Source organism: Sphingomonas sp. NPDC079357 (assembly GCF_044901155.1).
Lineage (GTDB): Bacteria > Pseudomonadota > Alphaproteobacteria > Sphingomonadales > Sphingomonadaceae > Sphingomonas.
The window spans coordinates 1,804,461-1,860,247 of the sequence record NZ_JBJDOM010000001.1 but is presented as its reverse complement, the minus strand read 5'-3'; the positions used below and the strand labels follow the sequence as shown (position 1 = coordinate 1,860,247).

The following is a 55,787-nucleotide window of genomic DNA, read 5'->3' as shown; positions in this document are numbered from 1 at the left end:
GACTTTCTCGAAACCAAGGTCGCGGGCGAGGCACGCCAGCGCTCGGTCGTCGTTGCGGTGCCCGCCAACCATTCGCCGGTGCTCCGCATCCGCGGCGCATTGCGCGCGACCGCGATCGCCGAGGCGTTCCGCGCCGATGGCAAGAGCGTGCTGCTCATCATCGACTCGCTGACCCGCGTCGCGCACGCCGGGCGCGAGATCGGTCTGGCGCTGGGCGAGCCGGCGTCGGCGCGCGGCTATCCGCCGTCGGCGATCGCGATGCTCCCCAATCTGCTGGAGCGCGCCGGGTCGGACGTCAACACCGGCGGCTCGATCACCGGCATCTACACCGTGCTGGCGGACGGCGACGACGGCAACGATCCGGTCGTCGACTCGGCGCGATCGATCCTCGACGGCCATATCGTGCTGAGCCGCGCGATGGCCGAGCGCGCGGTCTATCCCGCGATCGACATTTCCAAGTCGATCAGCCGCGTGATGAACGACATCGTGCCGCAGCATCACCAGCAGGCCGCACGCATCCTGCGCCGCCATCTGGCGACCTATGAGGAAAACCGCGACCTGGTGCTGATGGGCGCGTATCGCAGCGGCAGCGATCCGGCGATCGACGCCGCCATCGCCTATCAGCCCGCGATCATGGAGTTCATCCGCCAGGACACGCACCAGATGGTGTCACTGGCGGATGCCGAGATGGAGCTGGTCGGCGTCTTCGGCGATGCCTGACGCCAAGCGGCTCAAGCGCCTGCACCGCGTCCGCACGCTCCAGCTCGGGCTGGCGCGCGCCGACGAGGCCCGCACCCAGGCGCAGCTGACCAGCGAGACGCAATTGGCGCAGCGCATCGCGCAGCTCGCCGATGCGGTCGCCCCTTCCCCCTCCACCTTTGCCGGCGCGGCCAACCTCGCCGCGACTGCGCATTTCCGCGAGCGGCTGCACCGCTCGGCGGAAGCGGCGATGAACCGCGTCCGCGCCGCCGAGGCGCAGGTCGAGCGCAGCACCGAGGCGACCCGCGGCGCGCGGCGCGATCAGAGCGCGGTCGAAAAGCTGATGGAGCGCCAGCACGCCGCCGATCTGCGCGCCGAGATGAAGGCGCTGGAGGACGTGCCCGCGCGCCCCAAGAAGTAAACGGCACGCTCTTTGCAGCGTGGCCGGCGAACCCTGTCCACGAAAGCGGCCTGACCCTTGACCACGATCGCAAGCCTTCTCCTGACGACGGCACCGGGCGCGATGCTGCCGGGCGCGGCCTCTCCGACGCCGGGTGTGGCGGGCACGACCGGCGACTTCCTGAAGCTGGTGCTGCCCGGCTGCGGCGACGGTGTTGCTGTCGGTGTCGCGCCCGTGACGGCTGACACGGGGCGGCAGGATCTTGCCGGCTCCGGCACCGGGCTGCCGCTGGTCGGGGCCGTGCTGCCGAGCGGTGAGGCCGCGCTGGCGTGGCTCGCCGATGCAACCGGGGTTCCGGTGCCGCCGCCGCCACCCGCGCTCGTCCTGCCCGAGGTTTCCCCTGTCACCCTCGATGCGAAACCGGTTGCGGTCGCCACCGCCCCGACACCGAAAACGGTCGTCACCGATGCGCTGCCCGACCAGCCGGCAGCGACCGTGCGACCGCGGCTGCGGATCGTCGCGCCCGACGTACCGGTGCAGGTGCCGGGCAGCGACAACGTCGACCTGCTCCCCGACGCCGCCGAGGACGCCACGCCGGCGATCCACGAGGATCATGACGCGCCGGCCGCTCCCGTGCTCGCCGGCGCGCCATCGACCGTCGCGATGGTGATTGCGGTTCCGGCTGCGCCGGCTCCCGATACGGCGCCCAACCAGCCGGCGGTCGCGCTCACGGTCGACACTGCCCGTACCTCCTCTCCAATGGCACCTGTCATCCCGTCACGCGGTGCAGCGACGCCGCTCGTCGCTGCGGACGCTGGCGCGTCCGACGCGAGCGCCACGATCGGCGCCACCAATGCCGCCACGCCGAACCGCGAGCCCTCCCCCAGGATTGCTTCCACGCTGGCCGTTGCCCCGCCTCCCACGCCGATCGCCGATCCGGCGCGCGGCGCACCCCCGCCGGCATCCCGGACGGTGGAGCCGACGGTGCTTGAACAGCCAACCGCCGCCGAAGCGCCACCTTCCCCCCGCAGCGGTCCGCGCGTCGAGGCTCAGCCACCGGCCCAACCACGCGCGCAGCCGCAGCCGCAACCGGTCGCGGCCGTCACCACGCCGCGCGTCACCCGCGAGCCGACTTCACCGGTCATTGAAGTAAACGCCGACACTGCGGCGGCGATCATCACCGATGCCGCGCGTCAGGAGGCTATCCGAACCCCCGCCCCGGCGACCCTCACGCCGGCGGAAGCCGCATCCCCGCGCCCGATCGACGTTCCCGCCACCCCGCAGCGTAATGAAGCTGCCGTGCCGGCCCCCGCCGCCCTCGCGCCGGTGTCGGTCGCGCCCGCGCGCACCGCAGCCAGCCTCACGCCTCTCACGCCGCCGGCAAAGGCCGCGGCACCGGTGCCGTCGTCGGCTGCGGCGGTCGAAGCGGTCCCGGTCGCACAACCGTCGCTCGCCCCCGATGCGCCGGTCGCAGCCGCCGTCATCGTCGACGCGCCGCGCCAGGAGGCGACTCGTCATGCGGTCGAAACGATCACCTCACCGACACCCCGCGTGGCGACTCCGCGCAGCGACATCGCACCGCCACGCGTCGAAAGGCCGGGATCCGCGCCGGTCGCCACACCCGCGCAGCCGACGCCGGTGATCGCCAGCGCGGCCCCGGTCCGCGTCGACGCCCCGGTCATCACGCCCGTCACGCCCCAGCCCGCGAGCGGCGCCGCTCCGGCATCGGCACCGCTCGCGATTGCCTCCCCAACGCCGTCGCTTATGTCACCCGCAGCGCCGCAGCCGCTACCGGTCGCGTCCGTGCCGGCCACCGACGCGCCCGTTGCCGACACGCCTGTGCCTATTATCGCGGGCGAGGCGGCACCGGCGCCTCACGAAACCGCACGCGTCGCGCCCGCGCCGGTACCGGTCGCGCTCGATCCCGCCCCCGCGCCGGTGATCGCGTCCGCCGCACGCACTTTCGCCGAGGCGATTCACCGTGCCGTCACCGCCGATGACCGCGCCCGCCCCGCCGATCCGACCGCCCCGGTTGCTCAACCGCAGGCGACCGCGGCGATCTCCGCCGCCGCCGTCACCGCGACCGGGCAGGCGCAGCAACAGACGCTCGACATGCGCCAGCCGCATTGGCCCGCCGCGATGATCCAGCACATCGAGAAGCTGCGCGACATGGCCGATGCCAATGACATGCGCATCCGCGTCGTTCCCGATGCGCTCGGCGCGATCGACGTCGCGCTGCGCCGCGAGGGCGATACGGTGCAGGTCCAGCTGACCGCCGAACAGCCGGAGACGCGCGCGATGCTCGCCGATGCGCAGCCCCGCCTCACCGAAATGGCCGAGGCGCGGGGGCTGAAGCTCCACCACGCCCAGTCCGGCGGCACGACCGCCCAGGGCGACCGCCAGCCATCGCAGCAACAACAGCAGCAACGCGCCGCGCCGGTTCCGGTCGCGCCGCCGTCCGCCCGTCGCGCCGCCACCGCGGACGCCGACGACACCGACCAACGACTCGCGTGATTGAGGGAATCGAACGATGAGTGACGCTCCGGCCGCAGACGCCGCGCCCAAGAAAAAGGGCAAAATGAAGATGATCGTGATCGGCGCCGTCGGCGTCATCGTCCTGCTGGGCGGTGGCGTCGGCGCCGGTCTGTATGCCGCGGGCTCGGGGATGGTCGGCGGCGGCGGCGGCGGCGGCAAGGAAGCCGCGCACGAAGATCCCAACAAGCCCAAGCTCGTCCCGAAGAGCGAGCAAAAGCATCCCGGCGCCGGTGGCGAAGGCGGTGAAGGTGGCGAGGGCGGTCACGACGGCGGCGAGGCGGCGGCCGAGGGCGGCGAGGGTGGCGAAGGCGGCGGCGAGGCGCACGGCGCGCCGACCCCCGAGGGCCATGGCGGCGAGCCCTACGCCTCCAACTATTTCGCGATGGAGAAGGAGTTCACCTCCAACCTTCAGGATTCGGTGCACTTCATCCAGATCGGGCTCGCGGTATCGACGCCCTACGACGACAAGGTCATCACGAATCTTAAGACCAACGACATCGCGATTCGCTCGGCGATTCTGCTGACGCTGGGCGACACGCCCGAGGATCAGGTGTTCACCGGTGCCGGCAAGGCGCAGCTCCAGAAGCGGCTCGTCGCAACAATCAACCAGGTTCTGCGCGATAAGGAGGGGTTTGGGGGGATCAGTAACGTCTACTTTACCACTTTCGTGGTTCAGTGAACGTGCATGGTTAACAGGCGCACCTCCACCGACGCCGGGCTCGACTCCGGCACCCCGATCGGCACCGCTGCCGCATTGGGCGGAGGAACGGCTGCGCCTGCCAAACTGCATCCGTTCGGCGATCTGCACACGTTGCAGCATCTGTCAGCGCGCGCCGCCCGTGGCGTGCGCCAGACGTTCGAGGGTTACTGGCGTGCCGAAACGCGCGCCTGGGCCGAGCCGCTGGAGGTGCTGCGCCTCGCCGATTATCGCGCGGCGCGCGGCGACAAGCTGACCGCGTGGCTGCCGCTGTCGATGGACGGGCGCCCGACGCTGTGCGTTATCGACAGCCAGTTCGTCGTCGAGATCATCGACCTGTTCTTCGGCGGCACCGGCGACGTCTCGCCGGTGCTCGCGCTCGAGTTCACGCCCGCCTGCGACGTGATCGTCGCGCGCATCGCCAAGGCGTTGGCGCGCGCGCTGGAAACCGCATGGGAGCCGCTGGCGCGCGCGCGCTTCACCGCCGAGCCGTTCGAGCTGGGCGGGAGCATGATCCCGGGCGTCGAGGCCGACGAGGTGGTGATCGCCACCCGCTTCGCGATCGCGCGCGGCAGCGCCAAACCGGCGTTCGTCGACATCCTCTATCCGGTCGCGACGCTGAAGCCGCACACCGTCGCGCTGACCGGCAAGGTCGTCGCCAAGCCCAGCGAGGTCGACGCCGAGTGGCGCACCCAGCTGACGCGCGCGGCGATGGGCGTGCGATTTCCGGTCCGCTCGGTCCTCGCCGAGCCGACCATCCCGCTCTCGCGGCTCATGGATCTCAAGGAAGGCGACATCATCCCGATCAGCTTCGGCGCCGACGTGCCGATCGTGGTCGGCGGGATGGCGCTGGGGCTGGGCACCGTGGGCACGTCCAACGGCCGCGCGGCCATCCGCATTTCAAAGTTCGAAGGACCCCTGCAATGAACGACATGACCGGCGGATTCGCGATCGACGCCGCCGTCGCCGCCAACCTGCGGCTTCTGCAGGGCGTCGACGTCAAGCTGACCGTTGAGATCGGCTCGACCACCCTGTCGCTGCGCGAACTGCTCGCACTGGGCGAATCGAGCGTGATCGAGCTGGACCGGCAGGCGGGCGAGCTGCTCGACGTGCTGGTCAACGGCACGCTGATCGGGCGCGGCGAGATCGTCACCGTCGGCGAGCGCTACGGCGTCAAGATGACCGAACTGGTCTCGCCCGAGAAGCGCGGCTGAGGGGTACGCACGCGATGATGTGGACCTATATTCTGAAGCTCGTCGTCATGCTCCCGCTGGTGTGCGGGCTGATGATCGGCTGCCTGTATCTCTGGCGCCGGCTCGAGGCGCGGATGCCCGGCAAGCCGGCGACGCGCGGCATCGCGGTGCGCGAGACGATGATGATCTCGCCCGGCGTCAAGCTGGCGGTGGTCGATTTCGAGGGGCGTCGCCTGCTCGTCTCGGTCAACCGCGCGGGCGTGACACTGATCGACCGCTCCGACGTGCGCGTACCCGTGGAGCCGGCACAGTGAACACCTCGGCGATGCACACCGGAACGCTGATCCGCGCACGTACCGCCGGCAAGCGGTCGCACCTGATCCTCGCGCTGCTCGCCATCGTCGTGGCGCTTTGCGTCGCGATGCCGGCGCTGGCGCAGAACTTCCCCGCCCCGGCGCAGCCGGCGGTGCAGGGTGCCGAGGCCGCCCCCGCGCCGGGCGTCGGCGACGCGGTCGACCGCGCGCTCGGGCAATTGTCGCGCGGCGATGCGGGCGCGCAGAACAACAACGGCTCGCTGTCGTTGTCGCTGCAGGTGCTCATCATCATGGGCCTGCTCACGGTGCTGCCGGGCATCGTGCTGATGATGACCAGCTTCACGCGGATCATCATCGTGCTGTCCATCCTGCGGCAGGCGATGGGCCTGCAACAGACCCCGCCCAACCAGGTGCTGATCGGCCTGTCGCTGTTCCTCAGCTTCTTCATCATGGCGCCCGCGATCAACCAGATCAACACGACCGCGATCCAGCCCTATTCGCAGGGACGGATCAACGGCACGCAGCTGATTCAGACCGCCGCCGCGCCGCTCCACGCCTTCATGTCGAAGCAGACGCGCGTGAAGGACGTGACGATGTTCGCGCAAATGGCGAAATCCGGCCCATACGCCACGCCTAACGACATCCCCTATTCGGTGCTGCTGCCGGCGTTCGTCACCTCGGAACTCAAGACCGCGTTCCAGATCGGCTTCCTGCTGTTCCTGCCGTTCATCGTCATCGACCTCGTCGTCGCGACGGTGCTGATGGCGCTCGGCATGGCGATGCTCAGCCCGACGATCATCTCGCTGCCGTTCAAACTGCTGTTGTTCGTACTGGTCGATGGCTGGGCGCTGACGATGGGCAGTCTGGCGAACAGTTTTGCCACCTAGCCTTTCGTCATCCCCATGCAGGTGGGGATCCAGAATCTCCGACGTATCGCCTCCATCGACGGACCTGCGCGTCTGGATTTCCGCCTTTGCGGGAATGACGAAGAGAGAAGAGTGACACCGCCATGCAACCGCTCGTCGACGCCGACTACTTCCTGACCGTCGCCAACCAGACCATGTGGGTACTGGCGTTGGTCTCCGCGCCGATCCTGATCCCGGCGCTGCTGTCTGGGCTGATCCTCGGGATGGTGCAGGCCGCGACTTCGATCAACGAGCAGACCTTGAGCTTCGTCCCGAAGCTGATCGTCGTCGCGGTGTCGATCATGGTGTTCGGCGCGATGATCCTCGGGTTGCTGAGCGACTTCACGACCGAGATCTTCGCGCGCATCCCGGATCTGGTGCACTAATCTTGCGCCGGTCCCTTCGCGTCACCCCGGCGCACGACGGGGTCCAGAGCCGCAAGCACGGTTCTGCGTGGCTCTGGACCCCGGCCTTCGCCGGAATGACGGAGGCGTAACGTGCTGGGCTTCGGCTTAAGCATCGAGCCGCAACTCTGGGCGCTGATCTTCGTGATGATCCGCGTCGGGGCGGCGTTCATCGCCGCGCCGGTGTTCGGCAACGTCTCGGTCCCGCTGCCGGTGCGAATCACGCTGTCGGGCGCGGTCGGGGTGCTGGTGCTCGGCACCACCTCGATCCAGCCGCCGCCGACGATCTTCGCGCTCGCCACCTTCGTCGCGGTCGCGGCCGAGGCGCTGGTCGGGCTGGCAATGGGCTTCATCGTCCAGATCGCCTTCGCCGCGCCGCTGGTGGCGGGCGAGATCATCGGTGGATCGATGGGGATCGGCTTCGCCAACATGATTGACCCCAATTCGGGTCGCTCCAGTCCGGCGGTCGGGCAATTCCTGTCGATCCTGCTGACGCTGCTGTTCCTGTCGCTCGATGGGCATCTCGTGCTCGTCGATATGGTGGTGAAGAGCTATACCGCGCTGCCACCCGGCGCGGCGTGGCTGGCGGCGGGGCAGATGCGCGACATCGCGCTGTTCGGTGGCTATGCGTTCATGGCCGGGCTGCTGCTCGCATTGCCGGTCGGCTTCCTGCTGTTGTGCCTCAACCTCGTCATGGGCATGGTGTCGCGCTCGGCGCCGTCGCTCAACCTGTTCTCGATCGGCCTGCCCGCCAGCCTTGCGGTCGGCGTCATCAGTCTCGCGATCGCGCTGCCCGCGATGGGCGACTACATGCAGGTGATCGTCCGTGAAGGGCTCGCCGCCGCGCAAAGCCTGGTGCTCGGCTGATGTCGGAGGGTGGCGACAAGACAGAAGCCCCAACCCAGAAGCGTCGTGACGACGCCAGGGAAAAGGGCGACGTCCTCAAGAGCCGCGACCTCGCGACCGCCTTCGTCGTGCTGGCCGGCATATCATGGATCATGTTCTTCGGCCCGGCGCTGCTCACCGCGTGCCGCGAGGTGATGGCGGCCAGCTTCAATTTCGGCCGCGCCGATGTCGAGAATTTTCAGCCGTGGCGCCCGCTGGTGCAGGCCGGGTGGAAGCTCGCCGCACCGCTCGGCACGTTGTTCGCGATCACGATCGCCGCCGCGATCGCCAGCCAGGCCGGGCTCGGGTCACTGAGCTTCAACGCGAAATTGCTTACGCCGAAAGCGTCGCGGATCAATCCCGGCTCGGGAATCATGCGCATCATCGGCATGCAGGGCTGGATCGAGCTGGGCAAGTCGCTGCTCAAGGTCACCTTGCTCGGTGCGATCGGCGCGTGGATGCTGTGGCAGACCGCGCATTTTAGCTTCGGGCTCGCCGCCTCCAACCTGCCGGTCGCGCTGGCCAGGTTGGGATCGACGTTGACGCATGTCCTGCTCGTCATGGCGATGGGGCTGGTGGCGATCGGCATGATCGACGTGCCGACCCAGATCATGCAGCTGCTCAAGAAGCTGCGCATGACCAAGCAGGAAGTGAAGGACGAGCATAAGGAAAGCGAGGGCAACCCCGAGATGAAGGGGCATATGCGCATGAAGCAGCGCGAGATGCTGTCCGGGGGGATGCACAAGGCGCTCGACCAGGCGCATGTCGTGCTCACCAACCCGACGCACTTCGCGGTGGCGCTGCGCTACGAGCGCGGGCGCGACGAGGTGCCGGTGGTGGTCGCCAAGGGGCGCGGCGCGCTGGCGCTGGCGATCCGCTCCGCCGCCAAGGACCGCGCGCTGCCGATCCTCGAATATCCGGCGCTGGCGCGTGCCGTCTACTATACCAGTCGCGAGGGCCAGGAGGTGCGCGACGATTTGTACCTCGCCATCGCCACCGTGCTGGCTTTTGTCTTCGGCCTCAATGCGCAAGCCGGCGGTACGCAACCGCCGGTCGACGTGCCCGACACCGCACGTTTCGACGAAAATGGTGTCCGCCAGTCATAAAGAATCGCCGCGCGCGGCCGTTTAGGAGAGCATCATGGCGACGATCAGCAGCACCAGCACGAGCAGCACGGCGTCGACGACGAAAACGTCGTCGACAACCGCGTCGTCGACAACCAAGACGGCGAGCGCGTCCTCGATCAACAAGTCGACCGCCAACTCGATCCTGACCTCGCTGGGCTCGGGGTCGGGCGTCGACACCGATACGCTGGTTACGCAGCTGGTCGACGCGCAATTCGCCGCCAAGCGCGCGCAGATCACCGCCAAGACCGACAAGCTGACCGCGCAGATCTCCGACGCGGCGACGCTCAAGAATTTCGTCAGCGACTTCGCCAAGGCGGTCAATACGCTGGTCACCGGCGGCACGCTCGCGACGCAGCCGAACGTCAGCGACTCGAAGGTCGCCGGCGCGACCGCGATCTCCGGCGCGCCGATGTCGGCCAGCGCGTCGGCGAACGTCACCGTCAGCTCGCTCGCCACCGTGCAGACCGTCACCAGCACAAAGATGGGCAAAACCGACCAGTTCGGTACCGGCAAGCTGACGATCAACATCGGTACCGCCACCTACAGCGCGGGCAAGATGACCGATCTCGCGGTCGGCAAGGCCGGCGACGGCAGTGACCTGTCGTTCGACGTCGATATCGCGCCGCCGAACGACACGCTCTCGGGCATCGCCGCCGCGATCAACGCCAAGAACACCGGCGTCACCGCCGCGATCATCACCGATGCCGACGGCGGCGCGTTCCTGTCGCTCAAGGGGCAGAGCGGCACCGCACAGGCGTTCTCGATGACCGGCACCGGCGGCACGCTCGACACACTCAGCATCGGCAAGGACGCGACCGCGACCTCGAAGCTGGCGGTCGTCGGTCAGTCCGCCAACGCCAAGCTGTCGGTCGACGGCGTCGCGGTCGAGCGGCCGAGCAACGAGATCAGCGACCTCGTCCCCGGCGTGAAGCTGACGCTGGCCGGCACCGGCTCGATGACGCTGACCGGCACCCGCCCCGACACCGCGCTGACCAACGGCGTCAAGGATTTCGTCGAGACCTTCAACCAGTTGCTCAACGAGGTGAAGCAGCAGACCAATGCGGTCGACGGCAGCCTGCGCGCCGATCCGGCCGCCAAGCAGCTGCTGCGCAACCTGCAGGGCTTCGCGAGCAAGACATTACTTCCCGACGCCGCTCCGGGCACGCCCTCGACGCTGGCCGGAATCGGCGTGACCACCGACAAGACCACCGGCGAGCTGACGATCGACGACGCCGCGCTGACCAAGGCGATGAAGGATTCGCCCGATTCGATCCAGGCGATGTTTACCCCGAATAGCTTCGGCGCAACCGGGATCAACGCCGCGATGCAATCGCTGAAGCTGTCGTCGGGCAGCACGCTCTACGGACTGGGCGCGACCGACCTGAAGCTGCGCAAGGCCCAGGACGATCTGACCAAGGAAAGCGCCAAGATCGACGAACAATCGACGCGCTTCTCGGCCCGGCTGACGCAGCAATATGCCAGCATGAACTCGCGCGTGTCGGCCTACAAGCAGACGCAGTCGTTCATGAAGCAGCAGATCGACGGCTGGTACAAGTCGAGCTGATCGGGAGAGACGACAGATCATGGCCTACGCCTCTTCCCTGCTGCGCGATCCGGCGCGCACCTATCGCGAAATCGACCTCGCCGGCCGCACCGCCGCGGCCGATGGTCCGGCGCTCGTCCAGCTGCTGTACGAGGAGCTGACGCAGGCGCTGCGTGTCGCCGCCTGGGCGGCGGATCGCAAGCAGTTCGCGACGCGCAGCGAACGCATCACCCGCGCCACCGCGATCCTGTTCGCGCTGGAGGCCAATCTCGATTTCGAGAAGGGCGGCGACGTCTCGCGCGCGCTGGCGCGTTTCTACGGCGGCTGCCGGCGGCAGGTGATCGAGGCGAGCATCGGCACCGACGGCGCGCCGTTCCGCGCAGTTGCCGCCGAGCTGGAAGAGATCGCCAGCGCCTGGCGTCAGGCGCGCGCGGCGTAGTACCAGACGAAAGCTGCCAACCTCCACCGAAGAACGATCGTCATTCCCGCGAACGCGGGAATCCAGACGCGCGGGTCGTCGAAAGGGCCGGAACGTCAGAGGTTCTGGGTCCCCGCCTTCGCGGGGATGACGAACGACAGCGGGCGCGGGCACCCTACTCAAGTGGTCGGATCGTTGACCTCACCGAGACGAATGAAACGTCTACCCCCGGAACCAGTGACGCTGGGCGAACCACAAGACGATTCCCCCCGCGATCACCGCGCACACGCCCGCGATCGCATCGAACGCCCACGGCTCCTCGGCATAGGGCAGCCCCTTGACGTTCATCCCGTAGAGCCCGGTCAGGAACGTCAGCGGCAGGAAGATCATCGCCACCATCGCGATCACCAGGCTGCGCTGATCGAGCTGTTCGGCGCGCAGATCGGTCAGCGCCTCGTGCATCAGCGCGGCACGCTCGCGGATCGCCTCGACTTCCTCGGCCATGCGCGCGGCGCGATCGGCGGCGGCGGCGAGATGCGCGCGATCGTCCTCCGCCAGCCAGTCGCCCTGCAGCGTCGTCAGACGCTCCAGTGCGGCGCGCTGCGGGCTCAGGAAGCGGCGGTAGTTGATTGCCTCCGACCGCATCCGCGTCACCGCGCGACGCAGCTCGAACACGCGGTGCGCGCTCAGCCGCTGCTCGCAATCGTCCACGCCGTCGCCGAGATCGGCGACCACCGGGTCGAGATCCTCGGTGATCGCAGTGGCGATCGCCGCGATCAGGTCGCCGGGGTCGCGCACCTCGCCGCGCTCCATCTCTTCCTCGACGCGGCTCAGCGTCACCAGCCGCTTGCGCGACACGGTGATGACGCGGCCTTTCGTGGCCCAGATACGGATCGAGGCGAGCACGTCCGAGGTGTCGAGCGGTTCGTCGGTGCGCCCGCGCAAATTGATGAACGCGCCGTGCCCGATCTTCTCGGCGCGCGGTCGCGTCTCGGCGGCGGTCAGCGCGTCGACGGTGAAGGTGTCGAGCCCGGCGGCGTCGCGCAGCCACGTTTGCGCTTCGGCGGCATTGGAGGCGAGGTGGATCCACAGGAACGCCGCCTCGCCCGACAGCGCCGCGGCCGGTGCGACCTTCTCGACCGTGCCGTCGTCGCGCACGCGCCATGCCACGCCGCTCATGCGCGCATCCCGAGATCGATGGTCAGTCCGACGCCGTCCGTCGGCGCTTCATCGCAGGCTTCGCGTGTGGCGTCGGCGCGGGCGCGATCGAGGATCGCGGCGGGCACGTCGGCGCGGTGCGTGACACGGTCAGCGGCGGCGAGCAGCCGCGCCTGCCGCAACGTCAGATCGTCGGGATCGCGCGAGGCGAGTTCGAGCCGCACGACCCCGTTCGTCACCTGCGCGGCGAGCACCGCCTCGGCGGCATCGCGGCCATCATAGTCGGCAAGCGGGTCGAGCGCTGCGCCGGGGGCAAGCGCCGCGCCGATCGCGCGCCGCCGCTCGCCGCCATTGGGCAGCGCGGCACGCAACGCCGCACGCGCGGCGTGCAGCGCCTCGGCGAGCCGCCCCACTGACGCAGGCAGCACCGCCTCCAGCCGCTGCCGCACCGCCGCCGCCAGCCCGGCCGAGACCCCACCGGTTCCGATCGCGACCAGCACCGGCGCACGGTCAACGATCGCGGGCAGAGTAAAGTCACACAGCTCGGGACGGTCGACGGCATTCACCAGCACGCCCCGCGCCTTGAGCCGCGCCACCGCTTCGTCGTCATCGGCGACGATCGCGAGCCGCGCGTCGGGATCATCTTCGCCGACGACGATCGCCCCGGCGCGTTCGAGCAAGCGGCGCTTCGGTTCGGCCGCCTCGCCCTCGCCGACGAGGATCACCGGGCGATTGTTCAGGCGGACGAACAGCGGGAGGCTGTGGAGGGTCATGCGATCTCTCTTCGCGCCGTCGCCGCGCCACTTGCCGTCACCCCGGCGAAGGCCGGGGTCCAGCATCGGGCGGCACCTTTGATGCGCTTCGGTTCCCCAACTGAACCCCGGCGTGCACCGGGGTGACGGGTGGCAGGTCGGGACAGCAGCAGACCTACAGCCACTCCGGCACGCGCTCCGCGGCGAGGATCGTCTCGGCGGCGATGCGGTCGGCGACCACCGCATAGCGATCGCCATCGACCAGCACCTCGGGCACCAGCGGACGGCTGTTGTAGGTCGACGCCATCGTCGCCCCATACGCGCCGGCGGTGCGCAGCACGGCGAGGTCGCCGCCCTGCACCGCGTCCATCTCGCGCGCCATCGCGAAGGTGTCGCCGGTCTCGCACACCGGGCCGGCGACGTTCGCCGTCATCCGCGCGCCGCTTGGAACCACCGCATCGACATCGTGCCATGCGTCGTACAGCGCCGGACGCGCCAGATCGTTCATCGCCGCATCGACGATCACATAGGGGTGGACGACCCCCGGCTTCACCCAGATCACGCGCGTCAGCAGCACCCCGGCGTTGCCCGAAATCACGCGGCCAGGCTCGAACATCAACTGCACGTTCCAGCCCTTGGTCACCCGCTCGACCATCGCGCCATATTCGGCAGGGGTGCGCGGATCGTCACCCGCCTTGTAGCGGACGCCGAGCCCGCCGCCGAGGTCGACACGCGCCACCACATGGCCCGCTGCGCGCAGCTCGTCGACCAGCAGCTTGACACGCCGGTACGCCGCCTCGAGCGGGACGAGGTCGAACAACTGGCTGCCGATATGGATCGCGACGCCCTGCATCGACAGGCCCGGCAGCGCCGCCAGCCGCGCATACATCGCCGGCGCCTGATCGATCGGTACGCCGAACTTGTTCTCCTTGCGGCCAGTCGAGATCTTGGCGTGGGTGCCCGCGTCGACGTCGGGGTTCACCCGCAGCACCGCACGCGCGGTGAGCCCGCGTTCGTGAGCCAGCTGCGCGAGGACCACGCCCTCTTCCTCGAGCTCAAGGTTGAACTGGCCGATCCCGGCCTCCAGCCCGCGCAGCAATTCAGCGCGCGTCTTGCCGACGCCCGAGAAGACGATCCCGCTCGCCGGGATTCCCGCCGCCAGCGCACGCGCCATCTCGCCGCCCGAGACGACATCGGCGCCATAGCCCTCGGCGGCGACGACGCGCAGCACCGCGAGATTGGGATTGGCCTTGATCGCGTAGGCGAGATGCACGTCGGGTACGCCCGATAGCGCATCGCGGAACGCGCGCGCCTGCGCGCGAAAGGCGGCGGCGGAATAGACGTAGACGGGGGTGCCCACCTCGTCGGCGATGCGCGTCAGCGGCACGCCCTCGCACCAGAGGGCACCGTCGCGGTAATGAAAATGGTCCATGGTCACTCGCAGAAAATCGTCAGCGTGGGGGAAGGTCGAACGGGTCGGGCTCCCGTTTCTGCGAGCTTTTCAACACTTCCCCGGTTCGTTGCGGTCGCGCCTGCACCGATGGAGTGAGCAGGTCGGCGACCGCCGGCTGTTGCGCCGCGCCATAGGGCGTGACCGGCATCGCCTGCCCCGGCGCGGGCTTCAACGCCTGCGTCGATCCACAGGCGGCGAGCGGGAGCGCGGCGAGCAGCAGCAGCGCCCTCATGCGCGCGCCGCCCGGATCGCGGCGCGGACGTTGTCGGGGGCGGTGCCCCCAAAACTCTTGCGGCTCGCCACCGAGGCGTCGACCGACAGCACGCCGTACACCGCGTCGGTGATCCGCGCGTCGATCGCCTGCAGATCGGCGAGCGGCACCTTGTCGAGCGTGCAGCCGAGCGCCTCGGCACGCGCCACCGCGCGGCCGGTGATGTGATGCGCCTCGCGGAACGGCACGTCGGCCTCGCGCACCAGCCAGTCGGCGAGGTCGGTGGCGGTCGCGAAGCCGCTTTCCGCCAGCGCACGCATCCGGTCGGTGCGGAACGTCGCGCTCTCGATCATCCCGGTCATCGCCGCGATCGAGATCGCCAGCAGGTCGTGGCACTCGAACACCGGCGGTTTGTCGTCCTGCATGTCCTTGGAATAAGCGAGCGGTAGCCCCTTCATCGTCACCATCAGGCTGACGAGGCAGCCGGTGATCCGCCCGCTGTGCCCGCGCACCAGCTCGGCGGCGTCGGGGTTGCGCTTCTGCGGCATGATCGAGCTGCCGGTCGACCATTGGTCGCTGAGCGACACGAAGCCGAATGGCTGCGACGCCCACAGCACGAACTCCTCGGCCAGCCGGCTAAGGTGCAGCGAGCATTGCGCGGCGGCGGTCAGATAATCGAGTGCGAAGTCGCGGTCGCTGACCGAATCGAGGCTGTTGCGCGTCGGCCCGTCGAAGCCGAGCGCCGCGGCGGTGGCGTGGCGGTCGACCGGGAAGCCGGTACCGGCCAGCGCCGCCGCACCGAGCGGACAGAGGTTGCCGCGCGCGCGATTGTCGCGGAAGCGGCTGATGTCGCGTGACACCATCTCGTGATAGGCCATCAGGTGGTGACCCAGCGTCACCGGCTGCGCGGATTGCAGGTGCGTGAAGCCGGGCATCACGCTGCCGGCATGTTCCTCGGCCCGCGCGAGCAACGCGGCGTCGAGCGCATCCAGCGCCGCCAGCACCTGATCGGTGGCATCGCGCACCCACAACCGGAAGTCGGTCGCGACCTGATCGTTGCGGCTGCGCGCGGTATGAAGCCGCCCGGCCGCCGCGCCGATCGCATCGGACAGCCGCGCCTCGGTCAGCATATGGATGTCTTCCATCGCCAGATCGTCGGGGACGCCGTCGGCGGCATAGCCGGCCGCGACCTGCTCCAGCCCGTCGCGGATCGACGCCGCATCCGCGTGCGAGACGATGCCCTGTTCGGCGAGCATCGCGACATGCGCGCGGCTGCCCGCGACATCCTGCCGCCACATCCGCTTGTCGAAGGGAATGGACGCGTTTATCTCGCGCATCACCGCGGCTGGCCCTTCGGCGAACCGCCCACCCCACATCTGGTTGGAACCGCTCATGGCATCCCGCGTCGCGATCGTCTGTCTCCTCGGCACCGCGCTGGCTATGGCCGCGTGCGATAAGCCGTCACCCCGCAACGAGCAAGCGGAGGTCGCCAGCAGCGACGAAGTCGCCGCCACCGCCGCGCCGAAGGTCGACAAGATCGACCGCAGCCACAAGGGCGAGCGCGCGCCCGACGTGGCCTTCACCCCGGCGGCGGGCGGCGCGGCGACCAGTCTGGCGGCGTTCAAGGGCAAGCCGGTGCTGGTCAACCTGTGGGCGACGTGGTGTGCGCCGTGCGTCAAGGAGATGCCGACGCTCGACGCCGCCGCCGCGACGCTGGGCGAGACGCTGCCGGTGCTCGCAATCAGCCAGGACATGGAGCCCGCAAAGGCGACCGCCTTCCTTGCCGAACGCAAGTTCGCGCATCTGCGGCCGTTCCTCGATCCCAAGCTTGGGCTGAGCACCGGCTATGGCGCGAATTTGCCGACCACGATCCTGTACGGCCCGGACGGCAAGGAAATCTGGCGCGTGACCGGCGACATGGACTGGACCGGGGCGGAGGCGAAAAAGCTGCTCGCCGAGGCGGCGTAAGAGGCGGCGACCCAATCTCCGTCATATTGAGGGGAACGAAGCAATCCAGAGCCTGATCAGGACGCCCTGGATTGCTTCGCTTCGCTCGCAATGGCGACCTTACAGGAACATCATGACCCGCCCCGTCCCCACCAGCACCGCGCCCGCGCTTGTCGCGGTGGTCGTCGCCAACGCGGCGCTCGCGTTCGGGCCGCTGTTCGTCCGCGTCGCCGATACCGGGCCGGTCGCGGCGGCGTTTTGGCGGATAGCGCTCGCGGTGCCAGTGCTCGCGGCGATCGCGCTCGCTACCCGCCAGCCCGTAGCCGCCGCGCCGTCGAGGCGCGTGTGGATGTTTGTCGCGCTGGCCGGCGTTGCCTTCGCCGCTGATCTCGGGACGTGGCACCTTGGCATCATTCATACCACGATGGCCAATGCCACGCTGCTCGGCAACTCGGCGACCTTCCTGTTCCCGCTTTGGGGCTTCATCGTCGCGCGCGCGTGGCCGACACGGATGCAGGGTGTCGCGCTGCTGCTCGCCGCTGCGGGTGCGGCGCTGTTGATGGGGCGATCGTACCAGCTTGATCCGCGGCATCTGGCCGGCGACCTGCTGTGCATCGTCGCCGGAGTGCTCTACGCGCTCTACTTCATCCTGATGTCAGACGTCCGCCGCGCGCTGGCGCCGTGGCCGGCGCTTGCGCTGTCGTCGCTCGCCTCGTTGCTGCCGCTGCTCGGCTTTGCTTGGATCCTCGGTGAGAAGATCGCGCCACAACACTGGACCCCGCTGCTCGCGCTGGCATTGGTTTGCCAGCTGCTTGGGCAGGGCTGCATGATCTATGCGCTCGGCCGGCTCTCGCCCCTGGTGATCGGGCTGGCGCTGCTGATCCAGCCGGCGGTGGCGGCGACGATCGGCTGGGCGCATTTCGGCGAGGCGCTCAGCGCCCCCGATTTTGTGGGGATCGCGATGATCGCTGCGGCATTGGTGCTGGTGCGCGACACGCGCCGCGCTGCTAAAGAGCCGCCATCCGCCAATCCGGTGCCGGAGGAAATGCGATGACCGAGAACCTGACGCCGGAAGACCTGACGCTCGACGAGGTGCGCGCACGGCTTGCCCCCGCGATCGCCGCCAATGCGGCGTTCGACGGCTGGGGCGACACGGCGCGCGATCTCGCCGCCGAGCAGGAGGGCATCGACCCCGATGTCGCGCGACTCGCCTTCACCGACGGACCGGTGGTGATGATCGACGCGTGGTTCGCGCATGTCGATGCGGCGATGGCCGCGGCGCTGCCTCCCGCGACGCTCGCGACAATGAAAGTCCGGCAGCGGATCACGGCATTGGTCGAGGCGCGGCTGGCAATGCTCGCCCCCGAACGTGAGGCGCTGCGTCGCGCGCGCGCCATTCTCGCGCTGCCCACCAATGTCGTCGCCGCCGCGCGACTCGGCTGGCGCAGCGTCGATACGATGTGGCGGCTCGCCGGTGATACTGCGACCGATTATAATCATTACACGAAGCGTGCGATGCTGCTGGCGGTCTACACCGCGACCACGACCGTCTTCCTGGATGACGACAGCGAGGAGCAGGCGGACACCCGCGCCTTCCTGGCACGGCGGATCGACGGGATCATGCACTTTGAAAAGGCCAAGGCGCGATTCACTCGTCGGACCCAGCATCGCCCCAGCCTCAGCCGCTTCGTCGGCCGGCTCCGCTATCCGGTGGTGTGACGCGCCAGACCCGGCTACTCGCTAATTGATAATCAATCTCACTGCGCTTATAGAAGCCGGGTGACCACGCCCATCAGCCTCGAAACGCTCCCGCGGCATCAGGCCGCCATCGTCGACGACATCGACTGGTCGCGACTCGCCACGCCCGAGGCGCGACGGTTGCGCGAACTCGGATTCGACGCGGGTGTGCCGGTACAGGTGCTCCACCGCGCGCAGCTCGGCGGCGGGCCGGTCGCGTGCCGGATCGGGCGGATGACGGTAGCGCTGCGCCGCGCGGTCGCCGGTGCGATCCGCGTCTCGGTCGAACCGCTCCCCGCCGAGTGACGCGCCTCCGGCGCCACGCGTGATGGAAATGCCCCCGCTGGTCGCGATGGTCGGCAACCCCAATGCCGGCAAGAGCGCGCTGTTCAACGCGCTGACCGGCGCGCGGCAGAAGGTCGGTAATTATCCCGGCGTCACCGTCGAGCGTCATTCGGGCCGCCTCGCGCTCGATGACGGGCGCCCGGTCGAGCTGGTCGACCTGCCCGGCGCCTACAGCCTCGAACCCTCTTCCCCCGACGAGCGCGTGACGCGCGACGTGCTGCTCGGCGCGCAGAGCGGCGAGCGGCGCCCCGACGCGCTGGTCGTGGTGCTCGACGCCGCCAATCTCGACAATCATCTCCGCTTCGCGATGCAATTGATCGCGCTCGGGCTGCCGGTGGTGATCGCGCTCAACATGATCGACCTTGCCGAGCGTGACGGGCTGGTGCTCGATCCGGCAGTGCTGGAGCGCGAGCTGGGCGTGCCGGTCGTCCCGACCGTCGCGGTGCGACGGCGCGGGATCGACACGTTGCGCGCCACGCTGACCGGGCTTGTCGGCGTTGCCGCCACACCGGTGGCGTCGCTCGCACCGGTCGAAGACATACGGACGCTGCAACGGCGCGCGCGAGCGTTGTCACAGGCCGCGACGATCAGCGAGACGCCGACGCGCCGCTGGCACCACGCGCTCGACAGCGTCGCGCTGCACCCGGTGTTCGGCCCGATCCTGCTGATCGCCCTGCTGTTCGTGATGTTCCAGGCGGTGTTCAGCTGGTCGGAAGCGCCGGTCAGCTGGATCGAGGACGGGTTCACCGCGCTGGAGGCGGCGATCAAGGGCGCGCTGCCCGCCGGCTTCCTGCGCTCGCTGCTGACCGACGGCGTCATCGCCGGGGTCGGTGCGGTGGTCGTCTTCCTACCGCTGATCCTGATCCTGTTCCTGTTCATCCTCGTGTTGGAGGCATCGGGCTATATGGTCCGCGCCGCGTTCCTGCTGGACCGGTTGATGGCCGGCGTCGGGCTGTCGGGGCGGGCGTTTATCCCGCTCCTGTCCAGCTTCGCCTGCGCGGTGCCCGGGATCATGGCGACCCGGACGATCGACGACGAGAAGGACCGGCTGACCACGATCCTGATCGCGCCGCTGATGACCTGTTCGGCGCGGCTGCCGGTCTATACGATCATCATCGGCGCGTTCATCCCGGCGCGGCAGGTGCTACCGTTCGTCGGCCTGCAGGGGCTGGTGCTGCTCGGCCTCTATCTGATGGGGATCGTCGGCGCGTTCGTCGCCGCGCTGCTGCTGCGCCGCACCGTCACCAAGGGCGAAAGCTCGGGCTTCATGATGGAGATGCCCAAATACCAGATGCCGCGCCTCCACGATGTCGCGATCGGGTTGTGGAGCCGCGCGACGATCTTCCTGAAGCGTGCGGGCACGACGATCGCGCTCACCACCGTCGTGCTCTGGGCGCTGCTCAGCTTCCCGCAGGCGCCGGCCGGGCAACGCCAAGTCGAATATTCGATCGCGGGGCGGATCGCGAGCGGGCTGGAAGTGATCGTCCGCCCGATCGGCTTCAACCATGATATCGCGCTGGCGCTGATCCCGACGATGGCGGCGCGCGAGATCGCGGTTGCGGCGATCGGCACCGCCTATGCGATCGACGACACCGAGGACGCTTCGGGCGCGAAGAGCCTCGTCGATCATCTGCGCGGGCGCTGGTCGCTACCGACCGCGCTCGCCTTCCTGATGTGGTTCGTCTTTGCGCCGCAATGCATCAGCACGATCGCGGTAACGCGTCGCGAAACGAACGGCTGGAAGTGGCCGATCTTCATGCTCGGCTACCTTTTCGCGACCGCCTATGTCATGGCGGGGATCACATTCTGGCTGGCCACGTTGGCCGGTCTCTAAGAGGATCCCATGGCAGGCAGCGTCAACAAGGTCATTCTCGTCGGCAATCTCGGGCGCGATCCCGAGTCGCGCTCGTTTCAGAACGGCGGCAAGGTGGTGAACCTGCGCATCGCGACGTCGGAGTCGTGGAAGGATCGCAACACCGGCGAGAAGAAGGAAAAGACCGAATGGCATTCGGTCGCGATCTTCAACGAAGGACTGGCGAACGTCGCCGAGCGCTTCCTGCGCAAGGGCAGCAAGGTCTATATCGAGGGCCAGCTCCAGACGCGTAAGTGGCAGGACCAACAGGGCAACGACAAGTACAGCACCGAAATCGTGCTGCAGGGCTTCAACTCGGTCCTGACGATGCTCGACGGGCCCGGCGGTAATGCGGGCGGTGGCGGCGGGGGTCGTGACGACTTTGGCGGCGGCGGCGATGATTTCGGCGGTGGTGGCGGCTATGGCGGCGGATCCCGCGGCGGCGCCAGCAGTGCCTCGCGCGGTGGCGGCAGCAGCAGTGGTGCAGGCGGTGGATCGCGTAGCGGCGGCGGCAATTATGGCGGTGGCTTCGCCGACGACCTCGACGACGATGTGCCGTTCTAAGTGACCGAGCAACCTGCCGGCCGTCTGGAAATCTGCCCCGAGGCGCTGGATGAGGCGAAGCGGTCGCAGGTGCTTGCCACCTACGATGTCGAATCGCTGCGCGGCACCGCGGCCTTGAAGCAGATCACGGACTTCGCCGCGCATCTGTGCGGCGTGCCGGTCGGGATTGTCAGCATCCTCGACACCGATCATCAAACCTTTCTGGCGCGTACCGGCTATCCGGACGGGCCGGAGCCGCCGCGCCAATACTCGTTCTGTGGCCACGCGATGTGGGGCGGCGGGCTGATGGTTGTCCCCGATGCCACCGCCGATCCGCATTTCGCCACCAACCCTCTGGTGACTGGCGAGATGAACCTGCGTTTCTACGCCGGTGCACCGCTAATCTCTGACGATGGCTTCCCAATGGGCTCGCTGTGCGTGCTCGATACCGTGCCGCATCCTGAGGGTCTGACCGCGCTGCAACGCGAGGGGCTGACGGTGCTGGCAGCCAACGTCCTCGCCCGGCTACGCGATTCACGGGAGGGCGTGGCCCGCCGTGCCTCGGTTCGCCGCGCCCGCACCGAAGCCGCGGATAGCGAAACGCGCTTCCGCGTTCTGGCCGATACCATGCCGCAGATGGTCTGGTCGACGTTGCCCGACGGATATCACGATTATTACAACGCCCGCTGGTACGCCTTCACCGGCATGCCCGAGGGATCGACCGACGGCGAGGCATGGAACGGCATGTTCCACGCCGACGATCAGGCGCTCGCCTGGACGGCGTGGCGGCGCTCGCTGGAGACCGGCGACCCGTATGAGATCGAATATCGCCTCCGCCATCACGACGGGACCTATCGCTGGGTGCTGGGTCGTGCGCTGCCCATCCGCGACGCGGCGGGCGCGATCACGCGTTGGTTCGGCACCTGCACCGACATCCACGAACAGAAGATGGCGCTGGAGCAGCGCGAGATCGTCAGCCAGGAGCTGAGCCACCGTATCAAGAACATCTTCTCGGTGGTGGCCGGGCTTGTGCATCTGACCGGGCGCACCCACCCCGATCTGTCGGGGCTGCTCGGCGAACTGCGCCAGCGGATCACGGCGCTTGGCCGGGCGCACGATTTTGTCCGACCGCACAGCGAGCAGTCGCGTCCGGTGCTGCGCCAGGACAGCCTCCACGGGCTACTCGACGAATTGTTCTCCCCTTATCAAAGGCAGAGTGGAGAGCGCATCCGGGTCACGGGTCATGACGTCGCCGTCGATGACCGCGCCGCCACACCGCTGGCGCTGATCTTCCACGAGCTGGCGACCAACGCGAGCAAATATGGCGCGCTGTCATCGGAGCACGGCAAGGTGACGCTGACGATCGGCCTCGATGCCGACGACGTGGTGCTGCATTGGTGCGAGCGTGGCGGTCCGCCGCTGTCGGGCGGTCCGGCGCAAAACGGCTTTGGATCGCAATTGATCGAGATGAGCGCCGCGCGCCAGCTTGGCGGAACCGTCAGCCGCGAGTGGCCGGTCGCCGGACTGGAAGTTACGGCGCGCGTGCCGAAGATCGCGTTCAGCCGATAGGCACCGACGCCGGTTCAGCGGTGTTGCGACGTCCATGCCCACGCCGCGATGAACGCGATTAACCGGCCTGTGCGGCTCCAGTCCCGCCAGCCGACGACGCCGTCCAGCGCACGAAGTCGGGGCACCCGCCCCCGTCGATTTCCGACTGCGCCGCGATCCGCGCCGCCGCCAGGATCGCCTCCTCGTTGAACGGCTTGCGCACATAGCCGAGCGCCGCGTCGCGGTTGGGGATCTGACCGGGGTTGGCAGTCACGAACACCACCTTTATCCCGTAATCTCGCGCGATCCGCTCGGCGATGTCCGGGCCGGTGGGGCCGTCACGCAGGTTGACGTCGACGAACGCAAACCCGCACCCGGGCGCCGCGTCGAATGCGGACGGCGCGTCGGCGGCGATGGCCGCGACGCGGTAGCCGGCATCTTCCAATATACGTTCAAGGTCGAGCGCGACGAAAATCTCGTCCTCGACGATCAGCGCTGTCGCAGTCATGTCGGGATCCTCGTCACGAGCACCTTAACCGCGATCAACTTTGCTTTGTTCCCGCCGCAGCAGGAAGATCGCATGTTCGGCAAGGAAGTTTGCCGCCGCGCTGCCGGTCTGCTTGTCGCCGGAGAGGAACCACGCCCCCTCGACGATCACGCTGCGCTCGGCGAGATGCGCGCGAAAATCGTCGATCGTCAGGTGGTGGATATTGGGCGTGTCGTACCATCGTTCGGGCAGCAGCCGCGTCACCGGCATCCGCCCGCCCCACAATAGCGACAGCCGCACGCGCCAATGCGCGAAGTTGGGGAAGCTGACGAAGGCGAACCGACCGATCCGCAGCAATTCGTCGAGCACCCGGTCGGGCGCGCGCGCGGTCTGCAACGTCTGGCTGAGGATCGCGTAATCGAAACTCTGGTCGGGATAGCCGGCGAGATCGGTGTCGGCGTCGCCCTGAATGACCGATAGCCCGCGCCCGACCGCCGCGGCGACATTGCCGGAGTCGAGTTCGAGCCCACGCACATCCGCGCCGCGTTCGTCGCGCAGCGCCGCCATCAACTCGCCATCGCCGCACCCGATGTCCAGCGCCCGCGCGCCGGTGGGCAAATGCGCGGCGATGATCGCCAGATCGGGACGCAGACTCATCGTCCGGCGCTCAGGAAACCGTGCATGACACGGTCCAGCTCGGGGGAGTCGAGCAGGAAAGCGTCATGTCCGAAGGGGCTGGACAGTTCGACGAAGCTCGCCGGTGCGCCCGCCGCCATCAGCGCGTGGACGATGCTGCGCGACTCGGCGGTGGGATACAGCCAGTCGGTGTCGAAGCTGACGAGGCAGAAACGCGTCGCGGTGTTGCGGAAGGCATTGGCGAGCAGCCCGCCATGCTCCTCCGCCAGATCAAAATAATCAAGCGCGCGGGTAATGTAGAGATAGCTGTTGGCATCGAACCGGTCGGTGAACGCCAGCCCCTGATGCCGCAGATAGCTTTCGACCTGAAAATCGGCGTCGAACCCAAACGACTTCTGCGCGCGCGCCTGCAAGCGCCGCCCGAACTTCTCGGTCAGCCCCGCCTCGGACAGATAGGTGATGTGCGCCGCCATTCGCGCCACCGCCAGCCCGGCCGCGGGCGGGTCGCCGTCGTAATAGTCGCCGCCGCGCCAGTTCGGATCGGCCATCACCGCCTGCCGGCCGACCTCGTGAAAGGCGATGTTCTGCGCCGAGTGCCGCGCGGTCGAGGCGATCACCACGCATTTCTCGACGCGTTCGGGGAAAGTCGCTGCCCAGCTCAGCGCCTGCATCCCCCCCATCGACCCGCCGACCACCGCCGCCAGCCGCGCGACGCCGAGATGATCGAGCAGCAACGCCTGCGCACGCACCATGTCGCGGATCGTGATGACCGGAAACGCCATTGCATAGGGTCGCCCCGTGGACGGATCGACGCTCGCCGGCCCGGTCGAGCCCATGCACGATCCCAGCACGTTGGTGCAGATCACGAAATAACGGTCAGTATCAATCGGCTTGCCCGGCCCGACCATCCGCTGCCACCAGCCCGGCTTGCCGGTGCGCGGATGCGCGCTGGCCAGATGCTGGTCGCCGGTCAGCGCGTGGCAGACCAGCATCGCATTGCCGCCGTCCGCCGCCAGCGTGCCATAGGTCTCATAGGCAATCTCGACCGGCGCGAGCAGCGCGCCGCCATCGAGCCGCAGCGGCCCGGGCAGCACGACACGCCGCGACAGGCCGAACCGCTGATCGAGCGAGGAAGGCATGGTGAGCATCGAGCCGCCGCCTTTACGCGCCATGCGGGGGTAGTGTCGAGATCGACGACGGTTGCCCTCACCCGATCGCACCGCGCGGCCATTCGCACTGACCCAAATTACCCACTTCGCCGCCCTGCGTTGACCGTTCGGTAACTTCGCCCGCCTAGCTCGCCCTCCGAGGCAAGGAGGCGCACATGGGATTACTGGATTCACTTGCCGGCTTCATCGACAATGAAGGGCTGGCGGAAGCTTTTGCGATAAAGCCTGACGATCCCGTCAAGACGCGCCGGCCGCTGCTCGACGGGCTCGCCCGCACGCGTGAGCAATTCGCGGAGCGCTCCCTGGGCGCAACCAAGGGCAGCGGCCGTTGGTGGCAGGTGCAGAACGGCATCGTCGCCTTCACCGTCAAACTGGGCGGCATGACGCTGCCGCTCAACGGCGCGCCGACCAACCATATTCCGGAAGCGATGTTTGCGGCCTTCCTCGACAAGCTCGAGCAGGTCGTGAACGACGGCGCGCTGGACGAGGCGATAAAGGTCAATCAGAACGAACGCGCGCGGCAGCAGGCGGCCAGCGGCGGCTCGCGCCGCCTGCCCCGCGGCGAACGCCACCCCAGCAACGACCGCGAGGATTGGGACAGCCTCACCTGGGCACAACGCCAGAAGGTCAACGCGCTGTATCGCGACGGGAGGAATCCCGATGGCACCTCGATCGCCGAACTCGGCTACAAGCCCGACGCGCCGCTCTAGGCGCACCCGCCCCCTTCCCCCCACGCCGCTCGCGCGCTACCCGCATCGGCCATGACGAACGCGCCCGCTCCCAAGCCCTGGATCATGGACATCGCCCCGTACATTCCGGGGCGTTCGACCACCGACGACGGGCGCACCGTCGCCAAATTGTCGTCGAACGAGAACCCGCTCGGCACCTCGCCCGCCGCGCGTGCCGCCTATGCCTCGGCGGCCGACACGCTGGAGCGCTATCCCGACGCCAGCGGCGCAATCGTGCGCGAGGCGATTGCGGCGCGCTTCGGGCTCGACGCCGCGCGGATCATCTACGGCAATGGGTCGGACGAGATCCTGCACCTCGCCGCAGGCGCCTTCGCCGGGCCGGGCGACGAGGTGATCTTCGTGCGGTACGGCTTTGCGGTCTACGAGATCGCGACGCGACGCGTCGGTGCGATCCCGGTGATCGCCCCCGATCGTGACTATGCGACCGACGTGGACGCTATTCTCGCCTGCGTCACCGCGCGGACGCGCGTGGTCTATGTCGCAAATCCCAACAACCCGACCGGCACCTTCGCGCCCGCCGCCGAGATCGCGCGGCTGCACGCCCATCTGCCCGGCACCGTCCTGCTGGTGCTCGATCAGGCCTATGCCGAATATCTCGCCGACGCGGACGATGATGGCGGATTGGAACTGGCGAAGACCGCGCGCAACGTGCTGGTGACGCGCACCTTCTCGAAGATCCACGGCCTTGCCGCCGAGCGGATCGGCTGGGGCTATGCGCACGCCGACATCGTACAGGCGCTGCACCGCATCCGCCTGCCGTTCAACATCACGATCGGCGGACAGCGCGCCGCGGTCGCCGCGGTCGAGGACCGCGCGTTCGTCGAGCACACCCGCGCGCACAACGCCGAATGGCGTGCGTGGTTTGCCGCGGAAATCGCCAGGCTCGGCAACGCCGGGCTGCGCGCGATCCCCAGCGAGGCGAACTTCGTGCTGGTGGTGTTCGAGGGCGAACTGACCGCCGAAACCGCCTACAAGGGGCTGATGGACGCGGGCTATATCGTTCGCTGGCTCCCGGGGCAGGGGCTCGCGCAGGGCTTGCGGATCACGATCGGCACCGAGGCGGAGACGCGCGGTGTCGCCGCGGCGCTGCGCGATCTGGTCGAGCGTGGCGCCGCCCCCGCGCACGCCAATGCCCCCGACAAGGGCATCGAGCGCGGCTGATGCTGCCGTTTGCGCGCGTCTCGATCATCGGCCTCGGGCTGATCGGCTCCTCGATCGCGCGGGCGGTGCGACAATATATGCCGACCGTGCGGCTGACCGGTCATGACGCCGATGCGGACGTCCGTGAGGTCGCGCGCCGCATCGATCTGCTGGACGATGTCGCCGATCATGCGGGCGCGGCGGTCACCGACGCCGATCTGGTGATCCTTTGCGTGCCGGTCGGCGCGATGGGTGCGGTCGCCGCCGAGATCGCCGCCGATCTGCCCGCGGACGCGGTCGTCAGCGATGTGGGCAGCTGCAAGGCGTCTGTCGCGCAGGCGCTGTCGGCGGTGCTGCCGCCGGCGCGCGTCGTCCCGGCACACCCGGTCGCGGGCACCGAGCAGAGCGGGCCTGAGGCGGGCTTCGCGACGTTGTTTCGCCGCCGCTGGTGCATCGTCACGCCGCTGCCCGATAGCGACGAGGCGGCGACGATCCGCGTCGAGGATTTCTGGCGGCGGCTCGGCGCGGATGTCGAGCGAATGGCGCCTGATCACCACGATCTGGTGCTCGCCGTCACCAGCCACCTACCGCATTTGATCGCCTATACGATCGTCGGCACCGCCGACGATCTGCAACAGGTGACGCAGTCGGAGGTTATCAAATTCTCGGCGGGCGGCTTCCGCGACTTTACACGCATTGCGGCGTCGGACCCGGTGATGTGGCGGGACGTGTTCCTGTCGAACAAGGAAGCGGTGCTGGAAATGCTGCAACGCTTCAGCGAGGATCTCAGCCAGCTGCAGCGCGCGATCCGCTGGGGCGACGGTGACGCGCTCCACGACCGCTTCGCGCGCACCCGCGCGATCCGGCGCTCGATCGTCGATCAGGGACAGGACGACGCCGCAGCCGATTTCGGGCGCAGGCACGACTGACCCCGCGCCCGCCCGTCATCCCCGCGAAGGCGGGGATCCAGACGCGCAGGTTCATCTAAAGAAGCGCACCGTCCGAGGTTCTGGCTTCCCGCCTGCGCGGGAATGACGGAAGGGGATCAGATCAATCCCAGCTCGTTGAGCTTGCCGACCAGCACCGGCGGCATTGCCGCCAACCCATCCGCGACGTCGCCGCCCAGGTCGACCGGCGCATCGCCCGCCTCCAGATAGCGCCACCCCTGATGCGCACGGCGCGGCTGCGCGAGCACCAGCCGCAGGTCGGGGTCAATATGGATCGCCACCCGCCCGCCCTCGGCCTCGCCGAACGACAGGATCGGCGAGCGCGCAACCAACTGGTGCTTGATGATCCAGAACAACGACCCCTGCCCCGCGACCTCCTCATGCCGCTTGGGCAGATAGCGCGTGGTCAGGAACACCGGCCCGGCGGCGGCACGCGCCTGCAACCGTTCGGCAAGCAAATCGACGCTCGCCGCGCCGAACGCGACTTTGGTGAGATGAAGCGGCATGGAAACAGCGATGTGGGTCGGCGCGTGGCCGCCCGCAAGATCAGCGCAGCGGCGCGTCGAGCAACCGCGCCATCTTCGCCTTCATCGCGCGGACCGTCGCGGCGGGCAGCGCCTGCAGACTGCTCATCGAGATGCTGCGCGGGTTCACCGGGCGCCCGTTCTGCCACACCTCCCAATGGAGATGCGGCCCGGTCGAGATGCCGGTCGACCCGACATAGCCGATTACCTGCCCGCGCGCGACGCGCATCCCGGCGCGCACCGCGAAGCGGCTCATGTGGCCGTAACCGCTCGTCAGCCCGCCGGCATGGGCGAGCTTGACGAAATTGCCGTAGCCGCCCGCTCGCCCGGCCGACTGCACCACGCCGTCCATTGCGGCATAGATCGGGCTGCCGTACGGCGCGCCGATATCGGTGCCCTTATGCATCCGCATGAAGCCGAGCAGCGGGTGCATCCGCATCCCGAAGGTCGAGGTGACGCGCCCGGCGACCGGCATCCCCATTGTCCCGCGCCGCTCGACCTGTCCGCCCGGGTCCATCAGCGTGCCGCCGTCGCCATCACGGTCGCCCCAGCGTACCAGCGTCACCTTCTGCCGCCCCTGGTCGAGCCCGGCAAATTGCAGTTGCCCAACCTCAACCTCACCGGTCGCGGCACGCTGCTGGTCGGCGACGATGTCGAACGTGTCGCTTGGGTCGATCCGCTCGATCGGCATATGCGCGCCGAGCGCCTTGAGATAGTTCTCGACGACCCGCGCTGGCACCCCCGCCGCGCGCGCCGAGCGGTACAGGCTCGCCCCGACGATCCCGCGCACGTGGAGCGGGGTGCGATCGATCGCAATCGGGCGGCGCAGCACCGTCAGCCCGTCGCCTGCGCGCAGCACCGTCATGTTGAGGTCGAACGCCGCGCGGAAATCCAGCTTCTCAAGCGGGCGCGGCTGGAACTTGGTCGGCCGCCGCCCGAGTGTCAGCGACAGCAACGTCCCCGGCCGCAGCGACGCGGCCCCGACCAGCGAGGCGACCCGCGCCGCCTCGCCGCCGCCGACCCCGGCGCGCTGCAAGGTACCCGCCAGCGTATCCCCGTCGCCCAGCGCGGCGGTCAGCTCGATCTGCGGACGCTCGGGCGTTTCGCTCAGCGGCCGCACCAGCGCCCCCGCCGCCATCCGCCGTCCAGTCGTCGCCCCCAGCGCGAGCGGTGCGAACGACTGCGTTCGCGCTTCCTCGAACGCCGCCTCGCCCATCACCGGCGCGCTCGCCCCGATCAGCGGCCGGATGCCCGGTGACAGGAACCAAGCGCCTGCGCACAAAGCGGTGCAGGTCGCGAGGCCGCGCCACCACGTCCGGCTGCCGATGTCACGGCCGAGATCGGGCACCCAATCGGCCTCGCGGGCCGCGGCGCGCGCGCGATGCAGCCACGCGCGATCGTCGGCGGGCAGGACGACCCGGCCGGATGCTCCCGCGCCCGCTCCCGCCCATTCCAGTCCCTGTTGCTCGCGCAAGAACACGCCGGCTTCTGCCCCGCTCTCGAAAATCATGCCGCCGGAGCGACCTGCGTCAGGCGCAGCGTTGTGGACGTGATTCGCTAAAGTCAAATTAACCGCCCACTTCGGAGCGTCGCGCTGCGGTGGAGCGTTAATCTGGGACGGCGAACTGGAGGCGCCTGACATGCAGCGATTGCATCCCCGCGCCGCGCATCCGATGTAGAGCCGGTCATGGTGGCTTTCGACCGACCCCGCGTCACGGCCGTGCTCGGTCCGACCAACACCGGCAAGACCCATCTCGCGATCGAGCGGATGTGCGCGCATTCCAGTGGGATGATCGGCTTCCCGCTCCGGCTGCTGGCGCGCGAAGTCTATGACCGCGTCGTCGCCATCAAGGGGGCCGAGCGAGTCGCGCTGATCACCGGCGAGGAGCGCATCGTGCCGAAAGACGCGCGCTGGTTCCTGTGCACCGCCGAGAGCATGCCGATCCAACAGGACGTCGCGTTCGTCGCGCTCGACGAGGCGCAGCTCGGCAGCGACCGCGAGCGCGGGCACGTCTTCACCGATCGCATCCTGCGCGCGCGGGGGCGCGAGGAGACGATGATCCTCGGTTCCGAATCGTTGCGCCCGGTGCTGCGCGCCCTCGTGCCCGGCATCGAGATCGTCGAACGTCCACGCTTTTCGACACTCAGCTATGCCGGCGCGAAGAAGCTGTCACGGCTCCCGCGCCGCTCGGCGATCGTCGCCTTCTCCGCCGAGGAAGTCTACGCCACCGCCGAAATGCTGCGGCGCCTGCGCGGCGGCGCGGCGGTGGTGATGGGCGCGCTTAGCCCACGAACCCGCAACGCGCAGGTCGCGATGTTCCAGAACGGCGAGGTCGATTATCTCGTCGCCACCGACGCGATCGGTATGGGGCTCAACCTCGACGTCGGGCATGTCGCCTTCGCCGGGCTCCAAAAGTTCGACGGCCAGCAACGCCGCCGGCTGCGCGTGTCGGAGATGGCGCAGATCGCCGGCCGCGCCGGGCGGCACCAGCGCGACGGCACGTTCGGCGCGCTGACCGAGGACGGCCCCGATGCCTTCGAGCCCGAGGAAGTCGCCGCCATCGAGGGCCACCGCTTCCCGCGGCTCGACTGGCTCTACTGGCGCAACGGCACCCCGGACCTGTCGAGCATCGACGCCTTGGTCGCCAGCCTGTCGCAGCGTCCCGACGATCTCGCATTGCGCGCCGCGCCCGAAGCGCTCGACCTCAAGATCCTCAAGCGGCTCGCCGAGGAGGCCGGCGTTCGCGACCGTGCGCGCGGCGGCAATGTGGCGCGGCTGTGGGCGGCATGCGGCATCCCCGATTTCGCCAAGCTCGGGCTCGACCCGCACGCGCGCTTCGTGGGACGCGTGTTCGGTTATCTGTCGCAGGGGTACATCCCGCACCAATGGTTCGCCGATGAGGTCGCGCGGCTCGACCGGACCGAGGGCGATGTCGAAACGATTGCGGGTCGCATCGCCGCGATCCGCAGCTGGGCCTATATCGCCCAGCGCCCCGACTGGCTCGCCGACCCGCAGACCTGGGCGGCGCGCACGCTCGAGATCGAGGCGCGGCTGTCCGACGCGCTCCACCTCAGCCTCACGCAACGCTTCGTCGACAAGCGCACGACGGCGCTGGCGAAGAAGATCGGTGGCGGGGTCGGCGCGCTGCCGGTCGAGATCGACGCACAAGGCGAGGTGACGATCGACACGCACACGATCGGGCGACTCGACGGCTTCCGCTTCGTTGTCGCCCCCGATGCGCGCGCGCACGACAAGCGCCTGCTGCTCGCCACCGCCGAGAAGCGGCTCGCGGGCGAGCGTCGCCGCCGCGCCGAGGCACTGATCGCGAGCGATGACACGCGATTCGCGCTGGGTGAGGGCGGAACGATCACGGTCAGCGGGCTGAGGCACGTTCCCGCTTCCGACACCCCCCTTTCGCCCGCTCTGAGCCTGTCGAAGGGCGGATCACAAGCACGGACCGCCGTCACCCCGGTCGCAACCGAAGATGCCGTCACGCTCGCTGCCGACGACGCATTGGTCGTCGCCCGGCTGGCGCGCGGCCCGTCGCTCGCGCGCCCGCAGGTCGCGCTGGACGAAGCACTCGACTGTCTCGACCCATCGCTGCGTCGCCGCGTGCTCGAACGCCTGCGGGTCTGGACCGCCGCCACGATCGCCCGCACGCTCCCGGCGCTGGCGGCCTTGTCGGAGGCGACGCGCGCGTCCGAGGCCGGCCCCGCGCTGCGCAGCATCGCCGCAGCAATGGAAGCCGGCGCGGGCTTCGCGCCACGCCTGCCCCTGCGCGAAGCCATCGAGGCACTGTCGCCCGGCCAGCGGCAGTGGCTGCGACGGCAGCGTATCACGATCGGGGCGCTCGACCTCTTCGACCCGCGCCTGCTCAAGCCCGCTGCGCAGGCTTGGCGGCGCGCGCTGCTTGCCGCGTACGGCACCATGCCCCCGCCCGCTGCCGCGATGGGTGCGACGACACTGCCGCGCGGCGCACCCGGGGCGGTGCCGCTGATGGGCTACCGCGCGCTCGGCGGACAGGCGGTGCGGATCGACCTCGTCGAGCGCGTCGCGCGCGCCGCGCATGACGCGCGCGGCGCCAACGGCCGCGCCCCCTTTGCACCCGATCCGGCGCTGGCGGTCTCGATCGGGCTCGAATCCGCTACCGTTGCGCGATTGATGGCCGAACTCGGCTTCCGCCCGGTCGACAAGCCAGATGCAGCCCCGCATTACGTCTGGCGGGGCCGCGCCCGCGCCAAGGTTGCCGCGCCCGACCCGGCCAATGCCTTTGCCGCGCTCGCCGGGCTGATGGGGCGATGACCGGCGCGATATCGGACGGCGCGACGATGCGTCTCGACCGCTATCTGTGGTTCGCGCGGCTCGCCAAGACCCGCGATGTCGCGCAGGCGCTCGCCTGCGACGGACATCTGCGCATCGACGGGCGCGCAATTGACCGGGCGCACGCGCCGGTGCGTGTCGGCAACATCCTGACCTTCTTCCACGCCGGCCGCGTCCGCGTCTTGCGCATCGAGGCGCTCCCGGTGCGCCGCGGCCCGGCCCCGGAGGCGCGGGATTGTTATCAGGAACTGGCTCTGTCCGGGTCGGTTTCGTCACCAGAGCGTTGACGCGCGACACCGACGGCGCGAAAGCGGCGCGCGAGAAGTGAGGAATTAGCCGACCATGACCTATGTCGTCACCGACGCCTGCATCCGCTGCAAGTACATGGACTGCGTGGAAGTATGTCCGGTCGACTGCTTCTATGAAGGCGAGAACATGCTCGTCATCAACCCGTCGGAGTGTATCGACTGCGGCGTGTGCGAGCCCGAATGTCCCGCCGAGGCGATCCTGCCCGACACCGAAAGCGGGCTGGAACAATGGCTTGAGCTGAACAACACCTTCTCGGCGCAGTGGCCCAACGTCACGCGCAAGCTCGACCAGACCCCGCCCGACGCCGACGAGCTGAAGGGTGTCGAGGGTAAGTACGACAAATTCTTCTCGCCCGAGCCCGGCAAGGGCGACTGACGCGGATGCGGCTGTCGCGCCGCGCGCTGCTGGCCGGCGGGGCTGCCGCACTGGCGCCGCTGCCGGCCACCGCGCGCGACGCCGTCTACCCGCCGCCCGCCCGCGAGGCGATGCTCGCTGTTCCCGGTGGTCGGGTCTATGTCCGCGTTAATGGCGACCTGAACGGCCCGCGCCCGCCGCTGGTCCTGATCCACGGGGGCCCGGGCGGGACGCACACCGGGATGCTCGACGCGCTCGCGCTTGCCGACGAGCGGGCGGTGATCCTCTACGACCAGCTCGACAGCGGCCGCTCGGATTGGCCGCAGGATCCCGCCAACTGGCGCGTCTCGCGCTTCGTCGACGAACTGGAGGCGATCCGGCGCGGGCTCGCGGTTTCGCTCTGGCACGTCTGTGGCATCAGTTGGGGCGGAACGATCGCACTCGAATATGCCGCGCGCCGCCCCGCCGAACTGGTCAGCACCGTGCTCGGCGGGCCGCTGATCGCGACGCGTGCGTGGCTTGCCGACGCCGATGCGCTGCGCAGCACGCTCCCTCGCGACGCACGCGACACGCTGCTCGCATGCGAGGGTATGTCGCCACCGAGCCCCACCACTTGCGACGCGGCCACCGACGTCTTCTACCGCCACTACAATCGCCGCGAAGATGCGTCGCCCGCGCTGCGCGCGGCAGCACATGCAGCCGGCAATCGCGGATCGAATCAACAACTTTACGAGACGATGTGGGGCAAGAGCGAGTTCGTCTCAACCGGCACGTTGCGCGATTACGACGGCACGCCGCTGCTCCGAAAGCTGGACGGCGCACGCACCTTGTTCATGGTCGGCCAGTATGATGAGGCACGTCCCGTCACTGCGCTTGGTTTTGCCGCGCAGGTGCCCGGCGGTGCGGAGGTGGCGGTAATTCCGGGTGCTGCGCATGGTACGCTCAGCGATCGTCCGCGCGAAACCGTCGGCATCCTCCGCGGCTGGCTTGCACGACACGACACGCGCGCCTTGTAAGAAAGTTCCGCATCGTCAGCGTCGCTGCCCTAAACAGGCTGGAAATTTTATTGCGGTTGGATTATATACGTCCGGCACGGGCGCTTCCTTAGCGTCCGCCGGAGACGTCCAACCTTTTTGCCCCAGCCCGACCAGCAACGCGGCGTTTGCGCCACGGTCGGGTCCGTTGGGGCCACAACATTGGAAAGGCCACCTATGGCTGCCAAGGCTCTGCATTTCGATGTCGGCGATTATGTCGTTTACCCCAAGCACGGCGTCGGGCGCGTCATCGAGTTGCAGAAACAGGAAATCGCCGGAATGCAGCTCGAGCTGTACGTCCTGCGGTTCGAGAAGGAGCGGATGACGCTCCGCGTCCCTACCAACAAGGCCGAGTCGGTGGGCATGCGCAAGCTGTCATCCGACAAGACGATGCGCGAGGCGATGGAAACGCTGAAGGGCAAGCCCAAGGTGAAGCGCACCATGTGGTCGCGTCGCGCGCAGGAATATGAGGCGAAGATCAATTCGGGCGACCTCGCGTCGATCGCCGAAGTGGTCCGCGACCTGTTCCGCGCCGACGACCAGCCCGAGCAGAGCTATTCCGAGCGGCAGATCTTCGAGGGAGCGTGTAGCCGTCTAGCGCGCGAACTCGCCGCGATGGAGCAGATCGACGAGCCGGCCGCGCAGGAGAAGATCCTGGAAATTCTGCGTAAAGCCGCCGCGATCTATAACAAGGACAAGGTGCCCGCCTGACGTGGTATCACCCTGTTGCGTGCAGAAGGGGCGGCCGGCGACGGTCGCCCCTTTTCGTTTGTGCATGGCCTACCCGTGTATTATAGTAGCAATACACAAAGGAGAGATGTCGGATGCGCACGATGGTTCTCGCGATGCTGCTGCCACTGGTCGCATGCGGCAACAACGCCATCATCGAAGGTCGTGAGGTGCCGGCGCAAGGGTCCGGCACGACGCGAACCTATGACGTGCGCGACTTCACCGCTGTCAAATTGGCGGGCAGCGACGATGTCGATGTACGGGTCGGAGGCGGTTTTGCCGTTCGCGCCGAGGGCGATCCGCAGGTGCTCGACAAGATCACCGTGACCCGTGATGGCGATCGCCTCACGATCTCGCGCCGACGCTCCTCGACGTGGCAGCGCGGAAAGGCACGTGTGCTCGTGACGCTGCCGCAATTGACCGCCGCTTCGCTCGATGGCTCGGGCAATCTCACCGTCGACCAGGTGCGCGGCCGTAGTTTTGACGCTCGACTCGCCGGATCAGGCAATTTGCGGATCGAACAGGTCGCCACCGACTCGCTCGGCCTGTCGCTCGCCGGGTCGGGTAACATCGCCACCGCGGGTCAGACCGGCCAGTTCTCGCTCAACCTCGCCGGCTCTGGCAACGTCGATGCAGCGGCGCTGGTCGCGCGCGAGGCGGCGATCAAGTCCGCCGGTTCAGGGGACATCCGCGCAACGGTGCGCGGCCCGGCGATGGTGTCGCTGGCCGGCTCCGGCGATATCGATCTCGGCGGCGGCGCGCGCTGCACCGTCCGCAAGGCCGGCTCCGGCACGGTACGGTGCGGGGGCTGATCGCGCTCGCCGCGCTGCTCGCGTCGCCGGCGCACGCTGCCGAACGGCGCTGGCCGGTCGGCAGTATCGAGCGGTTGCGAGTTGAGGCGCCGGTGACGGTACGGGTCGTGACCGGCGGCGGCAACGGCGTTCGCGGTACCGCCGCCGATCGGGCGACGCTCGATGCGCTCGACCTGCGCGTCGACGGCAATACGCTGACGATCCGCGCCCCGCGCGGCAGCACCGCGTCCGCCGATCTCACAGTCGCCACCCCCCGGCTCGACACGGTGGCGCTGTTCTCCCCCGCCACGGTGCGCGTCGACACGTTGCAAGGCGCGCGCGCCGCCGTCTCGATCGCGGGTGCGGGAAACGTCACGATCGGGCGCATCGATGCCGAGCGCTTCGACGCGACGCTGGTCGGCGAAGGCACGCTTACCGCCGCCGGTCGCGTGACTGAAGCGCGGGTCGCCGGCAACGGCCCCGGCACGATCGACACCGCCGCCGTGTCCGCTGAGCGGGTCACTATTCAGGCCGCCGGCGACCTGATCGTCCGCGCCGCCGCGCGCAGCACCGCCCGGATCACCGCCGGCCCCGACGCGCAGGTTACGATGACCGGTCATCCGCAATGCACGATCCGCACCGCGACGCCCGCCAACGTCCGGTGTTGAATCCGGCGCAGCCCTAGTTTCCGTCCGGCCCCAGAGCGGGATCGACGTCGCGCGGCCGGATGAAGCGAGTCAAACGTCCGCGCCCGGCTGCCACCGCCGCCCAGTCGTCGGTATCGAAGGTGATCTCGGCGAGCGTCGCGGTCGGATATTTCTCCTCGGCCGCTTCCCGCAACGTGCTGGCATCATCGGGGATCAGCAGCAGCGTCAGCTCCTCAAGCCCTGGATTATGCCCGACCAGCAGCAGCGATCCCGACGCCGCTTCGCATTCATGCACCACGTCGAGCAGCGTCGTCGGTGCGGCGAGATACAACCGCCGGTCCCACACCGGCGCCAGTGCACGCCCCAGCCCGCGCTCGACCTCGACAATCGTTTCATCGACCCGCGTCGCCGGCGACGCCACGACCCGGTCGAAGGTCAGTCCAAGGTCGCGAAGATGCCGCCCCATCGTCGCCGCCGCACGCCGCCCGCGTGCATTGAGCGGGCGGTCGAAATCGCGCGCCACCGGATCGTCCCAACCCGACTTGGCATGGCGCAGCAGCGTCAGCGTCTTCACGGGGCGTCGGTCTCCGTCAGGCGTCGAGGGGCGTCATGCCCCATGTTAAGCCCGGTGGAAAGCCGCCGCTTCACTCTTTCGACCGCTTCGTCCAGCGGCACGCGCGTCACCTTCACCCCCGGCGGAAAGGCATCGAGCAATCGCGACGGCATCGCGGCGGACAGCAGCACGAACAGCCCCGCATCATTGCCGCGCCGGATCAAACGCCCGAACGCCTGCGCCAGCCGCGCGCGCACGATCCGATCGTCATAGGCGCTGCCACCGCCGCCCAGCCGCCGCGCGGCATGGAGCACCGTGGGCTTCGGCCATGGCACGCCCTCCATCACCACCAGCCGCAGCGAGTGGCCGGGCACGTCGACCCCATCGCGCAGCGCATCGGTGCCAAACAGGCTGGCGTGCGGATCGTCGCGGAAGATGTCGACCAGCGTGCCCGTATCGACCGGATCGACATGCTGCGCATGAAGCGGAAGCCCGGCGCGCGCCAGCCGATCCGCCACCCGCGCATGAACCGCGCGGAGCCGGCGGATCGCGGTGAACAGCCCCAGCGCGCCGCCTTCGCTGGCCTCGACCAGCCGCGCATAGGCGTTGGCGAGCGCAGGAATGTCGCCCCGCTTCACGTCGGTGACGATCACCACCTCGGCGCGTGCCGCATAGTCGAACGGCGACTCGACCTGAAACCGCCCTGCCGCGCGCGGCAGGTGCGGCGCGCCGACCCGCGCCTCGGCGGTATCCCAGTCGCCGCCCGCCGTTAGTGTCGCGGAGGTGACCAGCGCGCCGTGCGCACCCTTCAGCACCGTCTCTGCGAACGGCAAGGTCGGATCGAGCCACCGGCGGTGCAGCCCGATGTCAAATTCGCGCCCCTCGACGCGATCGACCGCCAGCCAGTCGACGAAGCGCGGGTCCGCCGGGCCACCGACCCGCGCGAGCAGCGCCAGCCATGCCGCTACCGTCTCCGCGCGCCAGCCGAGCGAAGCGATCGCCCCCTCGACCCGCGCCCGCGCCTGCCCGTCGAGCCAGTCCGGCCCCTCCGCGAGCACCGCCTCCAGCCGCTTGCCGAGCGCCACCATCGGCCGCACCAGCGCGTCGAGCGCCTGCGCGGCGGGCGCGGCGGCCTCGATCAACTCGGGCGACGGCTCGGCGAGTTCGGTTTCCAGTCCATAGCCGGCATCCGCGCCGCGCTCCTCGGCGCGCGCATAAGCAAGCCCGCGTACCGCGCCCAGCAACGCCTCGATCGCGCCGAACGGCTGCCCTTCGGCGACTCGCGACAGCCACCCGTCCGAGGCGAGCGCCTGCGCCGCGCCGACGATGTCGCTCACCGCGCGCCCACCCTGTTCGTCATAGCTGGCGACATCCGACAGCCGCGCCTGCAACCCGCGCCGTCGCCCGCGTGACGTCCCCTCCGGCCCGACGATCCAGCGCCGCAGCTCGATCGTCTCCGATCCGGTCAGCGCGGTGCCGAACATCGCGTCGGCGGCGTCGAACAGGTGATGCCCCTCGTCGAAGACATAGCGCGTCGGCCGCGTCGCCAGCTCGCGCCCGCGCGCCGCGTTGACCATCACCAGCGCATGGTTGGCGATCACCACATCGGCCTCGGCGGAAGCGCGTGCCGCGCGCTCGATAAAGCACTTTCGATAATGCGGGCAGCCGGCATAGACGCACTCGCCGCGCCGGTCGGTCAGCGCCGCCGATCCGTTTCGGCGGAACAGCGCGACCAGCCAGCCGGGCAGGTCGCCGCCGATCATGTCGCCATCGTCAGTATAGGCCGCCCAGCGCGCGACGAGATGCGCGAGGATCGCCGCACGCCCCGCAAACCCGCCTTGCAACGCATCCTCGAGGTTCAGCAGGCACAGGTAGTTCTCGCGCCCCTTACGCGTCACCACCTTCGCCTTGCGCAGCGCGCGATCGGGGTAGAGCCGCCGCGTCTCGTGCCCCAATTGTCGTTGCAGCGCCTTGGTATAGGTCGACACCCATACCGCCCCGCCGGCCTGTTCGGCCCAGAGGCTGGCGGGGGCGAGATAGCCCAGCGTCTTGCCGATCCCCGTCCCCGCCTCGGCGAGCATCAGGTTCGGCGTGTCGCGCGCGGCGCGCGGGTTGAAGGCGGCGCTGGCGGCGGCGGCATAGGCGCGCTGCCCGGCGCGCGGCTCGGCCCCAGCACCGGTCAACCGGTCGAGCCGGTCGAGCACCGCGCGTTCGTCCAGCGTGACGCTGCGCGGCGCAGGGCGCGGCGCGACCTCCTCCCATTCGGGCAGGCGTGCGAACAGCCAGCGCTCGTTCTGCTGCGGCTTGGCGATCCGTGCGCTCACCACCGGCGCCCAGGCCCAGCGCGCACGCGTCAGCGATTGCGCCGCGGTCCACGCCCCCTCGCGCTCGGGCCATTCGCCTTCCGTCACCGCCAGCATTCGCGCGGTCGCCTCGCGCAGGAACGCCGCCACATCGTCGTCACGCGTCGGCGCCGTCATCCCGCATGCATCGGCGACCCCTTTGGGTGTCGGCACCATGAAGCGCGCCGGGTGGAGGAACGCGAACAGCTCCAGCAGGTCGAGCCCCGACAGCTCGGCATAGCCAAGGCGCTGCCCGATCAACGGCGCGTTGAGCAGGATCACCGGCGTATCCGCCGCCAGCCGGATCGCCTCGCCGCGCGACAGGGCGCGGGTGTCATCGCCGTCGGCCATCCAGATGCCGGAATGGCTCGCGTGCAGCGCGGGATGCGGGAGCCGGATCACATCCAGTGACATGGCGCTGCCAGAACGAAAGAGCAACTGTCCGGGTGGCCGATGCCCCCTGACCGTTCGCACGGAGCTTGTCGAAATGCGTGCCCCCCGCGCTCCGGTTTGCTCACGTGCTTCGACAAGCTCAGCACGAACAGTGCAAGAGTACCTCGCCCCAAAAAACCTCTTATTGCAATTGCATCGCAACTGCTGGACGATAAAGGGTGGATTTGCACGCCTCCCTGTGCTTTAGGCTGCCGGGATTTTATCGCTGCACCTGGGAGAGCCCCCGTGAACATCCACGAATATCAGGCCAAGGAACTGCTCGCGAAATTTGGCGTGCCCGTGCCCGCCGGCTATGCCGCGATGAGCGTGGATGAAGCGGTCGAGGTGTCGAAGAAGCTGCCGGGGCCGCTCTACGTCGTCAAGGCACAAATCCATGCCGGCGGTCGCGGCAAGGGCAAGTTCAAGGAGCTTTCCGAGGGCAGCAAGGGCGGCGTCCGCCTCGCCAAGACCGAGGACGAGGTGCGCCACGCCGCGACCGAGATGCTCGGCAACACGCTGGTGACGATCCAGACCGGCGAGGCCGGCAAGCAGGTCAACCGCCTGTACGTGACCGACGGTGTCGACATCGCGAAGGAATTCTACCTCGCCTTGCTCGTCAACCGCGCCACCGGCCGCATCTCGTTCGTCGCCTCGACCGAGGGCGGCATGGACATCGAAACCGTCGCGCATGACACGCCCGAGAAGATCCACTCGATTGACGTCGATCCGGCAACCGGCTTCCAGCCGCACCACGGCCGTGCGGTCGCGGGCGCGCTCGGGCTGAGCGGCGATCTTGCCAAGCAGGCGGCGAACGTCGCGGCGAAGCTGTACGACGCGTTCCTCGGCACCGACGCCGAGCAGATCGAGATCAACCCGCTGGCGGTCACCGACGACGGCAAGCTGATGGTGCTCGACGCCAAGGTTGGCTTCGACGGCAACGCCATGTTCCGCCACAAGGACATCGCCGAGCTGCGCGACGAGACCGAGGAGGACGCCGCCGAGTTGGAAGCGTCGAAGTACGACCTCGCCTATATCAAGCTGGACGGCGACATCGGCTGCATGGTCAACGGCGCCGGGCTCGCGATGGCGACGATGGACATCATCAAACTCAACGGCATGTTCCCGGCCAACTTCCTCGACGTCGGCGGCGGCGCGAGCAAGGAGAAGGTGACGGCGGCGTTCAAGATCATTCTCGCCGATCCGGCGGTGAAGGGCATCCTCGTCAACATCTTCGGCGGGATCATGAAGTGCGACATCATCGCCGAGGGCATCGTCGCCGCGGCGAAGGAAGTGAACCTGTCGGTGCCGCTGGTCGTGCGCCTCGAGGGCACGAACGTCGACAAGGGCAAGGAAATCCTATCGAACTCGGGCCTTGCGATCGTCCCCGCCAACGATCTGGGCGATGCCGCGCAGAAGATCGTCGCCGAGGTCAAGAAGGTCGCCTGACGCGCGCCGCGGTCATCGCGGAACGCCTTGGAGACTCGCAGGGGCGGGACCGGCACGCCGGTCCCGCCCTTCGCACATCCGGCGCCATGCCGCGGTCCCGCAGATCGCGATGGACATCTACGCGGCCTGACGCTTTATCGCTTTATCACAGAGGATGCCGGCCGTTCGCGACCCGGCCGCATCCGGCCGCTTACTTGATCTTTACGTAAACGTCAGGTAGCAGCCCGGACATATTGAGGAGGGTAGCGCAATGAAGGTGCTGGTGCCGGTCAAGCGCGTGCTTGACTATAATGTGAAGCCCCGCGTGAAGGCGGACGGCTCGGGCGTCGATCTCGCCAACGTCAAGATGAGCATGAATCCCTTCGACGAAATCGCCGTCGAAGAAGCGATCCGCCTGAAGGAAAAGGGCGCGGTCACCGAGATCGTCGTCGTCTCGATCGGCGAGCCCAAGGCGCAGGACACGCTGCGCACCGCGCTGGCGATGGGCGCCGACCGCGCGATCCTCGTCACCTCTGAGACCAAGGTCGAGCCGCTCGGCGTGGCCAAGCTGCTCGCCAAGATCGTCGAGGAGGAGCACCCGCAGCTGGTGATCCTCGGCAAGCAGGCGATCGACGACGACAACAACCAGACCGGGCAGATGCTCGCCGGGCTGCTCGGCTGGGGCCAGGGCACGTTCGCGTCAAAGGTCGAGCTGGCCGCCGACAGCGTCACCGTCACCCGCGAGGTCGATGGCGGGTTGGAGACCGACACGTTCAAGCTGCCCGCGATCGTCACCACCGATCTGCGCCTCAACGAGCCGCGCTACGCCTCGCTTCCCAACATCATGAAGGCCAAGTCGAAGCCGCTCGCGACCAAGACCGCCGCCGATTTCGGCGTCGACGTGACGCCGCGGCTGACCGTCGTGAAGGTCGCCGAGCCGGCCAAGCGGCAGGCGGGCGTCAAGGTCGCCGATGTCGACGAGCTGGTGAACCGGCTGAAGTCGATGGGCATCGCGAAATAGCCACGAGGGGGAGGCATGACGCATCCCTCCCGCCGTTCGTGCTGAGCCTGTCGAAGCACGGATTTCGGGACACGCCCTTCGACAGGCTCAGGGCGAACGGTTCAAGCGGGGCAAGCCCCCGGAGAGGTAGATCATGAAGACGCTGGTTTGGGTCGAACACGACGGATCGACCGTCAAGGACGCCACGCTCTCCGCGGTCACCGCCGCGGCGAAGCTGGGCGAGGTGCATCTGCTCGTCGCCGGGCAAGGCGTCGGCGCGGTGGCCGAGGCGGCGGCGAAGATCGCGGGCGTCGGCAAGGTGCATGTCGCCGATGACGCGGCCTATGCGCACCAGCTCGCCGAGAATGTTGCGCCGCTGGTCGTCGAGCTGATGGGGCATCATGACGCCTTCGTCGCGCCGGCCACCACCACCGGCAAGGCGGTCGCCCCGCGCGTCGCAGCGCTGCTCGACGTCATGCAGATCAGCGACATCCTGTCGGTCGAGGGCGAGGACACGTTCACGCGCCCGATCTACGCCGGCAACGCAATCGCCACCGTCAAGACCTCGGACGCCAAGAAGGTCCTCACCGTCCGCGGCACCGCCTTCGAGAAGGCAGCGGCCGAGGGTGGATCGGGCACGATCGAGGCGGTCGCCGCAGCCGGCGACACGGGCCTGTCGACCTTCGTCAATCAGGAGATCGCGGCATCGACGCGTCCCGAGCTGACCAGCGCGAAGGTGATCGTCTCGGGCGGTCGCGCGCTCGGCTCGGGCGAGAAGTTCCACGAGCTGATCGAGCCGCTCGCCGACAAGCTCGGCGCGGGCGTCGGCGCGAGCCGCGCGGCGGTCGATGCGGGCTATGTGCCGAACGACTATCAGGTCGGCCAGACCGGCAAGATCGTCGCGCCGGAAGTCTATGTCGCGGTCGGCATCTCGGGCGCGATCCAGCATCTCGCGGGGATGAAAGATTCCAAGACGATCATCGCGATCAACAAGGACGAGGACGCGCCGATCTTCCAGGTCGCGGACCTCGGGTTGGTCGGGGATCTGTTCAAGGTCGTGCCGGAGCTGACGGAGAAGCTGTAAGGCGGGAGGCGGGCAAGCTGCCCGCCGGTACAGCAAGCAAAGCGATGCTGCGTCCGCCGACACGACCGGCGGTGCCCCGGCGCCGTCCGACGACGCGGGCTTCACGCCCGCGTCGTGGCCTCACGCGATACCGTCATTGCGAGCGCCGCGAAGCCATCCAGCGCCGGACCAGGACGCCCTGGATCGCTTCGCCACGCTCGCAATGATGAAGGGGCTCGCTACGCCTGAACCCGTGAACGCCACCCCGCCCCTCGACTGGTCCCACGACGGCGCGGCCCATCACCCCGCCGCCGCCACCCCGCTGCTCCCGGCACTCCACCAACTCGCCGCCGATCTCCCGCAGGAGCGCGCCGGCCTGCGCCTTCACGGTCATCCGGCGCTGCCCGCGCTGCTCGCCACCGGCCCGATCCACGCCATCGCCGCGTGTTATCTCGGCCCCGCCGCGCAGCCGGTCCGCGCGGTCTTGTTCGACAAGACCCCCACCACCAACTGGTCGCTCGGATGGCATCAGGACCGCACGATCGCCGTCCGCGCTCGCGCCGACGTCCCCAGCTACGGCCCATGGTCAACCAAGCAGGGCATCCAGCACGTCGAGCCGCCGTTCGCGGTCACCTCGGCGATGGTGACGCTGCGCATCCACCTCGACGACACGCCCGCCGCCAACGCACCGTTGCTGATCGCCCCCGGCTCGCACCGCCTCGGCCGCATCCCGAAAGACGCGATTGCCGACGTCGTCGCGCGCTGTGGCACCCTCGCCTGCCTCGCGAACGCGGGAGATGTCTGGTGCTACGCCACCCCGATCCTCCACGCCTCCGCCGCCGCGCAAGGTGAGCGCCGCCGCCGCGTGTTGCAGGTCGATTATGCGGCAACCGCGCTCCCCGAACCTTTGGTCTGGCTCGGCCTCTGACGGCGTTGCGATCGCGCGCGCGCGTCCGTACAGCCGCGCGATGCGTCGCTTTCTCCCGCTGCTCGCCCTGCTCGCCGTCGCGGCACCCGCCACGGCACAGCGCGCCGACCGCGCCACGCCCGGCTGGGTCCGCGTGCGGCTGGAAACCGCCGACGGCCCGATCGTGCTCGCGCTCGACCAGCGCCACGCCCCGCTCACCACCGCCAATTTCCTGCGCTACGTCGATGACGGGCGTTTCGATGGCGTGAGCTTCTATCGGACCGCGCGCAGCAAGAAGCTGCCCGGCACCGGCTTCATTCAGTCGGGCATCCGCACCGACGCGCGGCGCTTCCTCGACATGATCCCGCATGAATCGACGAAGAAGACCGGCATCCGCCACCTCGACATGACAATCTCGATGGCACGCAAGGGACCGCCGGGGTCGGCGAACGGCAATTTCTTCATCACCGTCGGTCCGGCCGCATACATGGACTGGAGCCCGCGCGACCCCGGCTATGCCGCATTCGGCCGGGTCGTCGCCGGGCAGAAGACGGTCAAGCGCATCCTCGCCGAGCCGACCGGCCAGCAGATGAACGGCACGCTGATGCTGCGCCCGGTGGTGGTGACGCGATCGATCCGGCTCGACGGCACGCCGAAGCCGACCGGCCGCCCTCGCCCGTGGCTGCTCGAACACCGCCGCGACGGCTGACCGGCATGACGCCGACGTTCGATCCCAGCTGGCGCGACGCGCTCGCCGCGCCGCTCGCCAGCGACACGATGGGCGCGCTTACCCGCTTCCTCGCCGCAGAGGAACAGGCCGGGACAGTGATCTTCCCGCCCGCCGCCGATCGCTTCCGCGCGCTCGAACTCACCGCCTTGCCCGACGTGCGGGTGGTGATCCTCGGACAGGACCCCTATCACGGCGCGGGTCAGGCACATGGCCTGTGCTTCTCGGTTCGGCCGGGCGTGAAGCCCCCACCCAGCCTCGCCAACATCTATCGCGAACTGGTGACCGACTGCGGCATCGCGCCGCCGGCGCACGGCTTCCTCGAACATTGGGCGCGCCAAGGCGTATTGCTGCTCAACACCGTGCTGACCGTCGCAGAGGGCCGCGCCGCCGCACATCGCGGGCGCGGCTGGGAGCCACTGACCGACGCGATCATCCGTGCCGTCGCCGATCAGGAAGCGCCGACCGTGTTCATGCTCTGGGGCAGCCATGCGCAGGCCAAAGCGCCGCTCGTCACCGCCGCTGGTGGCGACCGCCACCTGATCCTCACCGCCCCGCACCCCTCGCCCTTGTCGGCGTACAAGGGCTGGTTCGGCTCGGGGCATTTCAGCAAGGCCAATGCGTTTCTGGCGGCAAACGGCCGCGGCACGATCGACTGGAGCATCCCGCCGCTGACGTCAGCGTAATCGGCACGCGATGCGCGCGGTTCCCAGCACGAACACCATGAACGCGATCTGCGCGATGACGCCCGGCGTCTCCCGCAGGGTGCGCAATACTGGCGCGTAATATAGTGCCAGGATCCACAGGTTGTGGACGACATCGACCACGATGATCGCGATCGTCGCCGCCACGCCGGCGCGCGGTCGGAGGAACAGCAACACGACCGCCGCCGGATCGAGAAACGCCAGCGACGTCCAGAAGATCGCGCTCGCCATCGGCAGGCCGTCATAGTCCCAGAGTAGCCCGTACCGGGCGATGACCACCCAATGATTGTACGTCGCCCCGAGAAGACACAGCGCATAGATGGTGCGCAGGATGAGCCCCCGCCGCCTGTCGCCGTCGCCCGCCGCCGTCACGCGATCCTCCCGCACCCGCCCTTTTGGTGCGCAGCGATCTGCCACGATCCGACGCGCATCACCAACCCCGGTTGCCCCTTTCCCGCCGATCCCGTAGCGCGGACGCCATGAAGCGCCTCGCCATCTATTGCGGCTCCGCCACGCCCGCCGACCCCTTCTACCTCGATCTCGCGCGCGAGGTCGGCCACACGCTCGCTACGCGCGGTATCGGCGTCGTCTATGGCGGCGGGCGGCTCGGACTGATGGGCGCGATCGCCGATGCCGCGCTGGCGGCGGGCGGCGAAGTGATCGGGGTCATCCCGCAGGCGCTGGTCGATGCCGAGGTCGCGCATCGCGGCCTCAGCGAACTCCATGTCGTGACGGGGATGCACCAGCGCAAGCAGATGTTCACCGACCTTGCCGACGGCTTCGTTACCCTGCCCGGCGGCACGGGCACGATGGACGAATTGTGGGAGGCGCTCAGCTGGGCGCAGCTGGGCTATCATGCCGATCCGGTCGGGCTGCTCAATGCCGGCGGCTATTATGACGCGATCGTCGCCTTCTGGGAGAAGATGGGCGAAGTCGGCTTCCTGCGTGCGCAGCACCGCGACCTGCTGATCGTCGACGAGACGCTGGGCGGGCTGCTCGACCGGATGGCGGCGCACGTCCCGACGCAGCCGATCGTGCGCATGGCCGCCTCGGACCTGTGAGCGAGACGCGCGCGGCGCTGGTCGAAACCGCGCGGCTGTCGATCGCGCGCGGCTCCAAGAGCTTCGCCGCCGCGTCGAAACTGTTCGCGCCGGTGGTGCGCGAGCGTGCATGGTTGCTCTACGCCTGGTGCCGCGCCTGCGACGATCTCGTCGACGGGCAGGATCATGGCCGTGATCGCACAATCGTTACCGACGCCCGCGCGCGGGTGGCGCGGGTGCGGGCGCTCAGCGACGCCGCGCTCGATGGCGAACCGACCGGCGATCCTGCGTTCGATGCGCTCGGCGTCGTGGCGCGTGAAACAGGGCTGCCGCGTCGCTTCGTCCATGACGTGATCGACGGCTTCCAGCTCGATGCCGACGACTGGCGCCCGCGCAGCGAGGATGACCTGTATCGCTACTGCTACCATGTCGCGGGTGCGGTCGGCTTGCTGATGGCGGTGGTGATGGGGGTCTCGCCCGACGATGACGCGACGCTCGACCGCGCCTGCGATCTGGGGCTTGCGTTCCAGCTCGCGAACATCGCGCGCGATATCGAGGAGGACGCGCGTGCCGACCGCTGCTACCTGCCCGTCGACTGGCTGGTCGAAATGGACATGCCGCCCGGCGAGCATATGAAGCCGCCGTATCGCGACCGGTTGGCGGTGCTGGCCAAGCGGCTGGCGACACGCGCGCAGCTGCACGAGGACAGCGCCGCGATCGGGACCAAGGCGCTGTCGTTCCGCTCGGCCTGGGCGGTGCTGGCGGCAGCAGGCATCTACGGCGACATCGCGCGCGCGGTGGCGGCGCGCGGCCCGCGCGCGTGGGATCATCGCATCACGACCTCGAAGGGCGCGAAGCTGGCATGGATCGCGCGCGCGGGGCTGAAAGCCGCCCGGCGTCAGTCGCTGTCGGACACCGCGCGCGACCCACGGCTGTGGACGCGCCCACGCTGACCTTCCGTCATTCCCGCGAAGGCGGGAATCCAGACGCGCAGGTCCTTCGGTAGAGACGCAACGTCCGAGGCTCTGGATTCCCGCCTACGCGGGAATGACGGGGTCGGGTGACGAACTCACACCCGGTCCAGATACGCCTGATGCATCGGCAACCCGCGCACCGCGCCGGCAACGTTCGCCGCCATCTGCCCTAACGTCTGCTGCAATCGCCCCTCGGGCATCATCCGCGCGACGCGATTGTGCGCACGCGGCGTCAACTTTTGCCCGAGCATCACCTGCACCCATGACGTGATCGTGAACAGCTCGTCGCTCGCTTGAAACGCCTGCGCGCCCTCGCGGAACAACGCGATCCGCGTTGCCAGGGAATCGGGCAGCGGCATATCGCGCATCCGCTGCCAGAACGGCTCGTCGCGCTGGTTGAGCGTGTAATGCAGGATGATGAAGTCGCGCACGCCCTCGATCTCGCGACGCGCCATGTCGTTGAAGCGCGCCGTCGTCGCTTCGCTCACGCCATCGAACGGGAACAACTGCAACAGCCGCGTCAGTGCGATCATGATCAGGTGGATGCTGGTCGATTCGAGCGGTTCGACGAACCCGCCCGCCAAGCTCAGCCCGACGCAATTGCGCTCCCACGCCTTGACCCGCCGCCCGGTGCGAAAGCGGATCACGCGCGGGTCGATCAACGTTTCGCCGGTCACGCTTCCCAGCAGGCGCGCCTGCGCCTCGTCGTCGCTCAGGAAGTCGCTGGCATAAACGATGCCGTTCCCCAGCCGGTGCTGGAGCGGGATACGCCACTGCCATCCCGCATCATGCGCGATCGCGCGGGTATAGGGCACCGCCGGCCCGGTCGCCGTCGTCTGGACCGCGATCGCGCGGTTGGTGGGCAACCACTCGGCCCAATCCTCGTAACCGACACCCAGCGTCTCGCCGAGCAGCAGCGCGCGGAAGCCGGTGCAGTCGAGGAACAGGTCGCCTGCGATCCGCGTGCCGTCCTCCATCACCAGCGCCGCGATATCGCCGCCTTCGCCGTCGCGCTCGACGCGCGCGATCTTGCCTTCGACGCGCGTCAGCCCGTCCGCCTCGCAGCGCTCGCGCAGATAGCGGGCATAGCGCGCGGCGTCGAAGTGATAGGCATAGTTGAGCCCCGCATCCGCGCCGCCCGCGAATTTCTCGGCGCGCGCCGCCTCATGCTCGACGCAATAGCGGCCGATCTCCTCGGCGCTGCCCTGTGCACGCGCCTCCAGCCAGAAATGGTGAAAGTCGGCCATCCACGTCGACGTTCCGATCGAGCCGAACGAATGGAGGTAGCGTTCGTCTGGCTTCGACCAGCCCTCGAACGAAATTCCCAGCTTGAAGCTGGCGCCGGTCGCGCGGACGAAGTCGCGCTCGTCGACCCCGATCAGTTGATGAAAGGCGCGCACGGTCGGGATCGTTGATTCGCCGACCCCGACCGTCCCGATCTCCTCCGATTCGACCAGCGTCACGTCGACCATCGCCCCGAGCTGCTTGGTCAGCATCGCCGCCGCCAGCCATCCGGCGGTACCACCGCCCGCGATCACCACCCGCCGCACGCCCGTCATCGGTTCAGCTTCCTTAGCAAGTCACCCCGCAACCGCCGCGCGCGCGCATCGTCCAGCGGCGCGAGCGCGCCCTGCGCCGCTGCGGGCAGATGCGCCGCCGGACGCGCCGCATCGTCGAACACGTAATAGTCGAACAGCGCGCGCCACGCTTGCTTCTCGGCCGCCGGGCGATCGCGCAGGCTGAGCAGCGCGTGGAGCAACGTGTTCATCGGCGTGTCCATGAATGCCGCCGCATCGTTCCACCAATAGTTCACCAGCACGTTGAACGGCGCGAGCGCCTCGACATGGTGCCACCACAAGGCCGGGTAGACGACTGCATCGCCCGGCTCCAGCTCGGCGACCTGCGCCACCTCGCGCGCCTCGGCAAAGCCGGGAAAGCGATCAGGATCGGGCGCGCGGAAGTCGACCAGCGACACCACCTGCCCGCCCGGCGTCGGCTCCAGCGGCCCCGGATAGAGGTTCGCGACCTGCTCCGGCGGAAACAAGGTGAAGCGCCGGCGCCCGACCGCGCAGATCGCGATGTTGTTCGACATATCGTAATGCGCCTGGGCGGTGGTCCGCGTTCCGATCCAGATGCTGCGCAGCACGCGTGCAAAATCGGCGCGTTCGAGCGGGTTCTCCGCGATCAGCCCCGGAAAGAACCGCTCCAGATCGGTCGACCCGATATAGAAGGACGGCGCGCCGTCATCGTCCAGCGTTGCCAGCATCCGCGCCATATAATCGTCGAGCGCCACACGCTCGGCATCAAAGTCGAGCCGCGTCAGCGTATCGTCGTAGAAATAGCGACCGCCATGCGCCGCCGCGGCGGTATACCCGACCCCCGGCTGCCCGTTGTAGAAGCGGCGCAGATAGTCGACCGCCGCCGCCGGCCCCTCGCGCCCCGCCGCGACCAGCGGCCAGTCGCCGGCCAGTCCACGCACCACTACCGGCGCGCCCGCCGCGACCAATGCCGCCAGATCCTGCGCCGCAGGGTCGTCCGCCGCGATCTCGGGCACGCACCGGTCGGTGATCGCCGCGGTCACGCCGCCGCCCTGATCGTCTTGAGTTCGATCAGCCGTTCCATGTTGCCGAGCGACGCCGCCGCCATCGTCGCCGCGCGCAGCAGTCCGTTGGCGTGCAGCCGCTCCAATGTCGCCCCCGACAGCGCGGCGAGCGCCGCCTGATCAATCGTCAGCAGGTCGGTCAGCTCATAGCCGCCAGCATCGCCCAGATCGACCCGCAGCGTCACGCCGCGCAGCAATCCCGCCGCCTCGAGATCGGCATGTATCGCCCGCTCGCTCTGCGCCCCATCCGCCAGCAGCATCAAGGCGGTGCGGACATGCTCCAGATACAATGCATCGCCGCCGTGATCGCGAAACAGCGGCAGGCCGTCTGCGACGCCGACGCGCGGATCGTCGCAATCGACCTGCACCACCGCCTCGCCATCCTCGCCGCGCGTCAGCGCGAACGGACCGCGCCGCTGGATCGCCGGCACGAAGCGCGTCGTCCAGCGATCCCCATCGAGAAACAGATTCTCTCCGCGGTCCAGCCCGAGCAGGACGTAGGCGCGGATGCCACCATCGTCTCCACGCCGGAACACGATCGGCAGCTCGCGCTGCGCTTCCTCGAACTCGATCGGGAAAACGGGCAACAGATTGGCGTGGTCGCCGAACGCCGGCCCGGCGCGTACCGCGACGCGCAGGTCGGCATGATCGACATTGTCGAGAGTCGTGAAAGTCATCGCGCCCTTGTCCCAAACGCAAAGGGCCACCGCAAGCGATGGCCCTCCACTTCAGTGATCGTCGCGACCGATCAGAACTTGTAGCGCGCGCCCAGAAGGAAGCGCGGCTTCAGCTCTTGCGCCAGCACCAGATTGCGCTCGGTACGGCCATAGGTCTTCACGCTCTCGCTGGTCAGATTGATGCCTTCCAGCGTCACCGACACCTGATCGTTGACGTCGTAGCTGATGTTGACGTCGACGGTCCCGAACGGCGCCACGAACGTCGGGTTACGATTACCACCCTGGTTGGTGTTCAGGAGATACTTGTCACGCCAGTTGTACGCGACGCGGGCCGAGAGGCCGTTCTTATCGTAGATCGCGGTGGCGTTCGCGCTATTGCCGAGGCCAGTCAGCGCGAAGATGTTGACGGTCGGATCGGCATACGGATCGACATTCACGTCGCCGCTCACCTTGGTGAACGACCCCGAGAAGCCGAAGCCGGTGTTCCCGAAGAAGTTCGTCCACGCCAGCTCGAAGCCGTGGATACTTCCCTCGCGATTGTTGATCGGCTGCGAGATCGAGAAGTTGAACAGCGGATCGTTGGCATCCGACGAGACATCGATCTGCGACAGGATCTGGTCGACGAACGTCTGCTGCAGCCCCGAACCCGGCACGTAATTGGCATTGAACTGCTGCGTCGCCGCGGCCTGGTTGCCGTTATTCTGCACCAGCAGCGCGGTATAGGTGAACAGGTTCACATCGCTCTGGTCGTAGCCGTTCTGACGCAGGAACGCCGAAGCGATACCCGATCGTGATCCGGCCGCCCCCGAGCTGGGATCACGCAACCCGAACAGATTGCCGTTGACCACGCCGGTGCCGAGGAAGTTCTTCACCTTCTTGTCGAAGAACCCGATCGAGACGAAGCTGGACGGCTTGTAGTACCATTCCAGCGACAGATCGATGTTGCGCGACACCAGCGGCAGCAGATTGGCATTGCCGGTGCTGCCCGTCGGAATACCTCCCAGTGCGGTCGGGCGACCCGGCGCACCCGCCGAGGCGGTGGCGAACAGATTGCCGTAATCCGGCCGGGCCAGCGTGCGGCTGATCGAGAAGCGCGCCTTTACGTTGGTGACCGGCTCGAAGCTGAAATCGAGCGAGGGGAGGAAATTGTTGTAGCTACCGCGCTGCTGGATCGCGGTGAACACACCGCTGGCGTCGCCGCGGAAGTCGTTATCCGCAGTCCAGACAATATTGTTATAGGTCTGCACGGCGTCCGACACGACGCGGGTCTGCTCGTAGCGCGCACCGGCGACGATATTGGTCGCCTTGCCCAACAACTCGCCGTTCCAGGTGAACTGGCCGAACACCGCCCAGACCTTTTCCTGCACGGTGTCGTCGGCCGGGGCCGAGGGCAACGGGGGCGCGCCGCGCTGCGAGTAATACGGGCTCAGCACGTTGTAGAGATCGATCGCGTTGCCACGGAACGCGATCAGCGACGAGCCTTCCGACGCCGGGTTAAAATGGTCGAATTTGCAGGTCAGGCAATATTGGCTAACCAGCTCGGGCGCGAGTTGCTGGATGATGCCCGGGTTCTGCAGGCCCCAGTCGCCCAGCGTCTGCTGAGTCTGGGTCTGCGTCGAATGCATCTTCGAGTCGGTGTACGAGCCACCCGCATCGAAGCGCGTCCCGCCGCCAAGATCCCAGCCAAGCCGTGCCTGGATCTGATCGATCCGCTGCGTCTGGCGCGAGATGATCGTGCGCGCCGGTGCGGCACCCAGATCACCGATATCCAGCACGCCGTTGCAATTGCCCTTCGGCGTCGCGGTCGGATCGGACTTGTAGCAGTCGTTGATGACCTGCGCCTGCTGCGGGAACCCGGTGCTGAAGTCGAGCGAATGGCCCTGGATCACCGGTGCGCCGAGCGCGACGGTCGTCGCGGTGGTGCCGTTGGGGTTGTCCGGCGACGAGGTCGACACCGAATGGTGCCCGTCGACCGTCAACGTCAGGTTCGACGCGAATTCCCACTTGGCGTTCAGACCGACCGACGCGAGCCGCGCCTTGGTCGCGGCCTGCTGCTGCTCGAAGCCTTCATCCTTCGGGCTGGTCGGCAGATAGTCACGCAGGAAGATCGCGGTCGCCATGTTCGGATTGTCGTCGAAGCGGACTTCGCTGAACGGGCGGTTGAACCAGTTCGTCTGCTCGCTGCGCGATTCACGCAGGCGGTTCTGCGCGAACAGGCTGTCGACCGTGAATTCCAGCGTGTCGGTCGGCTTGAACTGCAAGACGCCCTGGAAGTTGATACGCTCGCGGCGGTTTTCCGAGAACTGGTAGCGGCTGTCGTTCGGCACCAGCACATAGGGCGCGGTCGGACGCGCACCGTCGATCACGGTCGTCGAATTGATGAACGTGCCTGGATTGAAGAAGTCCGACGTCTTGATGACGTTCCAGTAATTCGGATTCGACTGCGCCGATGCCGAATAGCGCAGCTGGTAGCTGCCGAACACCGCCGCACCGAACGTGTCGTCGTCGTTGCGATAGTTGAGCAGCCCGGAGATTTCCGGGGTGACGCGGTGCTTGCTGCCCTCGGCCTTTTCGACCGACGTGTCGTACAGCGCCTTGGCGCCGATGGACCCGCTGACCCCGCTTTCGCGCGCACTCAGCGGCTTGCGGGTGTCAATGTTGATCGTGGCACCGATGCCGCCGGTCGGCACCGAAGCGCGTCCGGTCTTGTAGACCTCCAGCGCGCTGACGCCTTCCGATGCGATGTTCTGGAAGTCGAACGAACGACCTGCGCCGCGCGCGAACAAATTGCCGCCGCTGGTGTCGATGTTGGTCGCCGGCAACTGGCGCCCGTTGATCGTGACGAGGTTGTAGCCGCCCGAGAAACCACGGACCGCGACCTGCGAGCCTTCGCCGTTGACACGGTTGATCGACACGCCGGTGATGCGCTGCAGCGACTCGGCGAGGTTGGTGTCAGGGAACTTGCCGATATCTTCGGCGCTGATCGCGTCAACGACGCCCGGCGAGTCGCGCTTGATCGCGATCGCGCGATCAAGGCTGGCGCGCACGCCGGTGACGACGATGTCTTCGGCGCCCGGGGCGGCATCCTGACCGACCGGCGTGCCGTCAGCCGGCTGCGCGTTGGTCGGGCTCTGGTCGCCCGTCTGCGCCGTCGCGATGCCCGGCACCGCTGCCGCAACCGCCAGCGCCCACACCGACGACGAGCGCGCGAGCGCACCCATGACATGGCTTCCCTTCATGATCCCCTCCTCCGTGGCGGCACCCTGCCGTCTTGTTCATGTTTGCGACATGATTGGTGATATCGCTATCAGGGTCGGGATGACTGTCAATCTTGCGGAGGTCTTAACGCCGCGCAACACGCTGATTTATCGCAAACCCGGGGTGAACTGTGTCGGATGAGCAACACCGCCTTTCATGGATACGGCATCGTTTCATAAGCAGCGCGGCAAGAGGGTAATTTCCGTATACCATCATATAAATTAGAGGATCGAGGATGATTGTCAGGACAGAGCTGTTGCTGCGTTGCACCACCATCACGAGCCTTCTCGCGGTCCTCGCGTCCGCTCCGATCGCAGCGCAGGTATGGCGTAGCGATCGCGGCGACGGCACGTACGCCAATCCGCCGCTCAATGCCGATTACCCCGATCCTGACATCATCCGCGTCGGCAACGATTTCTATTTCGCCAGCACGACGTTCGCGAACGCACCGGGTCTCACGCTGCTGCACTCGCGGGATCTGGTGAACTGGGACATCGTGTCGCACCTGCTGTCGCGGCTCGACGGCTCGCCGAAATTCAACATGGCCGACGGCGCCTCGTACCGACACGGCATCTACGCCCCCAGCCTGCGCTATCGTGACGGCACCTTCTATGTCGTGGTCACGCCGGTCGGGCTGCGCACGCGCATCTACCGCGCCCGCGATCCAAGAGGTCCGTGGACGCATGTCACGCTCGACCGCGCCGCCTTCGATCCCGCCTTGTTCTTCGACGATGACGGCGCCGTCTATCTCGCCACCTCGATCGGCAGCGATGGCACGGTCACGCTCCACACGCTCGACCACGACGTGACCCGGATCACCGCCTCACGCGTCATCCACTACAACAAGGGCGCGGAAGGATCGAAGCTCCTTAAACGCCACGGCTTTTATTATCTGTTCAACGCGATCCCCGGCAAACTCGCGCTCACCGTCTCGCGCGCGCGGAAACTCGACGGCCGGTGGGAAACGCGTCCTCAAATCGACGACACCACTGGCGGCCATCAGGGCGCGCTGGTCGATCTGCCGGGCGGCGGCTGGTACGGCTTCGTGATGCGGGACGCCGGCGCGATCGGGCGCGTCACCAACATCAGCCCCGTGTTCTGGCGCGACGACTGGCCGATTTGGGGCACCCCCGAGGCGCCCGGCCGCGTTCCCGACGTGGCCCCCAAGCCGATTGCCGGCCAACGCTTCACCGAACCGCCGTCCAGTGACGATTTCACCGCAGGCACGCTCGGTCGGCAGTGGCAGTGGAATCACAACCCGCTCGACCATCTCTGGTCCCTTACCGAGCGTCCCGGCTGGCTCCGCCTCCATGCCGCACCCGGCAGCCAGTTCTGGTGGGCGCGCAACACCTTGGTGCAGAAAGGTCAGGCTCCGCGCGCGCGCGGCGAGGTGCTGGTCGACACGCGCGGGCTGAAGCCGGGCGACGTCTGCGGCTTCGGCACGCTCGGCAAGTTCAGCGCGCAATTATCGGTGCTCGGCGGGACGGACACGCTGACGATGCGCGTCACCGAGGATCGCAAGGACGGGCCGCACGTCGAAATCCGCGAAGCCGCCCGCCGCTTCCGGGGCACGCGCCTGT

The 55,787-nt window shown here is 68.3% G+C and carries 56 protein-coding genes (2 of these 56 cut by a window edge); 39 read left to right on the top strand and 17 right to left on the bottom strand.

The window, feature by feature from the left end; all coding sequences use genetic code 11:
• The 13 genes from ACI2JO_RS08750 to ACI2JO_RS08690 all read left to right on the top strand — a co-directional run.
• Window positions 1–720, top strand: partial view of a FliI/YscN family ATPase gene (locus ACI2JO_RS08750; protein ID WP_404720252.1) — the 3' portion only. The gene continues 612 nt to the left of window position 1, outside the view; the window shows 720 of its 1,332 coding nt (coding positions 613–1,332); its start codon lies off the left edge, out of view; the stop codon is at window positions 718–720.
• The gene (locus ACI2JO_RS08745; protein WP_404720251.1) at window positions 713–1,120 is read left to right on the top strand and encodes a hypothetical protein; all 408 of its coding nucleotides are present in this window, start codon (window positions 713–715) and stop codon (window positions 1,118–1,120) included. Before ACI2JO_RS08750 ends, ACI2JO_RS08745 begins: the two co-directional genes overlap by 8 nt.
• A 57-nt stretch (window positions 1,121–1,177) precedes the next feature.
• Complete coding sequence (locus ACI2JO_RS08740; RefSeq protein WP_404720250.1) at window positions 1,178–3,613, top strand: flagellar hook-length control protein FliK; 2,436 nt, start codon at window positions 1,178–1,180, stop codon at window positions 3,611–3,613.
• Between the two features lie 16 nt (window positions 3,614–3,629).
• Complete coding sequence (gene fliL / locus ACI2JO_RS08735) at window positions 3,630–4,313, top strand: flagellar basal body-associated protein FliL (RefSeq protein WP_404720249.1); 684 nt, start codon at window positions 3,630–3,632, stop codon at window positions 4,311–4,313.
• 6 nt (window positions 4,314–4,319) lie between these two features.
• Window positions 4,320–5,258 (top strand): flagellar motor switch protein FliM, encoded by a 939-nt coding sequence (locus ACI2JO_RS08730; protein WP_404720248.1) that lies wholly within the window; start codon window positions 4,320–4,322, stop codon window positions 5,256–5,258.
• On the top strand, window positions 5,255–5,545 hold the full coding sequence (gene fliN / locus ACI2JO_RS08725) for a flagellar motor switch protein FliN (RefSeq protein WP_028967502.1): 291 nt from the start codon (window positions 5,255–5,257) through the stop codon (window positions 5,543–5,545). The genes ACI2JO_RS08730 and fliN overlap by 4 nt, the downstream gene beginning before the upstream one ends.
• Before the next feature lie 14 nt (window positions 5,546–5,559).
• Complete coding sequence (locus ACI2JO_RS08720) at window positions 5,560–5,838, top strand: flagellar biosynthetic protein FliO (RefSeq protein ID WP_404720247.1); 279 nt, start codon at window positions 5,560–5,562, stop codon at window positions 5,836–5,838.
• 11 nt (window positions 5,839–5,849) lie between these two features.
• The gene (gene fliP / locus ACI2JO_RS08715) at window positions 5,850–6,725 is read left to right on the top strand and encodes a flagellar type III secretion system pore protein FliP (RefSeq protein WP_404720363.1); all 876 of its coding nucleotides are present in this window, start codon (window positions 5,850–5,852) and stop codon (window positions 6,723–6,725) included.
• 122 nt (window positions 6,726–6,847) lie between these two features.
• Window positions 6,848–7,129: a flagellar biosynthesis protein FliQ gene (fliQ, locus tag ACI2JO_RS08710; protein WP_028967499.1), complete on the top strand. Its 282-nt coding sequence runs from the start codon at window positions 6,848–6,850 to the stop codon at window positions 7,127–7,129.
• 111 nt (window positions 7,130–7,240) lie between these two features.
• Window positions 7,241–8,014 (top strand): flagellar biosynthetic protein FliR, encoded by a 774-nt coding sequence (fliR, locus tag ACI2JO_RS08705; RefSeq protein WP_404720246.1) that lies wholly within the window; start codon window positions 7,241–7,243, stop codon window positions 8,012–8,014.
• Window positions 8,014–9,138, top strand: coding sequence for a flagellar type III secretion system protein FlhB (gene flhB / locus ACI2JO_RS08700; RefSeq protein ID WP_404720245.1), 1,125 nt, complete (start codon window positions 8,014–8,016; stop codon window positions 9,136–9,138). Before fliR ends, flhB begins: the two co-directional genes overlap by 1 nt.
• A 34-nt stretch (window positions 9,139–9,172) precedes the next feature.
• The gene (gene fliD, locus ACI2JO_RS08695; RefSeq protein ID WP_404720244.1) at window positions 9,173–10,723 is read left to right on the top strand and encodes a flagellar filament capping protein FliD; all 1,551 of its coding nucleotides are present in this window, start codon (window positions 9,173–9,175) and stop codon (window positions 10,721–10,723) included.
• A gap of 19 nt (window positions 10,724–10,742) precedes the next feature.
• Entirely contained in the window at window positions 10,743–11,141 is a 399-nt protein-coding gene (locus tag ACI2JO_RS08690) for a flagellar protein FliS (protein ID WP_184505205.1), read from the top strand.
• Window positions 11,142–11,342: 201 nt separating this feature from the next.
• Here ACI2JO_RS08690 and ACI2JO_RS08685 read toward each other — a convergent pair whose 3' ends face one another.
• The 5 genes from ACI2JO_RS08685 to argH form a co-directional block, all read right to left on the bottom strand.
• Entirely contained in the window at window positions 11,343–12,299 is a 957-nt protein-coding gene (locus ACI2JO_RS08685) for a zinc transporter ZntB (RefSeq protein WP_404720243.1), read from the bottom strand.
• A complete protein-coding gene (locus ACI2JO_RS08680) occupies window positions 12,296–13,051 on the bottom strand; it encodes an NAD(P)-dependent oxidoreductase (RefSeq protein ID WP_404720362.1) in 756 nt (251 codons plus the stop codon). The genes ACI2JO_RS08685 and ACI2JO_RS08680 overlap by 4 nt, the downstream gene beginning before the upstream one ends.
• A 154-nt stretch (window positions 13,052–13,205) precedes the next feature.
• Window positions 13,206–14,462: a diaminopimelate decarboxylase gene (gene lysA / locus ACI2JO_RS08675; protein WP_404720242.1), complete on the bottom strand. Its 1,257-nt coding sequence runs from the start codon at window positions 14,460–14,462 to the stop codon at window positions 13,206–13,208.
• A gap of 19 nt (window positions 14,463–14,481) precedes the next feature.
• Window positions 14,482–14,715: a hypothetical protein gene (locus ACI2JO_RS08670; protein WP_184037429.1), complete on the bottom strand. Its 234-nt coding sequence runs from the start codon at window positions 14,713–14,715 to the stop codon at window positions 14,482–14,484.
• Window positions 14,712–16,070: an argininosuccinate lyase gene (gene argH, locus ACI2JO_RS08665; protein WP_404720361.1), complete on the bottom strand. Its 1,359-nt coding sequence runs from the start codon at window positions 16,068–16,070 to the stop codon at window positions 14,712–14,714. Before argH ends, ACI2JO_RS08670 begins: the two co-directional genes overlap by 4 nt.
• A gap of 16 nt (window positions 16,071–16,086) precedes the next feature.
• Here argH and ACI2JO_RS08660 point away from each other — a divergent pair, with 16 nt between their 5' ends.
• The 7 genes from ACI2JO_RS08660 to ACI2JO_RS08630 all read left to right on the top strand — a co-directional run bounded on the left by ACI2JO_RS08660 (window position 16,087) and on the right by ACI2JO_RS08630 (window position 22,687).
• The gene (locus ACI2JO_RS08660; RefSeq protein ID WP_404720241.1) at window positions 16,087–16,662 is read left to right on the top strand and encodes a TlpA family protein disulfide reductase; all 576 of its coding nucleotides are present in this window, start codon (window positions 16,087–16,089) and stop codon (window positions 16,660–16,662) included.
• 112 nt (window positions 16,663–16,774) lie between these two features.
• Window positions 16,775–17,695 carry a DMT family transporter gene (locus ACI2JO_RS08655; RefSeq protein WP_404720240.1) on the top strand — a complete coding sequence of 307 codons (921 nt, stop codon included), beginning with the start codon at window positions 16,775–16,777 and terminating at the stop codon, window positions 17,693–17,695.
• On the top strand, window positions 17,692–18,360 hold the full coding sequence (locus ACI2JO_RS08650; protein ID WP_404720239.1) for a COQ9 family protein: 669 nt from the start codon (window positions 17,692–17,694) through the stop codon (window positions 18,358–18,360). The genes ACI2JO_RS08655 and ACI2JO_RS08650 overlap by 4 nt, the downstream gene beginning before the upstream one ends.
• 60 nt (window positions 18,361–18,420) lie before the next feature.
• A complete protein-coding gene (locus ACI2JO_RS08645) occupies window positions 18,421–18,684 on the top strand; it encodes a ferrous iron transport protein A (RefSeq protein ID WP_404720238.1) in 264 nt (87 codons plus the stop codon).
• 22 nt (window positions 18,685–18,706) lie between these two features.
• On the top strand, window positions 18,707–20,557 hold the full coding sequence (locus ACI2JO_RS08640) for a ferrous iron transporter B (protein WP_404720360.1): 1,851 nt from the start codon (window positions 18,707–18,709) through the stop codon (window positions 20,555–20,557).
• Between the two features lie 9 nt (window positions 20,558–20,566).
• Window positions 20,567–21,139 carry a single-stranded DNA-binding protein gene (gene ssb / locus ACI2JO_RS08635; protein ID WP_404720237.1) on the top strand — a complete coding sequence of 191 codons (573 nt, stop codon included), beginning with the start codon at window positions 20,567–20,569 and terminating at the stop codon, window positions 21,137–21,139.
• On the top strand, window positions 21,140–22,687 hold the full coding sequence (locus ACI2JO_RS08630; RefSeq protein WP_404720236.1) for a PAS domain-containing protein: 1,548 nt from the start codon (window positions 21,140–21,142) through the stop codon (window positions 22,685–22,687). It abuts the gene before it with no gap.
• Between the two features lie 58 nt (window positions 22,688–22,745).
• Here ACI2JO_RS08630 and ACI2JO_RS08625 read toward each other — a convergent pair whose 3' ends face one another.
• From ACI2JO_RS08625 to ACI2JO_RS08615, 3 genes are read right to left on the bottom strand one after another with little or no spacing between them, the layout of a single operon-like run.
• Window positions 22,746–23,174, bottom strand: coding sequence for a response regulator (locus ACI2JO_RS08625; RefSeq protein WP_404720235.1), 429 nt, complete (start codon window positions 23,172–23,174; stop codon window positions 22,746–22,748).
• 24 nt (window positions 23,175–23,198) lie between these two features.
• Window positions 23,199–23,810 (bottom strand): methionine biosynthesis protein MetW, encoded by a 612-nt coding sequence (gene metW / locus ACI2JO_RS08620; protein WP_404720234.1) that lies wholly within the window; start codon window positions 23,808–23,810, stop codon window positions 23,199–23,201.
• The gene (locus tag ACI2JO_RS08615; RefSeq protein ID WP_404720233.1) at window positions 23,807–24,937 is read right to left on the bottom strand and encodes a homoserine O-acetyltransferase; all 1,131 of its coding nucleotides are present in this window, start codon (window positions 24,935–24,937) and stop codon (window positions 23,807–23,809) included. The genes metW and ACI2JO_RS08615 overlap by 4 nt, the downstream gene beginning before the upstream one ends.
• 176 nt (window positions 24,938–25,113) lie before the next feature.
• Between ACI2JO_RS08615 and ACI2JO_RS08610 the strand changes: the two genes are divergently transcribed.
• Genes ACI2JO_RS08610 through ACI2JO_RS08600 form a run of 3 tightly spaced genes read left to right on the top strand, consistent with a single transcriptional unit; the run spans window position 25,114 to window position 27,776 of the window.
• Window positions 25,114–25,668, top strand: a complete 555-nt coding sequence (locus tag ACI2JO_RS08610; RefSeq protein ID WP_404720232.1) for a hypothetical protein — start codon at window positions 25,114–25,116, stop codon at window positions 25,666–25,668.
• Between the two features lie 51 nt (window positions 25,669–25,719).
• Entirely contained in the window at window positions 25,720–26,868 is a 1,149-nt protein-coding gene (gene hisC, locus ACI2JO_RS08605) for a histidinol-phosphate transaminase (protein WP_404720231.1), read from the top strand.
• Complete coding sequence (locus tag ACI2JO_RS08600) at window positions 26,868–27,776, top strand: prephenate/arogenate dehydrogenase family protein (RefSeq protein WP_404720230.1); 909 nt, start codon at window positions 26,868–26,870, stop codon at window positions 27,774–27,776. Before hisC ends, ACI2JO_RS08600 begins: the two co-directional genes overlap by 1 nt.
• A 116-nt stretch (window positions 27,777–27,892) precedes the next feature.
• Here ACI2JO_RS08600 and ACI2JO_RS08595 read toward each other — a convergent pair whose 3' ends face one another.
• Window positions 27,893–28,300: a DUF1489 family protein gene (locus tag ACI2JO_RS08595; RefSeq protein ID WP_404720229.1), complete on the bottom strand. Its 408-nt coding sequence runs from the start codon at window positions 28,298–28,300 to the stop codon at window positions 27,893–27,895.
• A gap of 40 nt (window positions 28,301–28,340) precedes the next feature.
• A complete protein-coding gene (locus tag ACI2JO_RS08590) occupies window positions 28,341–29,798 on the bottom strand; it encodes a M23 family metallopeptidase (RefSeq protein ID WP_404720228.1) in 1,458 nt (485 codons plus the stop codon).
• A gap of 207 nt (window positions 29,799–30,005) precedes the next feature.
• Here ACI2JO_RS08590 and ACI2JO_RS08585 point away from each other — a divergent pair, with 207 nt between their 5' ends.
• The 7 genes from ACI2JO_RS08585 to ACI2JO_RS08555 all read left to right on the top strand — a co-directional run bounded on the left by ACI2JO_RS08585 (window position 30,006) and on the right by ACI2JO_RS08555 (window position 36,524).
• The gene (locus ACI2JO_RS08585; RefSeq protein ID WP_404720227.1) at window positions 30,006–32,621 is read left to right on the top strand and encodes a helicase-related protein; all 2,616 of its coding nucleotides are present in this window, start codon (window positions 30,006–30,008) and stop codon (window positions 32,619–32,621) included.
• The gene (locus ACI2JO_RS08580) at window positions 32,618–32,926 is read left to right on the top strand and encodes an RNA-binding S4 domain-containing protein (RefSeq protein ID WP_404720226.1); all 309 of its coding nucleotides are present in this window, start codon (window positions 32,618–32,620) and stop codon (window positions 32,924–32,926) included. Before ACI2JO_RS08585 ends, ACI2JO_RS08580 begins: the two co-directional genes overlap by 4 nt.
• 55 nt (window positions 32,927–32,981) lie before the next feature.
• The gene (gene fdxA / locus ACI2JO_RS08575; RefSeq protein ID WP_404720225.1) at window positions 32,982–33,323 is read left to right on the top strand and encodes a ferredoxin FdxA; all 342 of its coding nucleotides are present in this window, start codon (window positions 32,982–32,984) and stop codon (window positions 33,321–33,323) included.
• 5 nt (window positions 33,324–33,328) lie between these two features.
• Window positions 33,329–34,318 carry a proline iminopeptidase-family hydrolase gene (locus ACI2JO_RS08570; protein WP_404720224.1) on the top strand — a complete coding sequence of 330 codons (990 nt, stop codon included), beginning with the start codon at window positions 33,329–33,331 and terminating at the stop codon, window positions 34,316–34,318.
• Window positions 34,319–34,513: 195 nt separating this feature from the next.
• Entirely contained in the window at window positions 34,514–35,047 is a 534-nt protein-coding gene (locus ACI2JO_RS08565; protein WP_058754474.1) for a CarD family transcriptional regulator, read from the top strand.
• Between the two features lie 113 nt (window positions 35,048–35,160).
• Complete coding sequence (locus tag ACI2JO_RS08560; RefSeq protein WP_404720223.1) at window positions 35,161–35,877, top strand: head GIN domain-containing protein; 717 nt, start codon at window positions 35,161–35,163, stop codon at window positions 35,875–35,877.
• Window positions 35,865–36,524 (top strand): GIN domain-containing protein, encoded by a 660-nt coding sequence (locus tag ACI2JO_RS08555; protein ID WP_404720222.1) that lies wholly within the window; start codon window positions 35,865–35,867, stop codon window positions 36,522–36,524. Before ACI2JO_RS08560 ends, ACI2JO_RS08555 begins: the two co-directional genes overlap by 13 nt.
• A gap of 13 nt (window positions 36,525–36,537) precedes the next feature.
• Here the strand turns inward: ACI2JO_RS08555 and ACI2JO_RS08550 are convergent, their stop codons facing one another.
• Both ACI2JO_RS08550 and ACI2JO_RS08545 read right to left on the bottom strand, forming a co-directional pair.
• Window positions 36,538–37,077 carry a SixA phosphatase family protein gene (locus ACI2JO_RS08550; RefSeq protein ID WP_404720221.1) on the bottom strand — a complete coding sequence of 180 codons (540 nt, stop codon included), beginning with the start codon at window positions 37,075–37,077 and terminating at the stop codon, window positions 36,538–36,540.
• On the bottom strand, window positions 37,074–39,812 hold the full coding sequence (locus ACI2JO_RS08545) for an ATP-dependent DNA helicase (protein ID WP_404720220.1): 2,739 nt from the start codon (window positions 39,810–39,812) through the stop codon (window positions 37,074–37,076). Before ACI2JO_RS08545 ends, ACI2JO_RS08550 begins: the two co-directional genes overlap by 4 nt.
• Window positions 39,813–40,076: 264 nt before the next feature.
• Between ACI2JO_RS08545 and sucC the strand changes: the two genes are divergently transcribed.
• From sucC to ung, 6 genes are all read left to right on the top strand, one after another.
• Window positions 40,077–41,276 (top strand): ADP-forming succinate--CoA ligase subunit beta, encoded by a 1,200-nt coding sequence (gene sucC / locus ACI2JO_RS08540; protein WP_404720219.1) that lies wholly within the window; start codon window positions 40,077–40,079, stop codon window positions 41,274–41,276.
• A gap of 250 nt (window positions 41,277–41,526) precedes the next feature.
• On the top strand, window positions 41,527–42,276 hold the full coding sequence (locus ACI2JO_RS08535) for an electron transfer flavoprotein subunit beta/FixA family protein (RefSeq protein ID WP_404720218.1): 750 nt from the start codon (window positions 41,527–41,529) through the stop codon (window positions 42,274–42,276).
• 133 nt (window positions 42,277–42,409) lie between these two features.
• Entirely contained in the window at window positions 42,410–43,339 is a 930-nt protein-coding gene (locus ACI2JO_RS08530) for an electron transfer flavoprotein subunit alpha/FixB family protein (protein ID WP_404720217.1), read from the top strand.
• Window positions 43,340–43,544: 205 nt separating this feature from the next.
• On the top strand, window positions 43,545–44,246 hold the full coding sequence (locus ACI2JO_RS08525) for a phytanoyl-CoA dioxygenase family protein (RefSeq protein ID WP_404720216.1): 702 nt from the start codon (window positions 43,545–43,547) through the stop codon (window positions 44,244–44,246).
• Window positions 44,247–44,286: 40 nt separating this feature from the next.
• Window positions 44,287–44,934 (top strand): peptidylprolyl isomerase, encoded by a 648-nt coding sequence (locus ACI2JO_RS08520; protein ID WP_404720215.1) that lies wholly within the window; start codon window positions 44,287–44,289, stop codon window positions 44,932–44,934.
• 5 nt (window positions 44,935–44,939) lie between these two features.
• The gene (ung, locus tag ACI2JO_RS08515) at window positions 44,940–45,638 is read left to right on the top strand and encodes a uracil-DNA glycosylase (RefSeq protein WP_404720214.1); all 699 of its coding nucleotides are present in this window, start codon (window positions 44,940–44,942) and stop codon (window positions 45,636–45,638) included.
• Here the strand turns inward: ung and ACI2JO_RS08510 are convergent.
• Window positions 45,630–46,028, bottom strand: coding sequence for a hypothetical protein (locus ACI2JO_RS08510; protein ID WP_404720213.1), 399 nt, complete (start codon window positions 46,026–46,028; stop codon window positions 45,630–45,632). The genes ung and ACI2JO_RS08510 overlap by 9 nt on opposite strands.
• Before the next feature lie 107 nt (window positions 46,029–46,135).
• Between ACI2JO_RS08510 and ACI2JO_RS08505 the strand changes: the two genes are divergently transcribed.
• Window positions 46,136–46,717, top strand: a complete 582-nt coding sequence (locus tag ACI2JO_RS08505) for a TIGR00730 family Rossman fold protein (protein ID WP_404720212.1) — start codon at window positions 46,136–46,138, stop codon at window positions 46,715–46,717.
• Window positions 46,714–47,649 carry a phytoene/squalene synthase family protein gene (locus ACI2JO_RS08500; protein WP_404720211.1) on the top strand — a complete coding sequence of 312 codons (936 nt, stop codon included), beginning with the start codon at window positions 46,714–46,716 and terminating at the stop codon, window positions 47,647–47,649. Before ACI2JO_RS08505 ends, ACI2JO_RS08500 begins: the two co-directional genes overlap by 4 nt.
• Window positions 47,650–47,765: 116 nt before the next feature.
• On the opposite strand, the gene ACI2JO_RS08495 is transcribed toward ACI2JO_RS08500, so the two are convergent.
• From ACI2JO_RS08495 to ACI2JO_RS08480, 4 genes are all read right to left on the bottom strand, one after another.
• Window positions 47,766–49,229, bottom strand: a complete 1,464-nt coding sequence (locus ACI2JO_RS08495) for a tryptophan halogenase family protein (protein WP_404720210.1) — start codon at window positions 49,227–49,229, stop codon at window positions 47,766–47,768.
• Window positions 49,226–50,251, bottom strand: coding sequence for a cupin-like domain-containing protein (locus ACI2JO_RS08490; RefSeq protein ID WP_404720209.1), 1,026 nt, complete (start codon window positions 50,249–50,251; stop codon window positions 49,226–49,228). The genes ACI2JO_RS08495 and ACI2JO_RS08490 overlap by 4 nt, the downstream gene beginning before the upstream one ends.
• Window positions 50,248–50,949, bottom strand: a complete 702-nt coding sequence (locus tag ACI2JO_RS08485; protein WP_404720208.1) for a SapC family protein — start codon at window positions 50,947–50,949, stop codon at window positions 50,248–50,250. Before ACI2JO_RS08485 ends, ACI2JO_RS08490 begins: the two co-directional genes overlap by 4 nt.
• A 71-nt stretch (window positions 50,950–51,020) precedes the next feature.
• Window positions 51,021–54,188 carry a TonB-dependent receptor gene (locus ACI2JO_RS08480; RefSeq protein ID WP_404720207.1) on the bottom strand — a complete coding sequence of 1,056 codons (3,168 nt, stop codon included), beginning with the start codon at window positions 54,186–54,188 and terminating at the stop codon, window positions 51,021–51,023.
• Between the two features lie 254 nt (window positions 54,189–54,442).
• Here ACI2JO_RS08480 and ACI2JO_RS08475 point away from each other — a divergent pair, with 254 nt between their 5' ends.
• Window positions 54,443–55,787 carry the 5' portion of a glycoside hydrolase 43 family protein gene (locus ACI2JO_RS08475; RefSeq protein ID WP_404720206.1) on the top strand. It continues 215 nt past the right edge of the window, so only the first 1,345 of its 1,560 coding nucleotides appear in the window; it begins with the start codon at window positions 54,443–54,445; its stop codon lies beyond the right edge, outside the window.

Bases quoted from the DNA above. Each gene is read 5' to 3' on its own strand.
- ACI2JO_RS08745 (WP_404720251.1), top strand. From the start codon at position 713: ATGCCTGACGCCAAGCGGCTCAAGCGCCTGCACCGCGTCCGCACGCTC.
- fliL (WP_404720249.1), top strand. From the start codon at position 3,630: ATGAGTGACGCTCCGGCCGCAGACGCCGCGCCCAAGAAAAAGGGCAAA.
- ACI2JO_RS08730 (WP_404720248.1), top strand. From the start codon at position 4,320: ATGGTTAACAGGCGCACCTCCACCGACGCCGGGCTCGACTCCGGCACC.
- fliN (WP_028967502.1), top strand. From the start codon at position 5,255: ATGAACGACATGACCGGCGGATTCGCGATCGACGCCGCCGTCGCCGCC.
- ACI2JO_RS08720 (WP_404720247.1), top strand. From the start codon at position 5,560: ATGATGTGGACCTATATTCTGAAGCTCGTCGTCATGCTCCCGCTGGTG.
- fliP (WP_404720363.1), top strand. From the start codon at position 5,850: ATGCACACCGGAACGCTGATCCGCGCACGTACCGCCGGCAAGCGGTCG.
- fliQ (WP_028967499.1), top strand. From the start codon at position 6,848: ATGCAACCGCTCGTCGACGCCGACTACTTCCTGACCGTCGCCAACCAG.
- flhB (WP_404720245.1), top strand. From the start codon at position 8,014: ATGTCGGAGGGTGGCGACAAGACAGAAGCCCCAACCCAGAAGCGTCGT.
- fliD (WP_404720244.1), top strand. From the start codon at position 9,173: ATGGCGACGATCAGCAGCACCAGCACGAGCAGCACGGCGTCGACGACG.
- ACI2JO_RS08690 (WP_184505205.1), top strand. From the start codon at position 10,743: ATGGCCTACGCCTCTTCCCTGCTGCGCGATCCGGCGCGCACCTATCGC.
- ACI2JO_RS08685 (WP_404720243.1), bottom strand. From the start codon at position 12,299: ATGAGCGGCGTGGCATGGCGCGTGCGCGACGACGGCACGGTCGAGAAG.
- ACI2JO_RS08680 (WP_404720362.1), bottom strand. From the start codon at position 13,051: ATGACCCTCCACAGCCTCCCGCTGTTCGTCCGCCTGAACAATCGCCCG.
- lysA (WP_404720242.1), bottom strand. From the start codon at position 14,462: ATGGACCATTTTCATTACCGCGACGGTGCCCTCTGGTGCGAGGGCGTG.
- ACI2JO_RS08670 (WP_184037429.1), bottom strand. From the start codon at position 14,715: ATGAGGGCGCTGCTGCTGCTCGCCGCGCTCCCGCTCGCCGCCTGTGGA.
- argH (WP_404720361.1), bottom strand. From the start codon at position 16,070: ATGTGGGGTGGGCGGTTCGCCGAAGGGCCAGCCGCGGTGATGCGCGAG.
- ACI2JO_RS08660 (WP_404720241.1), top strand. From the start codon at position 16,087: ATGGCATCCCGCGTCGCGATCGTCTGTCTCCTCGGCACCGCGCTGGCT.
- ACI2JO_RS08655 (WP_404720240.1), top strand. From the start codon at position 16,775: ATGACCCGCCCCGTCCCCACCAGCACCGCGCCCGCGCTTGTCGCGGTG.
- ACI2JO_RS08650 (WP_404720239.1), top strand. From the start codon at position 17,692: ATGACCGAGAACCTGACGCCGGAAGACCTGACGCTCGACGAGGTGCGC.
- ACI2JO_RS08640 (WP_404720360.1), top strand. From the start codon at position 18,707: ATGGAAATGCCCCCGCTGGTCGCGATGGTCGGCAACCCCAATGCCGGC.
- ssb (WP_404720237.1), top strand. From the start codon at position 20,567: ATGGCAGGCAGCGTCAACAAGGTCATTCTCGTCGGCAATCTCGGGCGC.
- ACI2JO_RS08625 (WP_404720235.1), bottom strand. From the start codon at position 23,174: ATGACTGCGACAGCGCTGATCGTCGAGGACGAGATTTTCGTCGCGCTC.
- metW (WP_404720234.1), bottom strand. From the start codon at position 23,810: ATGAGTCTGCGTCCCGATCTGGCGATCATCGCCGCGCATTTGCCCACC.
- ACI2JO_RS08615 (WP_404720233.1), bottom strand. From the start codon at position 24,937: ATGCTCACCATGCCTTCCTCGCTCGATCAGCGGTTCGGCCTGTCGCGG.
- ACI2JO_RS08610 (WP_404720232.1), top strand. From the start codon at position 25,114: ATGGGATTACTGGATTCACTTGCCGGCTTCATCGACAATGAAGGGCTG.
- hisC (WP_404720231.1), top strand. From the start codon at position 25,720: ATGACGAACGCGCCCGCTCCCAAGCCCTGGATCATGGACATCGCCCCG.
- ACI2JO_RS08600 (WP_404720230.1), top strand. From the start codon at position 26,868: ATGCTGCCGTTTGCGCGCGTCTCGATCATCGGCCTCGGGCTGATCGGC.
- ACI2JO_RS08595 (WP_404720229.1), bottom strand. From the start codon at position 28,300: ATGCCGCTTCATCTCACCAAAGTCGCGTTCGGCGCGGCGAGCGTCGAT.
- ACI2JO_RS08585 (WP_404720227.1), top strand. From the start codon at position 30,006: ATGGTGGCTTTCGACCGACCCCGCGTCACGGCCGTGCTCGGTCCGACC.
- ACI2JO_RS08580 (WP_404720226.1), top strand. From the start codon at position 32,618: ATGACCGGCGCGATATCGGACGGCGCGACGATGCGTCTCGACCGCTAT.
- fdxA (WP_404720225.1), top strand. From the start codon at position 32,982: ATGACCTATGTCGTCACCGACGCCTGCATCCGCTGCAAGTACATGGAC.
- ACI2JO_RS08570 (WP_404720224.1), top strand. From the start codon at position 33,329: ATGCGGCTGTCGCGCCGCGCGCTGCTGGCCGGCGGGGCTGCCGCACTG.
- ACI2JO_RS08565 (WP_058754474.1), top strand. From the start codon at position 34,514: ATGGCTGCCAAGGCTCTGCATTTCGATGTCGGCGATTATGTCGTTTAC.
- ACI2JO_RS08560 (WP_404720223.1), top strand. From the start codon at position 35,161: ATGCGCACGATGGTTCTCGCGATGCTGCTGCCACTGGTCGCATGCGGC.
- ACI2JO_RS08545 (WP_404720220.1), bottom strand. From the start codon at position 39,812: ATGTCACTGGATGTGATCCGGCTCCCGCATCCCGCGCTGCACGCGAGC.
- ACI2JO_RS08535 (WP_404720218.1), top strand. From the start codon at position 41,527: ATGAAGGTGCTGGTGCCGGTCAAGCGCGTGCTTGACTATAATGTGAAG.
- ACI2JO_RS08530 (WP_404720217.1), top strand. From the start codon at position 42,410: ATGAAGACGCTGGTTTGGGTCGAACACGACGGATCGACCGTCAAGGAC.
- ACI2JO_RS08525 (WP_404720216.1), top strand. From the start codon at position 43,545: ATGAAGGGGCTCGCTACGCCTGAACCCGTGAACGCCACCCCGCCCCTC.
- ACI2JO_RS08520 (WP_404720215.1), top strand. From the start codon at position 44,287: ATGCGTCGCTTTCTCCCGCTGCTCGCCCTGCTCGCCGTCGCGGCACCC.
- ung (WP_404720214.1), top strand. From the start codon at position 44,940: ATGACGCCGACGTTCGATCCCAGCTGGCGCGACGCGCTCGCCGCGCCG.
- ACI2JO_RS08505 (WP_404720212.1), top strand. From the start codon at position 46,136: ATGAAGCGCCTCGCCATCTATTGCGGCTCCGCCACGCCCGCCGACCCC.
- ACI2JO_RS08495 (WP_404720210.1), bottom strand. From the start codon at position 49,229: ATGACGGGCGTGCGGCGGGTGGTGATCGCGGGCGGTGGTACCGCCGGA.
- ACI2JO_RS08485 (WP_404720208.1), bottom strand. From the start codon at position 50,949: ATGACTTTCACGACTCTCGACAATGTCGATCATGCCGACCTGCGCGTC.
- ACI2JO_RS08480 (WP_404720207.1), bottom strand. From the start codon at position 54,188: ATGAAGGGAAGCCATGTCATGGGTGCGCTCGCGCGCTCGTCGTCGGTG.